Annotated in this window: 54 protein-coding genes; 13 read left to right on the forward strand and 41 right to left on the reverse strand. The window is 59.8% G+C overall.

The features are described from left to right. The 3 genes from TX23_RS25945 to TX23_RS25955 all read right to left on the reverse strand — a co-directional run. Positions 1-325, reverse strand: a 325-nt coding sequence (locus tag TX23_RS25945) for a substrate-binding domain-containing protein (protein WP_157243956.1), incomplete at its 3' end; no start/stop codon positions are given. Positions 326-357: 32 nt separating this feature from the next. Next, positions 358-1,179 carry an SDR family oxidoreductase gene (locus TX23_RS25950; protein ID WP_057704630.1) on the reverse strand — a complete coding sequence of 274 codons (822 nt, stop codon included), beginning with the start codon at positions 1,177-1,179 and terminating at the stop codon, positions 358-360. 149 nt (positions 1,180-1,328) lie between these two features. Beyond that, positions 1,329-1,808, reverse strand: coding sequence for a GNAT family N-acetyltransferase (locus tag TX23_RS25955; protein WP_057704631.1), 480 nt, complete (start codon positions 1,806-1,808; stop codon positions 1,329-1,331). Positions 1,809-1,997: 189 nt separating this feature from the next. Between TX23_RS25955 and TX23_RS25960 the strand changes: the two genes are divergently transcribed. Genes TX23_RS25960 through TX23_RS25970 form a run of 3 tightly spaced genes read left to right on the forward strand, consistent with a single transcriptional unit; the run spans position 1,998 to position 3,084 of the window. Next, on the forward strand, positions 1,998-2,336 hold the full coding sequence (locus tag TX23_RS25960) for a hypothetical protein (protein WP_057704632.1): 339 nt from the start codon (positions 1,998-2,000) through the stop codon (positions 2,334-2,336). Between the two features lie 51 nt (positions 2,337-2,387). Further along, entirely contained in the window at positions 2,388-2,654 is a 267-nt protein-coding gene (locus tag TX23_RS25965) for a hypothetical protein (RefSeq protein WP_057704633.1), read from the forward strand. 49 nt (positions 2,655-2,703) lie between these two features. Continuing rightward, positions 2,704-3,084, forward strand: coding sequence for a termination factor Rho (locus TX23_RS25970; RefSeq protein ID WP_057704634.1), 381 nt, complete (start codon positions 2,704-2,706; stop codon positions 3,082-3,084). 116 nt (positions 3,085-3,200) lie between these two features. On the opposite strand, the gene TX23_RS25975 is transcribed toward TX23_RS25970, so the two are convergent. The 20 genes from TX23_RS25975 to TX23_RS26070 all read right to left on the reverse strand — a co-directional run bounded on the left by TX23_RS25975 (position 3,201) and on the right by TX23_RS26070 (position 20,856). Continuing rightward, on the reverse strand, positions 3,201-4,118 hold the full coding sequence (locus tag TX23_RS25975) for a PfkB family carbohydrate kinase (RefSeq protein ID WP_057704635.1): 918 nt from the start codon (positions 4,116-4,118) through the stop codon (positions 3,201-3,203). Then, entirely contained in the window at positions 4,111-5,577 is a 1,467-nt protein-coding gene (locus TX23_RS25980; protein WP_057704636.1) for a purine-cytosine permease family protein, read from the reverse strand. The genes TX23_RS25975 and TX23_RS25980 overlap by 8 nt, the downstream gene beginning before the upstream one ends. A 188-nt stretch (positions 5,578-5,765) precedes the next feature. Then, the gene (locus TX23_RS25985) at positions 5,766-6,767 is read right to left on the reverse strand and encodes an ADP-ribosylglycohydrolase family protein (protein WP_057704637.1); all 1,002 of its coding nucleotides are present in this window, start codon (positions 6,765-6,767) and stop codon (positions 5,766-5,768) included. Continuing rightward, positions 6,764-7,477: a GntR family transcriptional regulator gene (locus TX23_RS25990; protein ID WP_057704638.1), complete on the reverse strand. Its 714-nt coding sequence runs from the start codon at positions 7,475-7,477 to the stop codon at positions 6,764-6,766. The genes TX23_RS25985 and TX23_RS25990 overlap by 4 nt, the downstream gene beginning before the upstream one ends. A 70-nt stretch (positions 7,478-7,547) precedes the next feature. After that, entirely contained in the window at positions 7,548-8,108 is a 561-nt protein-coding gene (locus TX23_RS25995; protein WP_057704639.1) for a DUF1285 domain-containing protein, read from the reverse strand. 17 nt (positions 8,109-8,125) lie between these two features. Then, positions 8,126-8,731 (reverse strand): DUF4823 domain-containing protein, encoded by a 606-nt coding sequence (locus TX23_RS26000; RefSeq protein ID WP_057704640.1) that lies wholly within the window; start codon positions 8,729-8,731, stop codon positions 8,126-8,128. Between the two features lie 111 nt (positions 8,732-8,842). Next, positions 8,843-9,811: a GTP 3',8-cyclase MoaA gene (locus TX23_RS26005; protein WP_057704641.1), complete on the reverse strand. Its 969-nt coding sequence runs from the start codon at positions 9,809-9,811 to the stop codon at positions 8,843-8,845. A 139-nt stretch (positions 9,812-9,950) separates the two neighbouring features. Then, positions 9,951-10,616, reverse strand: a complete 666-nt coding sequence (locus tag TX23_RS26010; protein ID WP_034128432.1) for a TetR/AcrR family transcriptional regulator — start codon at positions 10,614-10,616, stop codon at positions 9,951-9,953. A gap of 443 nt (positions 10,617-11,059) precedes the next feature. Then, positions 11,060-11,845 carry a TatD family hydrolase gene (locus TX23_RS26015; protein ID WP_057704642.1) on the reverse strand — a complete coding sequence of 262 codons (786 nt, stop codon included), beginning with the start codon at positions 11,843-11,845 and terminating at the stop codon, positions 11,060-11,062. Positions 11,846-11,908: 63 nt separating this feature from the next. Continuing rightward, on the reverse strand, positions 11,909-12,898 hold the full coding sequence (locus TX23_RS26020) for a DNA polymerase III subunit delta' (protein ID WP_057704643.1): 990 nt from the start codon (positions 12,896-12,898) through the stop codon (positions 11,909-11,911). After that, on the reverse strand, positions 12,891-13,523 hold the full coding sequence (gene tmk, locus TX23_RS26025; RefSeq protein ID WP_057704644.1) for a dTMP kinase: 633 nt from the start codon (positions 13,521-13,523) through the stop codon (positions 12,891-12,893). The genes TX23_RS26020 and tmk overlap by 8 nt, the downstream gene beginning before the upstream one ends. Positions 13,524-13,542: 19 nt before the next feature. After that, a complete protein-coding gene (gene mltG, locus TX23_RS26030) occupies positions 13,543-14,664 on the reverse strand; it encodes an endolytic transglycosylase MltG (protein WP_057704645.1) in 1,122 nt (373 codons plus the stop codon). A gap of 1 nt (position 14,665) precedes the next feature. Then, positions 14,666-15,481 carry an aminodeoxychorismate lyase gene (gene pabC, locus TX23_RS26035; RefSeq protein ID WP_057704646.1) on the reverse strand — a complete coding sequence of 272 codons (816 nt, stop codon included), beginning with the start codon at positions 15,479-15,481 and terminating at the stop codon, positions 14,666-14,668. Beyond that, positions 15,481-16,725 (reverse strand): beta-ketoacyl-ACP synthase II, encoded by a 1,245-nt coding sequence (gene fabF, locus TX23_RS26040; protein ID WP_057704647.1) that lies wholly within the window; start codon positions 16,723-16,725, stop codon positions 15,481-15,483. The genes pabC and fabF overlap by 1 nt, the downstream gene beginning before the upstream one ends. A 128-nt stretch (positions 16,726-16,853) precedes the next feature. Then, on the reverse strand, positions 16,854-17,090 hold the full coding sequence (gene acpP, locus TX23_RS26045; RefSeq protein ID WP_007987170.1) for an acyl carrier protein: 237 nt from the start codon (positions 17,088-17,090) through the stop codon (positions 16,854-16,856). Positions 17,091-17,281: 191 nt separating this feature from the next. Continuing rightward, positions 17,282-18,025, reverse strand: a complete 744-nt coding sequence (fabG, locus tag TX23_RS26050) for a 3-oxoacyl-ACP reductase FabG (RefSeq protein ID WP_057704648.1) — start codon at positions 18,023-18,025, stop codon at positions 17,282-17,284. 24 nt (positions 18,026-18,049) lie between these two features. Continuing rightward, the gene (fabD, locus tag TX23_RS26055) at positions 18,050-18,988 is read right to left on the reverse strand and encodes an ACP S-malonyltransferase (protein WP_057704649.1); all 939 of its coding nucleotides are present in this window, start codon (positions 18,986-18,988) and stop codon (positions 18,050-18,052) included. Positions 18,989-19,114: 126 nt separating this feature from the next. Continuing rightward, positions 19,115-20,125, reverse strand: coding sequence for a phosphate acyltransferase PlsX (gene plsX / locus TX23_RS26060; protein ID WP_082629720.1), 1,011 nt, complete (start codon positions 20,123-20,125; stop codon positions 19,115-19,117). Positions 20,126-20,129: 4 nt separating this feature from the next. Beyond that, positions 20,130-20,312: a 50S ribosomal protein L32 gene (gene rpmF / locus TX23_RS26065; RefSeq protein ID WP_003179396.1), complete on the reverse strand. Its 183-nt coding sequence runs from the start codon at positions 20,310-20,312 to the stop codon at positions 20,130-20,132. A 13-nt stretch (positions 20,313-20,325) separates the two neighbouring features. Beyond that, the gene (locus tag TX23_RS26070; RefSeq protein ID WP_005790551.1) at positions 20,326-20,856 is read right to left on the reverse strand and encodes a YceD family protein; all 531 of its coding nucleotides are present in this window, start codon (positions 20,854-20,856) and stop codon (positions 20,326-20,328) included. 105 nt (positions 20,857-20,961) lie between these two features. Here TX23_RS26070 and TX23_RS26075 point away from each other — a divergent pair, with 105 nt between their 5' ends. Further along, a complete protein-coding gene (locus TX23_RS26075) occupies positions 20,962-21,540 on the forward strand; it encodes a Maf family protein (RefSeq protein WP_057704650.1) in 579 nt (192 codons plus the stop codon). Between the two features lie 128 nt (positions 21,541-21,668). Here TX23_RS26075 and TX23_RS26080 read toward each other — a convergent pair whose 3' ends face one another. The 3 genes from TX23_RS26080 to rluC are packed head-to-tail and all read right to left on the reverse strand — an operon-like array spanning position 21,669 to position 24,282. Further along, entirely contained in the window at positions 21,669-22,652 is a 984-nt protein-coding gene (locus TX23_RS26080) for a S49 family peptidase (RefSeq protein WP_057704651.1), read from the reverse strand. Positions 22,653-22,673: 21 nt separating this feature from the next. Then, positions 22,674-23,336: an HAD-IA family hydrolase gene (locus tag TX23_RS26085; RefSeq protein WP_057704652.1), complete on the reverse strand. Its 663-nt coding sequence runs from the start codon at positions 23,334-23,336 to the stop codon at positions 22,674-22,676. After that, positions 23,323-24,282 carry a 23S rRNA pseudouridine(955/2504/2580) synthase RluC gene (rluC, locus tag TX23_RS26090; RefSeq protein ID WP_057704653.1) on the reverse strand — a complete coding sequence of 320 codons (960 nt, stop codon included), beginning with the start codon at positions 24,280-24,282 and terminating at the stop codon, positions 23,323-23,325. The genes TX23_RS26085 and rluC overlap by 14 nt, the downstream gene beginning before the upstream one ends. A 757-nt stretch (positions 24,283-25,039) precedes the next feature. Between rluC and rne the strand changes: the two genes are divergently transcribed. Beyond that, positions 25,040-28,204 (forward strand): ribonuclease E, encoded by a 3,165-nt coding sequence (gene rne / locus TX23_RS26095; RefSeq protein ID WP_209445929.1) that lies wholly within the window; start codon positions 25,040-25,042, stop codon positions 28,202-28,204. A gap of 94 nt (positions 28,205-28,298) precedes the next feature. Here rne and TX23_RS26100 read toward each other — a convergent pair whose 3' ends face one another. The 3 genes from TX23_RS26100 to TX23_RS26110 all read right to left on the reverse strand — a co-directional run bounded on the left by TX23_RS26100 (position 28,299) and on the right by TX23_RS26110 (position 31,342). Beyond that, on the reverse strand, positions 28,299-28,886 hold the full coding sequence (locus tag TX23_RS26100; RefSeq protein ID WP_057704655.1) for a nucleotidyltransferase family protein: 588 nt from the start codon (positions 28,884-28,886) through the stop codon (positions 28,299-28,301). Next, entirely contained in the window at positions 28,883-29,869 is a 987-nt protein-coding gene (locus tag TX23_RS26105; RefSeq protein ID WP_057704656.1) for an XdhC family protein, read from the reverse strand. The genes TX23_RS26100 and TX23_RS26105 overlap by 4 nt, the downstream gene beginning before the upstream one ends. 141 nt (positions 29,870-30,010) lie before the next feature. After that, positions 30,011-31,342 (reverse strand): dicarboxylate/amino acid:cation symporter, encoded by a 1,332-nt coding sequence (locus tag TX23_RS26110; protein ID WP_003189258.1) that lies wholly within the window; start codon positions 31,340-31,342, stop codon positions 30,011-30,013. Between the two features lie 338 nt (positions 31,343-31,680). On the opposite strand from TX23_RS26110, the gene TX23_RS26115 reads away from it, so the two are divergent. After that, positions 31,681-32,679, forward strand: coding sequence for an AraC family transcriptional regulator (locus TX23_RS26115; protein WP_057704657.1), 999 nt, complete (start codon positions 31,681-31,683; stop codon positions 32,677-32,679). 128 nt (positions 32,680-32,807) lie between these two features. Here TX23_RS26115 and TX23_RS26120 read toward each other — a convergent pair whose 3' ends face one another. Genes TX23_RS26120 through TX23_RS26130 form a run of 3 tightly spaced genes read right to left on the reverse strand, consistent with a single transcriptional unit; the run spans position 32,808 to position 35,155 of the window. Next, complete coding sequence (locus TX23_RS26120; RefSeq protein WP_057704658.1) at positions 32,808-34,154, reverse strand: ATP-binding protein; 1,347 nt, start codon at positions 34,152-34,154, stop codon at positions 32,808-32,810. After that, positions 34,151-34,828: a response regulator gene (locus tag TX23_RS26125; RefSeq protein WP_057704659.1), complete on the reverse strand. Its 678-nt coding sequence runs from the start codon at positions 34,826-34,828 to the stop codon at positions 34,151-34,153. Before TX23_RS26125 ends, TX23_RS26120 begins: the two co-directional genes overlap by 4 nt. 18 nt (positions 34,829-34,846) lie before the next feature. Beyond that, complete coding sequence (locus tag TX23_RS26130) at positions 34,847-35,155, reverse strand: hypothetical protein (protein WP_057704660.1); 309 nt, start codon at positions 35,153-35,155, stop codon at positions 34,847-34,849. Between the two features lie 137 nt (positions 35,156-35,292). On the opposite strand from TX23_RS26130, the gene TX23_RS26135 reads away from it, so the two are divergent. Further along, positions 35,293-36,009 (forward strand): 4'-phosphopantetheinyl transferase family protein, encoded by a 717-nt coding sequence (locus TX23_RS26135; protein WP_057704661.1) that lies wholly within the window; start codon positions 35,293-35,295, stop codon positions 36,007-36,009. Between the two features lie 104 nt (positions 36,010-36,113). On the opposite strand, the gene TX23_RS26140 is transcribed toward TX23_RS26135, so the two are convergent. Further along, positions 36,114-37,724, reverse strand: coding sequence for an ATP-binding protein (locus tag TX23_RS26140; protein WP_057704662.1), 1,611 nt, complete (start codon positions 37,722-37,724; stop codon positions 36,114-36,116). Further along, the gene (locus tag TX23_RS26145; protein WP_057704663.1) at positions 37,721-38,446 is read right to left on the reverse strand and encodes a response regulator; all 726 of its coding nucleotides are present in this window, start codon (positions 38,444-38,446) and stop codon (positions 37,721-37,723) included. The genes TX23_RS26140 and TX23_RS26145 overlap by 4 nt, the downstream gene beginning before the upstream one ends. 594 nt (positions 38,447-39,040) lie before the next feature. On the opposite strand from TX23_RS26145, the gene TX23_RS28085 reads away from it, so the two are divergent. After that, complete coding sequence (locus TX23_RS28085) at positions 39,041-39,184, forward strand: hypothetical protein (RefSeq protein ID WP_157243957.1); 144 nt, start codon at positions 39,041-39,043, stop codon at positions 39,182-39,184. Positions 39,185-39,306: 122 nt separating this feature from the next. Beyond that, the gene (locus tag TX23_RS26150; protein ID WP_032879843.1) at positions 39,307-42,201 is read left to right on the forward strand and encodes a ribonucleoside-diphosphate reductase subunit alpha; all 2,895 of its coding nucleotides are present in this window, start codon (positions 39,307-39,309) and stop codon (positions 42,199-42,201) included. Between the two features lie 256 nt (positions 42,202-42,457). On the opposite strand, the gene flgE is transcribed toward TX23_RS26150, so the two are convergent. The 6 genes from flgE to TX23_RS26180 all read right to left on the reverse strand — a co-directional run bounded on the left by flgE (position 42,458) and on the right by TX23_RS26180 (position 47,513). Continuing rightward, positions 42,458-43,774 carry a flagellar hook protein FlgE gene (gene flgE / locus TX23_RS26155; RefSeq protein ID WP_057704664.1) on the reverse strand — a complete coding sequence of 439 codons (1,317 nt, stop codon included), beginning with the start codon at positions 43,772-43,774 and terminating at the stop codon, positions 42,458-42,460. 31 nt (positions 43,775-43,805) lie between these two features. Next, a complete protein-coding gene (gene flgD, locus TX23_RS26160; RefSeq protein WP_057704665.1) occupies positions 43,806-44,525 on the reverse strand; it encodes a flagellar hook assembly protein FlgD in 720 nt (239 codons plus the stop codon). Between the two features lie 16 nt (positions 44,526-44,541). Next, complete coding sequence (gene flgC, locus TX23_RS26165; RefSeq protein WP_057704666.1) at positions 44,542-44,985, reverse strand: flagellar basal body rod protein FlgC; 444 nt, start codon at positions 44,983-44,985, stop codon at positions 44,542-44,544. 3 nt (positions 44,986-44,988) lie between these two features. Then, on the reverse strand, positions 44,989-45,396 hold the full coding sequence (gene flgB / locus TX23_RS26170) for a flagellar basal body rod protein FlgB (RefSeq protein ID WP_003193573.1): 408 nt from the start codon (positions 45,394-45,396) through the stop codon (positions 44,989-44,991). Positions 45,397-45,710: 314 nt separating this feature from the next. Continuing rightward, positions 45,711-46,538 carry a protein-glutamate O-methyltransferase CheR gene (cheR, locus tag TX23_RS26175; RefSeq protein ID WP_005790588.1) on the reverse strand — a complete coding sequence of 276 codons (828 nt, stop codon included), beginning with the start codon at positions 46,536-46,538 and terminating at the stop codon, positions 45,711-45,713. 42 nt (positions 46,539-46,580) lie between these two features. Beyond that, positions 46,581-47,513, reverse strand: coding sequence for a chemotaxis protein CheV (locus TX23_RS26180; protein WP_057704667.1), 933 nt, complete (start codon positions 47,511-47,513; stop codon positions 46,581-46,583). 74 nt (positions 47,514-47,587) lie between these two features. Here TX23_RS26180 and flgA point away from each other — a divergent pair, with 74 nt between their 5' ends. The 4 genes from flgA to TX23_RS26200 all read left to right on the forward strand — a co-directional run bounded on the left by flgA (position 47,588) and on the right by TX23_RS26200 (position 50,174). Beyond that, positions 47,588-48,343: a flagellar basal body P-ring formation chaperone FlgA gene (flgA, locus tag TX23_RS26185; RefSeq protein WP_057704668.1), complete on the forward strand. Its 756-nt coding sequence runs from the start codon at positions 47,588-47,590 to the stop codon at positions 48,341-48,343. Positions 48,344-48,485: 142 nt separating this feature from the next. After that, complete coding sequence (gene flgM, locus TX23_RS26190; protein ID WP_057704673.1) at positions 48,486-48,809, forward strand: flagellar biosynthesis anti-sigma factor FlgM; 324 nt, start codon at positions 48,486-48,488, stop codon at positions 48,807-48,809. A 48-nt stretch (positions 48,810-48,857) separates the two neighbouring features. After that, on the forward strand, positions 48,858-49,328 hold the full coding sequence (locus TX23_RS26195) for a flagella synthesis protein FlgN (RefSeq protein WP_057704669.1): 471 nt from the start codon (positions 48,858-48,860) through the stop codon (positions 49,326-49,328). Between the two features lie 96 nt (positions 49,329-49,424). Next, a complete protein-coding gene (locus tag TX23_RS26200) occupies positions 49,425-50,174 on the forward strand; it encodes a flagellar brake protein (RefSeq protein ID WP_057704670.1) in 750 nt (249 codons plus the stop codon). A 58-nt stretch (positions 50,175-50,232) separates the two neighbouring features. Here TX23_RS26200 and TX23_RS26205 read toward each other — a convergent pair whose 3' ends face one another. Then, positions 50,233-51,612, reverse strand: coding sequence for an MFS transporter (locus tag TX23_RS26205; RefSeq protein ID WP_057704671.1), 1,380 nt, complete (start codon positions 51,610-51,612; stop codon positions 50,233-50,235). Positions 51,613-51,995: the final 383 nt, after the last annotated feature.

The following is a 51,995-nucleotide window of genomic DNA, read 5'->3' on the forward strand; positions in this document are numbered from 1 at the left end:
CGGCCATCACTTTCAGGCCGTTGACCTTGGCCTTGGCGACGATGGCCGGGCCCAGGGACACGTCCGGTGGGCAGATCACAAAACCCTTGGCGCCGTTGGCGGCCAGGCTGTCGATGGCCGAGAGGGTCTTCTCGCCATCGGGCACGGCGATCTTGATCACCGTGAAGCCATGCTCCTTGCCGGCTTTTTCGGCAAAGGCCCATTCAGTCTGGAACCACGGCTCTTCGGCCTGCTTGACCAGAAAGCCGATCTTCACTTCTTCAGCCGAAACAAAGCCGCTGAACACCATCGCCAGCGCCACAGCGCCAAGAGTCTTCTTGAACATGAACCACCTCTTTTTTGTTATTGAAAAACGATTCAGTCGTGGTACATCACCGAACGCCCGCCATCGATCATCAGGCAAGTGGCGTTGATAAAGGGGGCCTCGTCGGTCGCCAGAAACAGCGCGGTCATCGCCACCTCAACGGGTTGGCCGATGCGCTTGGGCGGGTGCAGGTCAAACGCGCGCTGACGTTCGGCGTGGGGGTCGGGGAACCCGTTCCAATAGTCGACGTTCAGCTGGGTTTCGATATAGCCCGGGGCGATAGCGTTTACGCGGATGCCCTTGGGCGCGTATTCGATGCCCAGGGCGCGAGTGAGGCCGAGCAGGCCATGCTTGGCGACGGGATAAGGAAAACAGCCGGGGATGATGTGGCTGGAATGGGTGGAGGCAATATTGATGATGTTGCCGATGCCCTGCGCGATCATATGCGGCAGCACCGCACGGCAACCGTACCAGGCACCATCGAGGTCGATGGCGAAACAGCGGCGCCAATCCTCGTCGGTCATTTCCAGCGGGTCGCGAAACACATTGACCCCGGCGCAATTGACCAGCACGTCCACACGCCCGAAGCGCTCGATGGCAAGGTCGACCAGCGCCTGCCATTGCGCCCTGGAGGTGATATCTACGGGCTGTGCGTCAATCTGGGCGCCGCGTTCGCGCCAATGGGCGGCGATCTTTTCGATTTTCTCGCCCTGGATGTCCGCAATCACCAACCGCGCCTGCTGGGCCTGGAAGCACGCCACTATTGCCTCGCCAATGCCTTGCGCAGCGCCGGTGATGATCACCACCTTGTTCTTCAACCGTTCGCCGTAAGTAGGCTCGGGCACGGCAGGTAGGGACAACGGTTGTGCCTGCATCGCTTCACCTGTTTTATTTTTGGTAGTGAGTGCTGATGCAGGCGACTATAAACCCAGACCTTGAAATATCTCAATATATAAATTTACATCCCACATTGTGAGAGAGAGCATAAAAAAACCGGCCATTGATGGCCGGTTTCGGCTGTTGGTCAGCCTTGGGCAAAATCCCTCAGTGCATCGCCTTCCATGCGATAGCGCACCCATTCTTCCTGAGGCTGCGCGCCGATGGATTTGTAGAAAGCAATCGCCGGTTCATTCCAGTCCAGCACGCTCCACTCGAAACGCCCGCAGCCGTTATCGCAGGCGATCTTCGCCAAGTGGCGCAACAGCTTCTTACCCGCCCCGCCGCCGCGTTGCTCCGGGTTGATATACAAGTCTTCCAGGTACAGGCAGTTGCTGCCCAGCCAGGTGGAGTAGCTGAAAAAGAACACGGCAAAACCAATCGGCAAACCGTCGCGCAGGCAGATAAGGCCGTGGGCGGTAGCGCCCTCGCTGAACAGGCTGCGTTCGATATCCACCACGCTGGCGATCACTTCGTGCCGGGCTTTCTCATATTCGGCAAGCTCGGTGATGAAACTCAGGATCTGCGCAGCATCGCTGGGTACGGCGGGGCGAATCTCGATGGTCATGGGCGCGCCTTGGGCAATTTCAAAGCCCACATACTAAGGCGGTTTGATGACCGATTGCAGCGCATTTCCCGCAACCGGCACACAAAAACTTACAGCTAGCGAAGTACCGTTCGTCGCCCTCAAGGCACGAACAGCCAAGGGTGGCTGACCAATAAAGGGTAAGGACATTAATCATATGGAGACACCCTCATGAAAAATTCCAAATTTGCTGCCCTCGCCCTCACCGGCCTGCTGTCCGCTGCGTCCCTGAGCGCCTTTGCCGCAACTTCGTCGACCGGCCCCACCGACCCAACGCCCGATGCAACGACTGAATCGCAGAAATCCATGGGCACTGGCCTGGATACCAACGGCGGCGCGATCATCGACAACACCAACGGTGCAGACCCTCGCACCCAAGGCCATGATACCCAGCGCCAGGCCCCGGCTGCCGTCGGCAACGGCAAAATGGGCCCATCGGTCAATGAGCCGAAGATCAATAAAGGCGACGACTCGAACCTGCCGGGCGCACCGAAACAACCTGCGCCTTGATGTATCCCTGGCAAGACGGACACCCGATCATTTCCCAGTGAAGAGGTACACATGAACGTCGATAGAAACCTTGAAAAAGAAGTCCTCACCCGCCTGTTGCACGCTCACCCCCAGGGTTTGGGCAAGGAGGTACTGGACAACTACCGCGGTGAGAAAGAAGTCGCCAGTGTCTTGGCGTTTCTGCAAGACCGCGGGTTGATCAAGGATGGGCATGTGACCACCGACGACGCCGGTGAATATTCGTTGAACCTGCCGATCAAGCTCACCGCTTCGGGTGTGGATGAGGCCCGCAAGCTCGACGGTGCGAGCCCTCAGTAATCCATTTTCTGGTCTGGCCCCGTGACGGGGGCCAGAAGGAGTTTTAGCGATGCCTCGTGGAAGCAAAGCCAAATACACCGCCGAACAGAAACGCAAGGCCGCTCATATCGAAGACAGTTACGAGCACAAGGGATTATCCAGGGAAGAAGCTGAAGCCCGGGCCTGGGCCACCGTCAACAAGCAGTCCGGCGGCGGTGAAAAGGCCGGCGGATCGGGCCAGCGCAAAGCGCCGGCGAAGAAGTCTCAGGACCGCCAGGATTCGGCCAAGCGCGCGGCAGCCAGCCGTGAGGGGCACCCGCGCAGCAGTGGGGCTTCGTTAGGTACGCAAACCAAGGAGGGCCTGATGAAGGAGGCGCGAGCCAAGAACATTCCGGGCCGCTCGACCATGCGTAAACATGAATTGATCCTGGCGTTGAAAAAAGCAGGCTAAACATAGATTCAAAATGTGGGAGGGGGCTTGCCCCCGATTGCAGTGGGTCAGCTATAGATGAACTGGCTAATACACCGCTATCGGGAGCAAGCCCCCTCCCACATTTTGACGTGTGTTTATTCCCTGAGTAGTGCATCGACCTCGGCAGTGGCAGGTGATGTGGCCGGCCCCCAACGCGTCACCGCCAACGCCGCCGCAGCATTCGCTCGACGCGCCGCCTCGACAGGTTTCAAGCCCTGCGCCAAGCCGGCAATAAACACCCCTGCGTGCGCATCCCCCGCACCGTTGCTGTCGACCGCTTGCACCTTGAAACCGAGTACATGTTCAATTTCAGCCGTGCGCCCTACCCAGCAACCATTGGGCCCATCACGTACCACCAACAACGTGTGTGCAGGCAGATGTCGACTCAACTCAGGCAACGCGGCGGCAAGTTCGAGGGCACCGGTAAACGCCAGAGCTTCCGGGCCATTGCTGGTCCAGATATCGATACGTGGCAACAACGCACGCATCAAAGCCGAATCCGGCGCCTTGACCAGCGGTCCGGGATCAAACACCACCACGGTCTCTCGCGGCAGCGCCAACAGCCAGTCGATCAGCGCCTGCGCCTTACCGTCGAGGAGCAGGCTGTAGCCACTGACGTACACGTAGTCATCGGCGAGCGGAACGATCCTGGCCAAATCCTCGGCACTCAATTCACCCTCGGCGCCGATATGGGAAATAAACGTACGCTCCGTGGTGGCCTCGGTCAGGGACACACACAAACCGGTGTCTTTCTCGCTGCTCGCCGCCAACGCCATATCAATCTTTTCAGCCTGCATCGCGGCGCGGGCCAAGTCGCCGAACCGGCCATTGCCGTGGCGCCCCAGGTAAACCACCGACATACCATTGCGCCGCGCGGCCGCCATGACGTTGAAGCCACCGCCTGCTTCAAAACTGGCAGATTGGGCCAGCACGTCACCACCGGTGGCCGGCAGCGTGTCGAGGGCCATGACCAAGTCGACAATGACCTGGCCGGTATGCAGCAATCTAGGCATGGGTGCTCTCTATCAAAGCCGGACGACGATCAGCCGCGCCGCCCAGTACCGCATAAAGGCCGCCAGCCACCAGGAAGGTGACGATCCAGCCCAGGCCGTTGTGGCCCAACCAGGAGTCGGACAGCGGCCCTGCGAACCAGATATTTTGCGCGGTGGTGCCGATGGTGGTGAAGCTGAACCCCAGCACGATGGCCACGGCCCAGGCGCCGAAGGCCCGCCACTCCACGCCGCCGCGATACCAGTAAGCGCTGCTCGGGCTGACGTCCAGCAGGTCCTTGGGGCTGTAGTAATGCCGGTGGATCAAGTCGACCACGAAGATCCCGACCCACGCCGTAATCGGCACCGCCAGCAGCGAAATGAAGGTGATGAACGGGCCATAGAAGCTGTCGGCAATCAGCATGAAATAGATGGAGCCGGCAAAGATCGCCACGATATCGACAATCACCGCGTGCACGCGCTTGACCTTCAAACCCAGGGTCAACGTCGTCAGACCGGCCGAATACACCGACAGGTTGTTCGACAGCAACAGCCCGCCGAACGCGGTGATCAGGTAAGGCACCGCCATCCAGGTCGGCAGCATGTCGCGGATTGCGATGATCGGATCGGTGGCCGACGCCAGGTCGTTGTTACCCACCGACAGCAGGCCGCCCAGGGTAATCAGCAACACCAGCGGGATACCCGCGCCAAAAGCGGCGCTGGCCACCAGGCGTACAGCCTTGACGCTGCGGTGCTGGTAGCGCGACATATCGGCACCAGCGTTGGCCCAACCAATGCCGGTGCCGGCGGCCATGGTGCCGACGCCGATGATCATCGCGCTTAACGGCGCAGGGGTGGCATTGAACACCGCGCTCCAGTCGATGGTGGCGCACAGAAAGCCGCCCACCAGGATATTCAAACCGCCAAATACATAAGTGGCCCACTTCTGGATCACCAGCAATGTGGCGTGGCCGAGGCCGGACACGGCCAGGGTCAGCAGCACAAAGATAGCAATGAAGATCAACGTGAGCACGGGGGCGCTTTTCGCCTCTACCGCCGAACCGAACAGGATCGAACACAACGACAGCAACACAAAGGCGGCAGTGGTGGTGTTGACGGTTTCCCAACCCAGGCGCGACATCAGCGAGACCACTGTCGGGCCGATATTGCCGCGTACGCCAAAGATAGCGCGGGATAACGTCAGGCTGGGCGCGCGCCCACGGCGGCCAGCGATGGAGATGATGCCTACTACCGCAAAGGAGCCAGCCGCGCCAAGGATTGCGACGATAATCGCCTGCCAGATGGCCAAGCCCCGGAACGCGACCAACGTCGCGCCGAGCGGCAAGCCGAGGATGCTGATATTGGCGGCAAACCATACCCAGAACAGTTGCAGCGGATGGCCATTGCACTCGCCTTCCGGGACCGGCTCGATGCCGCGTGTTTCCAACTGGCCGGCGCTTTGGCCGCTAGAGGTACTGCTCATGAAAGGGTGCTCCTGGTGCCTGTATTGTTGTGGTTGTGGCAGCGAGTCGAATCTTTATCCAGTCTTCCTGACTCAACGCTTTTTAATGTGGGAGCTGGCTTGCCTGCGATTGGGGCGTGTCAACCAGCCCAGCAGCCACTGGAAAACCGCTGTCGCAGGCAAGCCAGCTCCCACATTTAGTTCCGTGTTTATCGCAAGGCCAATAACGCTTGGACCAGCGGCTGCAAGTCCAGGCCATTGACCTGCTTGACCTGCTCGATCAGCGCCTCTGGCCAGCACTGCATTCCCAGGCATGCGCCGAGCATGGCCCCCAGGATCGCGGCGATCGTGTCGGTGTCGCCCCCCAGGCTGGCGGCCAGGCACAGCGCTTCGAAGGCATTCATATCACCGGACGCGACTTGCTGTGCCAGGGCGAACGACACCACCACCGACTCCTGCGAGGCAACAGACGTCCCGATCAATTCGTAGAGCAAATCGGCAAACAGGGCCTTGTCGTCACTGCCGACGCTCAGGGTGCGGGCCCAACTGATGCGGGTGGCAATGCGCCCACCGGCCACCCAGTGCCCATGGCTTTCAGCCTGCTGGGCGACCTGCGTGCCGATGTTCAAGGCTTCGCCCAGGTCCACGCCATTAATACCGGCAGAGACCACCGCCGCCACAGCCGCGGCGCTGGAGATACCCAGGCTGGTGTTATGGGTGACCTGGCAAGCCTGGATCACCGCCTGGATAAACGGCGCCGTCTCACTGACATCGGCGGCGATACCCACCGGCGTGATGCGCATGGCCGCGCCATTGGTGGTGCCGTAGCGTCCAGACTCTTGCGGCGTATGGCCGACAAGGATCATATCGATCGCCCGCTTGGTCGAAGGTCCGAGCAAGTCCTGAGAACCCTTGGCACGCATTCCCGCTTCCCAGTCGATCAGGCGCTGGGCAAGCACGGCAGGTTCGATATGACCTTGGCCTTGCACCAGCAGCTGCGCGACCAGGATGGCCTGCTCGGTGTCATCGGTAATGGAACCGGCGGGCATGTTCGGTGCGATGGGCTGGTCGGCGTCGGCGTCTTCCAGAGCGGTGATGGCTCCGAAGCGCGCTTTGACCTGCTCGCGGCTCAACGATTGTGTGGGCATACCCAGGGCATCGCCCAGGGCCAGGCCGTAGAAGGCACCGAGTGCGCGTTCTTCCCGGGTCATTTGGCAGCTCCAAATTGCAGATGCAGACGAAAGTGCAACGGGTCGAGCAAGCTTTCGACATGCTCCATGAAGCGCTCGCGACGGTCGTAGGTGGTGCGCGAAGCTTTGAGAAATACGGTGCCGGTAGCGCGCCCGAGCAATTGAGCATCTTCATCGCTCAGGGGTTCGGCACCGATCCACTGGTCACCTTCGGCCCCCACGTAACCGTAGGCCGCCAGGGTAATGGTCAGGGAATCGTCGATCAGGCCAATGCGGGGCAGGCTTTCCAGGCCGCCCACCGCCGGCATCAACGAGCGTTCCAGGGACACCGCAGTCCCATCGGACGTACTCCGGCGGCGGTCCAGGGCAATAAATTGCTCGGTGCCAAAACGGCTGAACAGGTCCGGGCGCGTCACGGCTTCGAAACGCAATACGTCGGTGTTCACTTGGGCGCCCGTGTCGGCCAGGGCCTGAGCCCAACCGCTGCGTTGGTCGAGGACCATGCCATCAAAGGTGACGATGGAGCCAACCCCACTCTGGGTGGCGATGTAGTTGCGACGCTTGAGCTCGGCCAGCGCTTCGCGCAGCGTGCCACGGCTGACCGCGAACTCCTCGGCCAATTGATGCTCACCCGGCAACAGCAAACCGTCGGCCATGACCCCACCCTCGATACGGCGGATGAGCTCGTCGACGACGCGTTTTTTCTTATCAAATCGAACATGTCTAATCATGTACAAATTGATAACCGAAAGCGGCCGTTTACGGCAAGGAAATTATTTCAGGGTGAAGGTAAAATCAGCCTCAGGGTTCCAGGCCGATGGGAAAAAATTCCCCGCCGCTCCAGACGCCAAGCCAGTTTTGACCGTTGATCGGACGCGTCACCGCCAGTTCCACCAATTGGTAGAACACGTTGCGATGCACAAGGGCTTCAAGGTTGGTGCGAACTCGCACATAGGGTGCAGGTTCCTGGGTGACCGGGTCGATCACCACCCGCAACGGATGTTCAAGGCCGGCCTCGATCTGCTCGTCGACATGGGTGGTAAAGCGCAAGATCTGGCTTTCGCCCTGCCCCTGCACATCCAGGGTTATCGCCACAAATGGCACATCGTCGACCTTGATGCCGACTTTTTCTACCGGAGTCACCAGGAAATAATCATCGCCGTCGCGGCGCAGGATATTTGAAAACAGTTTGACCATCGGCTTTCGCCCGATGGGCGTGCCCTGGTAAAACCAGGTGCCGTCGCGAGCAATGCGCATATCGATGTCGCCGCAAAAATCCGGGTTCCACAGATGCACCGGTGCCGGCCCCTTGCCCTTTGGCAGTTGGGCCAATAGGTCATTGGCCTTGGCGGAATCGGTCATGGGGGCTCTCCTCGGGTCTACTGATTGCTCATGCCCAGCAAGCCTCGGGCGTATTGCGCCAGGGGGCGGGCAATCAGATCTTGTGGCGATGTGTCGTGGAACGTCAGTAAACCGCCACGACTGCGAATACGTGCAGTATCAATCAAATACTGGGTGCTGGTCTCGATCAACATGACCTGGATGACACCGCTGTCCAGTCCCAGGCGGTCCAGGGCTTGCTGATCGGTCCACTCATCGGCGTTGCCGATACGGTCATCGGCTGCCGCAAAGCGGCAATACAGCAAGTAGTGAGCACCCGCCTCGCGGGCTTCAGCCATGGCCTGCTCAAGACCTTCGGGTTGACGGGCACGCCGGACCATGGGGAAATATTCGACAAAACCGTTGAACGCTTCCTCGGCGACTACGTTAGGTCGCGGGTACGCGCTGCCCGGCGGCACGAAGGCGCCCTGGGCAATAAACACAAAGGAATCGGGCTGTATGCGCACCGAGGCCGTACGCCGGGTATCGCTATGGTCGAGCAGCCCGGCATCGCTCATCTGATAGCGAGTGCCTTCGGCCATATCGCTGACGGTCATGCAACCACTCAGGGCCAACCCCGCCAACAGTAAAACCAGACTACGCATCCTAATCCTCCAGAAGCCGGTGACGGAAAACCGGCGAATGGGCGTGAGATGCAGGTTCTGCGCCAGCTTGAGGGGCAACGTACAGCGAATGTAGGACCCGGAAGATCTACATTAGCCGCCGATGATCTTCATGATTGTCGCACCGCCCGAAAACGCCACTTCCTGCTTGTCGCCCAGTGCTTTCATCAACAAGCCCTGCAAGGCCGGCAAGGCCTGGTGACGCGGTTGATCGAGCAAGTCACCGACGTAGTGGCGATTGCTCGAAGACAAGCAGCCATGCAGCCAGCCCGTGGACGACAGCCGCAGGCGCGAGCAGGTACGGCAGAACGGTACGCTTTCATTGGCGATCACGCCAAAGAAGCCCTTGCCCGGAACTTCGTAGCGTACGGCGGTAGCGTCGACGGGTGCGTTGGCTTGCAGGTATTCGTGGCGCTCACCGATCAGGCTGAGCAATTGCTGCAAGCTGACAAATTGCTGGAGGAATGCGTTGGAGTCTTTCGCCAAGTGCCCCATGCGCATCAATTCGATAAAGCGCAGCTCGTAGCCACGCTCCAGGCAGTAATCGAGCAGAGGCATCACCTGATCCAGGTTCTGGCCACGCAATGGCACCATATTGACCTTGATCTTGATGCCGGCCGCGCTGGCCTGGTCCATGCCATCGAGCACGGTGGCCAGGTCGCCGCCACGGGCGATACTGCGAAAGGCATCGGCATCCAGGGTGTCGAGGGAAACGTTGATGCGCCGAATGCCGGCAGCCACCAGCAACGGCAGTTTGCGCGCCAGCAGTTGGCCATTGGTGGTCAGGCTGATGTCGCTCAGGCCCATCTGCCCTACCGCCCCCATGAAGGCTTCCAACTTGGGGCTGACCAACGGCTCACCGCCGGTAATGCGCAAGCGCTCGATACCCGCCGCTTCAATCAGGTAAGCCACGCCTCGGGCCATGGCTTCGGCCGACAGTTCATCCTGGGCAGCCACCAGCCGCTTGCCGTCAGGCACGCAATAGGTACACGCATAATTGCAGGCTGAAGTCAGGCTGATCCGCAAATTGCGAAAACGCCTGCCTTGACGATCAACGATCATGGATCACTCCGGCAGAGGATAATTCGGGCGCGCTAAAAGCTGACTCATAACTCAGCTTTTAGCAAGGTCCTTGCCTGAGTATATTCCTGGGTTACTGCGCCTGGCAGTAAATCATTGCGCCATCACTGTGGCGAATGACTTACGTGGCAGGGGTGTCGCCGCTCTTCTCGGCGCCCGGCAGTTCAGGGCTGTGCTTGCGCTTGTTGCCCATGCGCACGCCGATGTCCATCAGGAACTGGAAGAAACCTTCCTGGTCCTCCAGCACATTGCTCCAGAACGGCGAGTGATACAGCGCGACGGCACCATGCACCAGGGCCCAGGCGGCGCAGTAGTGGAAATACGGCGGCACGTCTTCCAGCTTGCCTTCACTGATACGCCCCTTGATCAGCAGGGTCAGGCGTTCGAAGTTCGAGGCGCGGATCTTGTGCAGCTCCTCGACCATTTCCGGCACCTGGTGCCCCTTGACCACCTTCTCTTCCAGGCGGTCGAACAGGCGGTAGCGTTGCGGGTCACGCATCCGGAACTCAAAGTAAGCGCGGGACAGGGCTTCCTTGTCCTTGTCGACATCGGCCGAGTGCAGCAGCTCGTTCAAGTCGCGCTCGTAGTCGAGCATCAGGCGCAAGTAGATCTCGGCCTTGGACTTGAAGTGTTTGTAGATGGTGCCTTTGCCGATACCCACGGCATCCGCAATCATCTCTACCGTGACGCTGTCTTCGCCCTGTTCGAGGAATAACTTGAGTGCGGTGTCGAGAATTTCCTGCTCACGGCGGCGAAACTCACGGACCTTACGGGGTTCTTTGTGCATGAGGAAGAAGTCTGCAAAGGTCGGAATAGGGAGGGTTGCGCAGGGCCACGGATACGTGGCGATACGATTTACCCGATGCGAGGGATTATCCCGACTGAACGGTCGTTGGGCAATGTCTATGTGAACCCGCGACGCACTTAACTTTCAATACGCCAACGTTTTTATCCATATCAGTCAGAAATAGACGCATCACTGCGAGCTGCCCACCTGCACAATGAGAACTCAAGCAAAGCGGGCGTATTCCAAATCTGTTTAAAAAACGATCAGATCTGGCTGGACTGAATCGGATACTGATCAATACTTCAACTGTCGGCGCGACATCTCCCCCAAGTGAAGCGTCGACCTGGGTACCGACGGACTGCGTGCCCTTGTTTACTCCTAATGGTCTTAGCCCGGATTCACCCCCCAGAACCCGGGTTTTTTTTGCCTGCCATTCAGCCGTGCTATCCGCCTACATGGGCCAACGGAAACAGGCGCTTGAAGTTTTCGGTGGTCTGCTCGGCGAAGCGTTCGTAAGACTCGCCGCGCAGCATCGCCAGGTAATCGGCCACGTCACGCACATATTCGGGCAGGTTTGGCTTGCCGCGATGGGGGATGGGCGCCAGGTACGGCGAGTCGGTCTCCACCAGCAGGCGGTCGGCTGGCACTTGGCGGGCCACGTCGCGCAGCGCGTCGGCGTTGCGAAAGGTGACGATCCCCGACAGGGAAATATAGAAGCCCAGGTCCAGGGCAGCCTTGGCCATGTCCCAGTCCTCGGTAAAACAATGCAACACACCGGCCTGCGGCAGCGCGGCTTCGCGCAGCAAGCTCAAGGTATCGGCGCGAGCTCCCCGGGTGTGGATGATCACCGGCTTGCCGGTCTGCCGGGCGGCTTGCAGATGCAGACGGAACGACGCCTGCTGCAACTCGGCGGCTTCAGGTTCGTAGTGGTAGTCCAGGCCGGTTTCGCCGATGGCCACCACCCGTGGATGGTTGAGTTCGCCCAATAGCCAGTCCAGAGCCGGGGCTTCGCCGGGCTTGAGGTCCAGCGGGTGGATGCCCACCGAGCAATCCACATCGGCGTAGCGATCAGCCAGGGCTTTGACATCGGCGGCGTTTTCAGCGCTGACACCGATGCACAGGAAGTGCCCTACCCCACGCTGACGAGCAGCTTCAAGGGCGGCGTCGAGGGAACCGCCGTGCTGGGCAAGGTCGAGACGATCAAGGTGGCAATGGGAATCTACGAGCATAGGAAGTCAGGGCTTAAGTCACGAAAAGGGTTTGGCCAACCATACACGTGTCGGCCCCGAAAATTAACGGCGCCCGAGCAGGCCAACCCACTGCACCAGCAGCGCCTCAAGCAGCAGCACGCGGTTGAGGTTGGCCTTGCCGAGCACCTTCTGGCGCTGCGCGAGGATCCAGTCCTGAATGTTCAGCACTTTGTCCTGAGCACTTTTCTGCGCCAGGTATTGCACAACCTTACGCATATCCGCCAAGCCCAGGCCGTCTTCATCCTGGGTCAGCTGGTAGCGCAGGATCAGGCTGGACCAATCGCAGAACCAGTCGAACAACAGCAGCAGGGGAATATCCTTCCAGGCGCTTTCGGCCAATTGCGTGGCGGACAGCTCCTGTTTGAGCAGCTTCTTCACGCCATCCACCACCAATGCCCGCTGCTCGCGCACACCCTGGGCTTGCAGCTTTACTGCCGCCAGGGGCGAACCGGCTGCCAGGGTCAGCAACTCGACCCGTTGTTGCTCGGTGCACTCCGGCAACGCGTGCGCCAGCCATTGCAGGCTCATGGCCTCACTCGGCAACGGGCACGCCTGCTGCACGCAACGGCTGCGAATCGTCGGCAACAAGCGGCTGGACTGATGACTGACTAGCAACAGCACGGTATCACCGGACGGTTCTTCAAGGCTTTTGAGCAAGGCGTTGGCGGCGTTGATGTTCATCGCCTCGACTGGCTCGATCAACACCACTTTACGCCCGCCCATCTGCGCGGTCTGCACTACGAAGCTGACAAGGTCGCGTACCTGATCGACCTTGATCGCCTTGTCTGCTTCCTCAGGCTCCAGCACATAGTTGTCCGGGTGACTGCCGGCCTTGAGCAGCAGGCAGGATTTGCACTCACCACACGCCTCCAGATTGACCGGGCGCTGGCACAACAGGCTGGCCATCAAGCGCTCGGCGAGGTGACGTTTACCGATACCCACTGGCCCATGCAGCAAATAGGCATGGGCGTGTTGAGCACGGCCGGCCAGTTGCTGCCACAGACCGTCCTGCCACGGGTAGGACTCAGCCACGGGTGCGCTCCAACAGAGTCGGCAACAGCGCATCAATTGCCTGTTGCACCTGGCTCAACGGTTGCGCCGCATCGAGCAGGTAATAGCGCGCCGGCTCAGCCTTGGCTCGTTGCAGAAAAGCGCTGCGCACAGCGTCAAAAAATACCGAGCCTTCCAGTTCGAAACGATCCAGGCGACCACGAGCGCTGGCGCGGGCCATGCCCACGTCTACCGGCAGATCGAACAGCAGGGTCAGATCGGGACGCACATCGCCCTGTACAAAGGTTTCCAAGGTGGCGATACGCTCCACTGACAAACCTCGCCCCCCACCCTGATAGGCGTAGGTGGAATCCGTGAAGCGATCACAAATCACCACAGCGCCACGTGCCAGCGCGGGGCGAATCACTTCGCCAAGGTGTTGAGCGCGGGCAGCAAATACCAGCAGCAGCTCGGTGTCCGGGTTCATCGGCTCGTCACCCGGGGCCAACAGCACTTCGCGTATACGCTCGGCCAGCGGCGTACCGCCCGGCTCGCGGGTCAGCACCACTTCGATGCCCTGCTCACGCAGGCGCTCGGCCAGGTAGTCGCGGTTCGTGCTTTTACCGGCACCTTCCGGGCCTTCCAGGGTAATAAACAAGCCAGTCACAGGCAGTCCTTAGTCAGAGTCATTGCGGGCTTTGCGGCGCGGAGGTGTCCGGCGCGGGCTCAATCGGTGCCTCGGCGGGTGCAGTTGCATCTTCCTGCGGTTTGACCACCGGTGCCGGGCTGGAGCGGTAATCGCCACGCCGCTTGAGCTGGAACTCACGCACGGCGGCATTATGGGCATCCAGGTTATCCGAGAAAATATGGCTGCCATCGCCACGGGCGACAAAATACAGGCTGCTGCCCGGCACCGGGTTCAGCGCCGCATGGATCGCCTCACGACCGACCATCGCAATAGGCGTGGGCGGCAGGCCGGCGATCATGTAGGTGTTGTAGGGGTTGGCTTCCTTGAGGTGGGCGCGAGTCAACTTGCCGTTGTAGCGCTCACCCAGGCCGTAGATCACCGTGGGATCAGTCTGCAGCATCATGCCGATCTTCAGGCGACGCACGAACACACCGGCAATCTGCCCACGCTCTTGCGGCACGCCGGTTTCCTTTTCCACCAGAGACGCCATGATCAGTGCCTGATAAGGGTCGCTGTACGGCGCATCGTCGGCACGCTTGCTCCACTCCTGGGCGAGCACATCGTCCAGGCGGTTGTAGGCTTTTTTGAGGAATTCGACGTCAGTCATGCCGCGTACAAAACGATAGGTGTCAGGGAAGAAACGCCCTTCGGGAAACTCCCCCGAATGGCCAAGCTTGTCCATCACTTCGCTGTCAGTCAGGCCAGGAAGGGTCTGCACGATCTTTTCATGCTTGGCCAGGGCGGTACGCACCTGGCGAAAATTCCAGCCCTCCACCAGGGTCAGGCTGTACTGCACCACTTCCCCACGTTGCCACAGGCCGATCAAGCCTTCGGCAGTGAGGCCGGGTGTCATGCGGTACTCGCCGCTGTGCAGTGGCTGGCCTTCCAGGTTGAAGCGCCAGTACAGACGCAACCAGAATGCATCGTCGAGCACGCCGTCGGCTTCCAGACGATTGAATGTCCCCGTCGGCGTAGCGCCAGCCGGTACGTCGAGCAATTGCTCCTGGGGCAGCTTCAGAGGCTGCTTGAGGGCAGAGTCGAGTTTCCAGGCAGAAAAGCCCACAAGCAACGCTGCCGAGACCAGGCTGATCTGCAGCAGTAACATTAATTTTCGTATCAACTCAAATATCCAATAGCGCGCGAACAATGCCCTGCAGTTTACGGGTGAGCGGCCCAACCGGCCAGCTCATCGCAGCACACCCACGCACCGGCCAAATGCCATATACGCTGTTGCAGACGAAGACTTCATCGGCTTGCTGCAACTGCTCAATATTGATGTCGGCCACGGCCACCGGGACGCCCAGCGCTTGCGCCTGAGCCAGCACCTCGGCGCGCATCACCCCGGCCACGCCGCAACGGCTCAGATCAGCGGTTAGTAACAAGCCGTTGCGCACCAGGAACAGGTTGCTGAACACGCCTTCGATGACCCGCCCGGACATATCCAGCATCAAGCCTTCGGCATGGTCGGTGTCTTGCCACTCGGCACGGGCAATCACTTGCTCCAGACGGTTGAGGTGTTTGAGACCGGCCAGCAGCGGCTGCTCAGCCAAACGCGTGGTACAGGGGAACAGACGGATGCCTTCGCTGGCATGAGCGGGCGGGTAAACCGTGGGCGCACTGCCCTGCAAGATACGACGCACCGGAGCGCCAGGGTTGATGCCATAACCGCGCAGGCTATCGCCACGGGTGAGGATCAGCTTGAGGACACCGTCACCCAGGGCGGCGGCAAAATCGAGCACTTCGTTGCGAATCAACCCGTGATCCGCCACCAGTGCCAAGCGCCTGCAACCCTCTTGCAGGCGTTGCAGGTGACGGTCGAGCAGCAACGGCTGCCCGGCCTTGACGGCAATGGTCTCGAACACCCCATCGCCATACGCCAGGCCACGATCTTTCAGGGGCACGCTGTCCGCTGGCTGACCGTCGACCCAGCTGTGCATCACTCGGCGAACCGGCGGAACACCAGGGAGCCGTTGGTGCCACCAAACCCGAACGAGTTGGAGATCGCCACGTCGATCGGCATCGGTTGCGCTTCGTGCGGCACGAAGTTCAGGTCGCAGCCTTCGTCCGGCTCATCAAGGTTGATGGTTGGCGGAGCGACCTGATCCTTGATCGCCATCACACTGAAGATCGCCTCGACCGCGCCCGCCGCACCCAACAGGTGGCCGGTCATGGACTTGGTGGAACTGACCGCCAGCTTGTAGGCATGTTCACCGAACACCGACTTGATGGCTTCGGCTTCCGCCAGGTCACCGGTCGGCGTCGAAGTACCATGAGCATTGATGTACTGCACCTGGTCGGGATTGACCTTCGCATCACGCAGCGCATTGGTGATGCAGCGCGCAGCACCGGCACCGTCGGACGGTGGCGACGTCATGTGATAGGCATCACCGCTCATGCCAAAGCCGATCAACTCGGCGTAGATGGTGGCGCCACGCGCCTTGGCGTGCTCCAACTCTTCCAGCACCAGGGCACCGGCACCGTCAGACAGCACGAAGCCATCACGGCCCTTGTCCCACGGACGGCTGGCCCGGGTCGGCTCGTCATTGCGGGTCGACAGCGCACGGGAAGCACCAAAGCCACCCATGCCCAAGCCGCAGGCGGCCATTTCAGCGCCACCGGCAATCATCACATCGGCTTCGTCATAGGCGATGTTGCGCGCCGCCATGCCGATGCAGTGGGTGCCGGTGGTGCACGCCGTTGCGATGGCGTAGTTAGGCCCTTGTGCACCCAGATGGATAGACAGGAAGCCGGAAATCATATTGATGATCGAGCCCGGTACGAAGAATGGTGAAATTCGACGGGGGCCGGAATCGTGCAGCGTGCGGCTGGTTTCTTCGATATTGGTCAAACCGCCAATACCCGAACCCATGGCCACGCCGATGCGGTCACGGTTGGCGTCGGTAACTTCCAGGCCGGCGTTGCGCACTGCCTGAAAACCGGCTGCCAGGCCGTATTGAATGAACAGGTCGAGCTTGCGGGACTCTTTGATCGAGAGATATTCCTCGACATTGAAACCCTTTACCGAGCCGCCAAAACGGGTGGAATAGGCAGAAAGGTCCGTGTGTTCGATCAGACCAATACCACTGCGGCCAGCCAGAATGCCCTGCCAACTGCTCGGCACATCCGTACCCAGTGGCGACAACATACCCATACCGGTGACTACGACGCGTCTACGCGACACAGCACTCTCCTTTTTCTAATGACGACACTTCGATTCGCAGCTTACTTTTCATCAGTGCTTAAAGAAAAAACCGCACGCCGTTACAGCAGTGCGGTTTTTCCCTGACAGCAAGCGACGACTACAAACTATTACGCCTGGTGGGCAGTAACGTAGTCGATGGCAGCTTGAACAGTAGTGATTTTTTCAGCTTCTTCGTCCGGGATTTCGGTCTCGAATTCCTCTTCCAGAGCCATCACCAGCTCAACGGTGTCAAGGGAATCGGCACCCAAGTCTTCTACGAAGGAAGCAGTGTTGACCACTTCTTCTTCCTTAACGCCCAGTTGCTCGGCAACGATTTTCTTGACGCGCTCTTCGATGGTGCTCATACCTTGTTTAACTCCTAATGGACAAATTCAGGCAGCTGGCCAGTGGGTAAGTGTATAGAAAGCCATTTCAGCTTTTCAACTGAAAGCTTCACCCTGTACCCGGTCGGCCACCTGCCTATAAATTAAGTTGCAGCTTTATAACGGATTTTAGACAGCTCGTATGACATTTTTTTGAAGCGATCCGTCACAATTTAACTCATGTACATCCCGCCGTTCACCGGGATTGTAGCCCCAGTCACGTATGCCGCACCGTCGGATGCCAGGAAAGTGACCACATTCGCGATCTCTTGAGCCTGGCCCAGACGGCCCAGCGGAATCTGCGTCAGCAACGCTTCACGCTGTGCTTCCGGCAGTTCACGGGTCATATCGGTGTCGATGAACCCTGGGGCCACCGAGTTGACCGTAATCGACCGCGAACCGACTTCACGTGCCAGTGCTCGGCTGAAACCTTCCAGACCGGCCTTGGCGGAAGCGTAGTTTACTTGGCCTGCGTTGCCCATGGCACCCACTACGGAGCCAATATTGATAATTCGGCCCCAACGCGCCTTGGTCATGCCGCGCAAAACACCCTTGGACAGGCGGAACAGACTGTTCAGGTTGGTATCGACCACGTCGTACCACTCGTCGTCTTTCATGCGCATCATCAGGTTGTCACGGGTGATACCGGCGTTGTTCACCAGAATTGCCGGTGCACCGAACTGTGCAGTGATCTCGGCCAGTACGCCAGCCACGGACTCATCGCTGGTCACATTCAGCTCAAGGCCGGTGCCCTGCACGCCGTTTTCCTTCAGGGTCGCGGCGATACGCTCGGCGCCCGAGGCGGAAGTGGCGGTGCCGATCACAACGGCGCCCTGACGCCCCAACTCCAAAGCGATGGCCTGACCAATGCCACGGCTAGCGCCGGTAACCAGTGCAACTTTACCTTGCAGACTCATGCAGGCTTCTCCTAAGTACGGGATTCAGGCCAGTGCCGCACGAGCGGCAGCGAAGGCTTCAGGGGTATTGAGGTTGGCGGTGGACACACCGTCGGCGCAGCGCTTGTTCAAGCCTGCCAGGACTTTGCCCGGGCCGCACTCGACCAGTTCAGTGGCACCATTGGCGGCCAGGGTCTGGACCGATTCAACCCAGCGTACCGGCTTGTACAGTTGCTCCAGCAGGTCGCGCTTGAGGGTGTCGAGGTCGGCGGCCACGGCCGCGCTGACGTTCTGCACCAGCGGGATCTGCGGCGCCTGCCAGTTGATGGCGGCGATGGACTCGGCAAAACGCTCGGCAGCCGGGCGCATCAGCTCGCAGTGGGACGGCACGCTCACCGGCAACGGTAACGCACGCTTGGCACCACGGGCCTTGCAGCCTTCGATGGCACGCTCTACCGCGGCCTTGGCGCCGGCGATCACTACCTGGCCCGGGGAGTTGAAGTTTACCGCGCTGACCACTTCGCCTTGCGCCGCTTCGGCGCAGGCCTCGATGACCACCGCGTCGTCCAGGCCCAGGATCGCGGCCATGCCGCCCTGCCCTGCCGGAACGGCTTCTTGCATCAGCTGACCACGACGCTCGACCAGCTTGACCGCTTCACCCAGGGTCAGGCTGCCCGCCGCTACCAGGGCGCTGTATTCGCCCAGGCTGTGCCCGGCGACAAAAGCTGGACGCGCCCCGCCTTCTGCCAACCACAAACGCCACAGGGCGATCGAAGCAGTCAGGATGGCCGGCTGGGTTTTATCGGTTTGATTGAGTTGCTCTTCCGGCCCTTGCTGGGTCAGCGCCCACAGGTCGTAACCCAGGGCCTCGGAAGCTTCCTTGAAAGTGTCCAGAATCAGCGGGTATTGCGCGCCCAGCTCGGCCAACATGCCGAGGGACTGCGAACCCTGCCCTGGAAAGACGAATGCGAGGGATGTAGACATGTAACAAGCCCCTAATGATCTGGTCGTCAAAAATGCGCACTCCAATGGCGGGAGCGCACGAAACTGACAGATTGGATGGTCAATTGAACTGGCCGGTCACATTTAAGCACTCCCGGGCCAATTCGCCTAAGGCAACAGATCCTCAAGACGGCCGTGCAAGCGTTGCGGCAGGTTTTCCTGAATCTCGATTAACGCCCGCGCAATCGCACTTTGAAACCCCTGTACACCGGCCGAGCCGTGGCTTTTAACCACAATGCCCTGCAAGCCAAGAAAGCTTGCCCCGTTGTGCCGTGCCGGTGCCAGGTCGGCCTGCAAGCGGCGCATCAATGGCAGCGCCAGGGCACCGACCATGCGCGATACCAGGTTGCGCTTGAACAACGCCTCGATACGCGCGGCAATCATGGTTGCCAAGCCTTCGCTGGACTTGAGCAGGATGTTGCCGACAAACCCGTCACACACCACCACGTCGGCTTCGCCACGGTACAAGCCGTCACCTTCGACAAAACCGATGTAGTTCAAGCCTGGCGCGCCTTGCAACAAGCTGGCGGCCAGCTTGACCTGCTGGTTGCCCTTGATCTCCTCGGTGCCGATATTCAGCAGGGCCACCCTGGGCCGGGCAACGCCCAGCGCTTCGGCGGCCACCGAGCCCATCACGGCAAACTGCAACAGGTGCTCGGCACTGCAATCGACATTGGCGCCCAGGTCCAGCAACTGGCAATAGCCCTTCTGCGTCGGAATTGCCGCCACCATCGCCGGCCGGTCAATACCCGGCAAGGTCTTGAGCACATGCCGCGACAAGGCCATCAACGCCCCCGTATTGCCGGCACTGACACAGGCTTGCACCTTGCCATCACGCAACAGCTCAAGGGCCACTCGCATTGAAGAGTCGGGCTTGCCACGCAAGGCTGCGGCCGGCTTTTCGTCCATGCTGATGGTTTCGCTGGCTGGCGTAATGGTCAGGCGCGCGCGATCCACCGCCGGATGGCTGGCAATCAGTTCTTCAAGAAGGGTAGGTTGACCGACGAGGGTCAGGTGCAGCGAGGGCGTAGCAGACAGGCTGGCAATGCAAGCCTGAACAATGCTGCGGGGACCGAAGTCCCCGCCCATTGCGTCAATCGCGATGACTTGGGCAGACAAGTGATTACTCGTCAGCGCCCTTGTCGATCACTTTACGGCCACGGTATACGCCTTCTGGCGATACGTGGTGACGCAGGTGAACTTCACCAGTGGTCTTTTCCACGGACAGGGTGCTAGCCTCGAGAGCGTCGTGCGAACGGCGCATGTCACGGGCGGAGCGGGATTTTTTGTTCTGCTGAACAGCCATAATTGATTAACTCCTAAACGTTTGGGTCACGCTTTAACTGCGCCAATACACTGAACGGGTTGGACCGCGTTACCTCGTCCTCGCTCGGCTCGGCCTCGTCATCGAGACCCTCCGGCTGCTGGCATTCTTCCGGATGATGAGCAGGCACAATGGGCAAGGCGAGCAAAAGCTCCTCCTCGATCAGTGCATGCAGATCCAATGGATCTTCGCCCAGTTCCAGCACGTCATAACCTTTCGGCAACGACTGGGTATTCGCACCCTCTTTCACCACAGCATAACTGCATTCGCTGTGGATCGGCAGGGTGACCAGCTCAAGACAACGCTGGCAAACCATTTTGACTTCGGTGTCGATAAAACTGTGGATTACCACAGACTTACGTTCATCTCGTTCAAAAACGAATTTAGCCTGCACCGTACCGACAGTGTCGGAAAGCGGGTCGCAGAGTCTCTCCAAATCGGCCAGCAGCACTTCACCTTGAAGGGTGGTGCCACGATCAGCCAATTTGCGCGGGTCAACGTGAGGTGGAATCGGGTCATTCAACATAGGCGCAGCATTATAGGGATGCACCCGGCCATGTCAAAGGAAATTCAGCCCTGTGCGTCAGCCGGTCACGTCGCTAGAATCGGCGACTGCCTTGAGGAGACGTATATGCTGCCTTTATTACTCGCGTCCAGCTCGGTTTATCGCCGGGAATTACTGAGCCGCCTGCACCTGCCGTTCATCTGCAGTTCGCCGGACATCGACGAAAGCCACCGCCCGGACGAGTCAGCCATTGAACTGGTCAAGCGCCTGGCAGAACAGAAGGCCCGCGCCCTTGCCGCCAGCCATCCTGGTCATTTGATTATTGGTTCCGATCAGGTCGCTGCGCTGGAAGGCCGGATCATCGGCAAGCCTCACACCTTCGAAAATGCCCGCGAGCAATTACTGGCTGCCAGCGGCAAGCGCGTGAGCTTCCTCACTGGCCTGGCACTGTTCAACAGCGAGACGGGGCGCTGCCAGGTGGACTGCGTGCCGTTTACCGTGCATATGCGCCAGCTGGATGCAGAACGCATCGAGCGCTACCTGCGGATCGAAGAGCCTTACGATTGCGCGGGCAGCTTCAAGGCCGAGGGACTGGGCGTCAGCCTGTTCCAGAGCACAGAAGGGCCGGATGCCACAAGCCTGGTAGGACTGCCACTCATCAGGCTGGTGGATATGCTACTGAATGAAGACGTGCACGTTCCCTAGAAACACCACAACCCAAATGTGGAGGGGGCTTGCCCCCGATATAAGTGTACCAGCCACAAATAAGGTGACTGATGCACTGCTATCGGGGGCAAGCCCCCTCCCACATTTTGATCACACCTGACTTGAGATCAGCGCAGGGTCGGGCCCTGGAAGCCCATGTAAAGCGCAAGCTTCTCAGCGACGCTGGCACCAAGCTTCTTGGAGAAGCGATCGAACGGCGATTCTTCAACCGTAAAATCCACCAACTCCTTCTCGCCAATCACATCCCGCGCCACCGAACTGGCGCTGCCCAGGCCGTCAATCAAGCCCAGCGGCAATGCTTGCTCGCCCGACCACACCAACCCGGAGAACAGCTCCGGATGGTCCTTATCCTTCAACCGTTCACCACGACCCTGCTTGACGCTGGCGATGAACTGGCGATGGGTTGTATCGAGCACGCCCTGCCAGAACGCGGTTTCATCCGCCTTCTGCGGCTGGAAAGGATCAAGGAACGACTTATGCTCACCCGAGGTGTAGGTGCGACGCTCGACCCCGAGCTTCTCCATGGCGCCGACAAAACCGTACCCGGCCGCCGTCACACCAATGGAACCCACCAGGCTGGCCTTGTCCGCGTAAATCTGGTCGGCGGCACTGGCGATGTAATAGGCGCCCGAAGCCCCCAGGTCGGAGATCACCGCATAAAGCTTGGTATCCGGATGCAGCCCGCGCAGGCGACGAATCTCGTCATATACATAACCCGACTGCACAGGGCTGCCGCCCGGGCTGTTGATACGCAGGATCACGCCCTTGACCTTGGGGTCTTCGAATGCAGCGCGCAGGCTGCTGACGATATTGTCGGCGCTCGCGGGCTCCTTGTCGGCAATCACGCCGCGCACCTCGATCAGGGCGGTGTAGTGGGTACCACGGGCGGCGCTTTTTTCCATGTCCATCAACGGACTGAACAGCGCCAGCATCCCAAGCAGGTAAACAAAGGTCAGCAGCTTGAAAAAAATCCCCCAGCGCCGCGAACGACGCTGCTCCTGGACGCTGGCCAGGAGGGTCTTCTCCAACAGCTTCCAGCTTTTACCATCACTGCTCTCGGCCTTTTCGGGCGCTTTCCACTCGTCACTCATGCCATCAACCCCAGCAAAGACTTATTGGGCCCGGCTGAGCCAGGCCTGCAGTTCAGAAAAACGATCAATCGTCAGCCTCGGCTCGTATTGCTGCAACGCCTCGGCGGCCTGGGCACCGTAGCTGACCGCCACGCTGTCCATGCCCGCATTGCGCGCCATCATCAAGTCGAAAGACGCGTCACCCACCATCAATGCCTGGCGCGGCGACACGTCGCAATGCGCCAGGATCTGCTCCAGCATCAGAGGGTGGGGTTTGCTGGCGGTTTCATCGGCTGCACGGGTGATATCGAAATAGTCCTGCCAGCCATGCGCCTTGAGCACCCGATCCAGCCCGCGACGGGCCTTGCCGGTGGCGACCGCCAACTGATAACCCTCGGCACGCAAAGCCGCCAGCGACTGCACCACACCGTCGAACAATGGCGAGGGCTCGGCCTCCAGCGCGATGTAGTGATCGGCATAGTGCTCGCGGAACGCTATAAGTTCATCGTCGGCGATTTGCGGGTAAAGCGTGCGGATCGCTTCAGGCAAGCCCAGGCCGATAATGCCCTTGACCGCCAGGTCGCTGCACAACTCAAACCCTGAGCGAGTCGAGGCCATATGCATCGACTCGACAATCCGACCAATGGAATCGCACAGCGTCCCATCCCAATCGAAGATCAGCAATTTGTAGTCAAGGTGCGACACTCAAGCGCTCCACGGTCTTGGCCCACATCTCATCGACCGGCGCCTGCAGTTTCAATTCGCCACCATCTGGCAGTGGCACGGTGAGCATGTAGGCGTGCAGGAACAGGCGCTTGCCGCCCAAATCGCGGATCTCCTTGGAGAACCCCTCGTCGCCGTACTTGGTGTCACCGGCAATGCAGTGCCCGGCGTGCAGAGTGTGCACACGAATCTGGTGGGTACGACCGGTAACCGGCTTGGCCTCAACCAGGGTGGCGAAGTCGCCGAAGCGGCGCAGTACCTTGAACAGGGTTAGGGCTTCTTTGCCCTCCTCGTCCACTTCGACCATGCGCTCGCCGGAGCGCAGGTTGCTCTTTTGCAGCGGCGCGCGAACGCTCTTGATCGAGCTGGCCCAGTTACCACGCACCAGCGCCATGTAGCGCTTGTCCACACCGTCGCCACGCAGGGCGGTGTGCAGGTGGCGCAACATGCTGCGCTTCTTGGCGATCATTAACAGGCCGGAGGTATCACGGTCCAGGCGATGGACCAGCTCCAGTTCCTTGGCATCCGGGCGCAACTGGCGAAAGGCTTCGATTACACCGAAGTTCAGGCCACTGCCGCCGTGAACCGCAATGCCGCATGGCTTGTTGATCACGATCAGCTTGTTGTCTTCGAAGACGATCGACGCTTCCAGGCGTTGCAACAGCCCCTGGGCCAAGGGCACAGGCTCGTCACGCTCAGGCACGCGCACGGGCGGCACACGGACAATATCGCCCGCCTGCAACTTGTACTCAGGCTTGATCCGCCCCTTGTTTACGCGCACTTCGCCTTTACGCAAAATGCGGTAAATCAAGGTCTTGGGCACGCCTTTGAGCCGGGCCAGGAGAAAATTATCGATGCGTTGGCCGGCATATTCCGGCGAGACCTCAAGCAGCTGGACGCTGGGGGTCGGGGGGGTGGTAGTCGTCATGGCCGCGATGATAACAATTTTTTATGGAATTGAAGCACTTAATCATTGCTGCTATAGTCGCGAACGCCGCCAAAAGCGGCCTGGACAGAGGACATGCGGCAAATTGCCGGCCCTGACCATCGCAATTCATCAGGACGCGAGGCCGTCCTACGGGGCTTTCGCCACCTTGGAAGGCTCGGGATTGTAACAAGCGCAGGTGACATGAGGCCTGAAGCGAGTGCAAAAAGCAGAGTGAATACTCGCGTTTTGCGCCGATATTTACGGCCAGTTCACAAAGTGCAGTCAGTCTTGAGCCAGACCATGGCGAATGCTTCGGAAACAACGCCTGTTAAGAGCTGAGTGAGAGCGCAGTCGCCCACACCTAGTCTTGTTTAGCCATGAGCGTGGACTCCCCATTGGAGCCCACGGTAAATGCCAACCCGCTGCGGATTCTGCGCGCGGCAGCACCCGAATTATCAGGGATACGTGTAGGGTGGAGATGCACAACCGTCGGACTGTGTAGCACTAGGCTTGTTTCAGACGCTTCATCTCGTCCACAGTCGCCGGTTGATTCCTCCTCCTGACCTTAGCTTTTGTTGAAGTGGTGCCTTTGTCACCACCGCTAACGAGCAGGACGCGTCCGTCGCGATACCGGCCCAATTGGCCGATTTTGCTGGACACTGGAGTGGCCAACCACTCTTGACGCACCTGACACCGACCGTGAGAAGTCGTGTGTGCCGAACGCCGTTTCCGGCAGCCCGGAAACCGACGGTACAACATGAAAAGAATGCTGATTAACGCAACTCAACCCGAAGAGTTGCGTGTTGCACTGGTAGATGGCCAACGCCTCTACGACCTGGACATCGAATCCGGTGCACGCGAGCAAAAGAAGGCCAACATCTATAAAGGCCGTATTACTCGCATCGAACCAAGCCTTGAGGCTGCCTTTGTCGATTTCGGCTCCGAGCGCCACGGCTTCCTGCCCCTCAAAGAAATCTCCCGCGAGTACTTCAAGAAAGCCCCTGAAGGCCGCGTAAACATCAAGGACGTCCTGAGCGAAGGCCAGGAAGTCATCGTCCAGGTCGAGAAAGAAGAACGTGGCAACAAGGGCGCAGCCCTGACCACCTTCATCAGCCTCGCCGGTCGTTACCTCGTACTGATGCCGAACAACCCGCGTGCCGGCGGTATTTCCCGTCGCATCGAGGGCGAAGAGCGCAACGAACTGCGTGAAGCGCTGAACGGCCTGATCGCACCGGCCGACATGGGCCTGATCGTTCGCACGGCAGGCCTTGGCCGCAGCAGCGAAGAAATGCAGTGGGACCTCGACTACCTGCTGCAGCTGTGGACCGCTATCAAAGAAGCGTCCCTGGATCGTTCCGCGCCGTTCCTGATCTACCAGGAAAGCAACGTAATCATCCGCGCCATCCGCGATTACCTGCGCCAGGACATCGGCGAAGTGCTGATCGACAGCGTTGAAGCTCAGGACGAAGCCCTGACCTTCATCCGCCAGGTAATGCCGCAGTACGCCAGCAAGATCAAGCTGTACGAAGACAGCGTTCCGCTGTTCAACCGTTTCCAGATCGAAAGCCAGATCGAGACCGCCTTCCAGCGCGTGGTCGAACTGCCTTCCGGCGGCTCCATCGTGATCGACCCGACCGAAGCCCTGGTGTCCATCGACATCAACTCGGCGCGTGCGACCAAAGGCAGCGACATCGAAGAAACCGCCCTGCAGACCAACCTGGAAGCGGCTGAAGAGATCGCCCGCCAACTGCGTCTGCGCGACATCGGCGGCCTGATCGTGATCGACTTCATCGACATGACCCCTGCCAAGAACCAGCGCGCCGTGGAAGAAAAAGTCCGCGAGTGCCTGGAAGCCGACCGCGCCCGCGTACAAGTGGGCCGTATCTCGCGCTTCGGCCTGTTGGAAATGTCCCGTCAGCGTCTGCGTCCATCCCTGGGCGAGAGCAGCGGCATCGTCTGCCCGCGTTGCAACGGCACCGGCATCATCCGTGACGTTGAATCGCTGTCCCTGGCGATCCTGCGCCTGATCGAAGAAGAAGCCCTGAAAGACCGCACCGCCGAAGTTCGCGCCCAAGTGCCGATTCCGGTTGCCGCCTTCCTGCTCAACGAAAAACGCAACTCGATCACCAAAATCGAACTGCGCACCCGTGCCCGTATCGTCATCCTGCCGAACGATCACCTCGAAACGCCGCACTTCGAAGTCCAGCGCCTGCGTGACGACAGCCCGGAAGCCCATAGCGGGCAGTCCAGCTATGAAATCGCTGCTGCCGCGGCCGAAGTGGAAGAAGTCCAGCCAGCCGCCGCGACCCGCACCCTGGTTCGCCAGGAAGCCGCCGTGAAAACTGCGCCGGCCCGCGCCAACGCACCGGTACCAACCGAAGCCGCTGCCCCGGTTGCCGCACCGGCCGCCCTGCCTGAGCCAAGCCTGTTCAAGGGCCTGGTGAAGTCGCTGGTCAGCCTGTTCGCCACCAAGGAAGAGCCTGCTGCCCCGGTCGTGGTTGAAAAACCTGCCACCGAGCGCCCGGCGCGCAACGAAGAGCGTCGCAACGGTCGCCAGCAGAGCCGTAACCGCAACGGTCGCCGTGACGAAGAACGCAAGCCTCGCGAAGAACGTGCACCGCGTGAAGATCGCGCCCCCCGTGAAGAGCGTGCGCCTCGCGAAGCCCGTGAAGACACCCCGGCCGTAGCCCGTGAAGAACGTGCACCGCGTGAAGAGCGCGCACCACGTACCCCACGCGCTCCACGTGAAGACCGCAAGCCACGTGGCGAGCGTGAAGAGCGCGTGCGTGAACTGCGCGAACCGCTGGATGCAGCACCCGCTGTGGCTGCTGCCGCTGCCGCAACCACCGAAGAACGCCCGGCCCGCCAGCCGCGTGAAGAACGCGCACCACGCGAAGAGCGCCAACCGCGCCCGCCGCGTGAAGAGCGTCAACCACGCGCCGAGCAAGCCGCTGCCGCCAGCGAAGAAGAAGTACTGACCGGCGAAGAGCAGTTGCAGGAAGACGGCCAGGACAACGCCGAAGGCGATCGTCCACGCCGCCGCTCCCGTGGCCAGCGTCGTCGCAGCAACCGTCGTGAGCGTCAGCGTGACGCCAACGGCAACGTGATCGAAGGTTCGGAAGAAACCGGCGAAAACGCAGAAGCTGCCAACAATGAACCAACAGGCGCCGAACTGGCTGCTGGCTTGGCCGTTACCGCAGCCGTCGCCAGCTCGGTCATCAGCGCACCTGCTGAAGCCCAGGCCCACGAGCAAGCCGAGCGTGCTACCGCCGCCGTCGAAGAAACTGCTGTCGTAGAAGCCCCCGAAGCCCAGGCCCCAGTGGTTGAAGCGCCGGCTGTTGAAGCGCCAGTCGTTGAAGCCACAACCCCTGTCGAAGCCCCAGTGGTTCCGGAAGTGGAAGTTGCCCCGGTTCGCGATGCACAGCCAGAAACCGAAGTGGTTGCCGTTGAACCGGCTCCGGTAGTTGAGCCTCAGCCAGTAGTAGAAGCGACCGTAGAAGCTCCGGTGGTCGAAGAAGCATCCCCGGCCGTGCGTGAAGTTCGCGAAGTTCGTGAAGAACAGACCGCCTTCCAGTGGACTGCCGAACCGGCTGCACCGGTTGAAGCGCCAGCACCTGCCCCAGTGGTAGAAGAAGCGCCGGCACCGGTTGCCGAAGTCGTCGCCGAGCCAGCCCCAGTGGTTAAGCCGACGCCGGTTGTGGAGCCTGCACCTGTGGTTGAAGTTGAAGCCCCGGTGGTTGCCGAAGTGGCCGCCCCAGTGGTTGAAGCTGCGCCTGCCAGTGCCCTTACCGAAAATGGCCGTGCGCCGAACGACCCGCGCGAAGTGCGTCGTCGTCGCAAGGAAGCCGAAGCAGCTGCCGCAGCGGCTGCCCAAGCGGTAGAGCACAAGGCCGTGGAAGAAGAGCCTAAACCCCTCGTCTGATTCCATCCGCCACTAAAAAGCCCCGCCTGAGCAATCAGGCGGGGCTTTTTTTTGCAAAAGATTCGAACACACGGCTGTACAAGTGCGGGAGGTATTAGCGCTCGACGCTGAAACTCAACCGTTGCGGCACATCCACATCCCATAGCACCCCAGGATCATCCACCTGCACGCTCCGCACCTGGGCTTGTGCAAACAAAGGCTTCGCGCCACGGTCCCCGGTCAACGCCATCAATGCAGGCCCACATACACGACCGAAAGCCACTGGATGCCCATACTGCCCGGCGTGCACCGGCACAGTGATGCCTCCTGGATCGGCCAGCAGACGCTCGATCGTCGCGGATCGAATAAACGGCATATCACCCAGCACCACCAGCCAGCCATCCGCCGAGGCGCTGGCCGCAACGGCTGCGGCAATGCTGTCGCCCATGCCGGCCGATTCCAACAGCAGGACCTTGCAACCGTGCGCTTGAGCTAACCGAACCACCTCAAGGCGCTCCGGTGAGGTCACGACCCAGCGTTCAGCCAGCGTTGCGGGCAGGTTAACCAGCACCTGCTCGATAACCGCTCGCGTCACACCATCCAACCCCGTGCAAGCGGCCAGTAACTTGTCTTGATCAGCCCCGGCTTCGGCGCGAAAACGACTGCCCTGCCCTGCTGCCAGCACAATCGCCGTGACGGTCACTGCGCCGCTACCGCCAGGGGCTTTTTCTGCATCGGTGCCACGCCGTTCTTGATCGCGACAATTTCCGCCATCAACGACAGGGCAATCTCCGCCGGTGTATGGCTGCCGATATGCAAACCAATCGGCCCGTGCAAGCGCGCAATCGCATCTGCCGACAAGCCCAGCGCCGCCAGGTTCTCGCGGCGCTTCTGGGTATTGACCCGCGACCCCAGGGCGCCGATGTAGAACGCAGTGGAGTTCAGCGCCGTCAGCAGTGCCATATCATCCAAACGCGGATCGTGGGTCAGGCACACGATGGCGGTGCGCTCATCGGTGTGGATGTTCAACACGGCCTCGTCGGGCATACCCGGCACAAAGCGGCCGTGTTGCTCTTCCCAGCCGTAGACGAACTCTTCGCGGGGGTCGCAGATCAGCACTTCGAAATCCAGTAAACGCGCCATTTCGGCGACGTAGCGCGACAGCTGCCCGGCACCGATCAGCAGCAGTCGCCAGCGCGGACCATAAATGGCGCGCAGGCGCTCGCCGTCGAAGCTCACCACATCGGTTTTGCTCGCGGCGCTCAGGGTTACCGCCCCCGTGGCCAGCTCCAACTCACGCGCGACGACCTGATGGTCTTCACAGCGCGCCAGCAGTTGCTCGACCCAGGCCCAGTCATCTACTCGTTCTTCGGTCAGGCGCAGTGTGCCGCCACATGGCAAGCCAAAACGGGCCGCTTCGTCGCGGGTGACGCCGTAGGTCACCAGTCGCACCGGTGGCCCATCGTCCGCCAGCCGCCCGTCTTGCAGGCGTGCGATCAAGTCATCTTCGATGCAGCCTCCGGACACGGAACCAATGACCACCCCGTCGCCACGCAAGGCCAGCATCGCCCCGGGAGGACGCGGCGCGCTGCCCCAGGTCTGTACCACGCTGTACAACACCACGCGCTGCCCGGCGCGGCGCCATTCCAGGACGCTACGCAGGACATTCAAATCCACACTGTCCATCAAACCTTCCTGCCAGCGTTGAAAAATCGTCGTTTACTGTAAAGCAAAATAATCAAAAAGTGGCCGCGCACAAACGCAAACGCCCCGAACCAGTCGGGGCGTTTGTCGATTGCCTAAGCGTCAGATCACGCCATCAGCGGCTTACTTGACCACAGGAGCAGGGCCTTCGGCCACACCCAGGTCATCGAGCTCGCGGGTTTCGGAGATACCGGTACCACCGGATGCCAACTCGCTTTGCAGCTTGTCGGTGTCCAGCTCCTTGACCCACTTGGCCACGACGATGGTGGCAACGGCGTTACCCACCAGGTTGGTCAGGGCACGGGCTTCGGACATGAAGCGGTCGATACCCAGGATCAGCGCCAGGCCGGCAACCGGCAGGTGGCCGACAGCCGACAGGGTGGCAGCCAGGACGATAAAGCCCGAACCCGTCACACCGGCTGCGCCTTTGGAGGACAGCAGCAGCACCAGCAGCAGGGTGATCTGGTGGGTGATGTCCATGTGGGTGTCGGTCGCCTGAGCGATGAACACGGCGGCCATGGTCAGGTAGATCGACGTACCGTCAAGGTTGAAGGAGTAACCGGTTGGGATCACCAGGCCGACGACGGACTTCTTCGCACCCAGGCGCTCCATCTTGATCAGCATACGCGGCAGTGCGGATTCGGAAGACGAAGTACCCAGTACGATCAGCAGCTCTTCACGGATATAGCGGATCAGTTTCAACACGCTGAAACCGTGAGCGCGGCAAATTGCACCCAGCACCAGCACCACGAACAGGATGCAGGTGATGTAGAAGCAGATCATCAACTGGCCCAGTTGCACCAGCGAACCCACACCGTAGGCACCGATGGTGAACGCCATGGCGCCCAGGGCACCAATTGGCGCCAGCTTCATGATCATGTTGATGATGTTGAACATCACGTGGGCGAAGCGATCGATGAAGTCCAGCACCGGCTTGCCGTAGGCACCCAGCCGGTGCAGGGCGAAACCGAAGATCACCGAGAACATCAGCACTTGCAGAATGTCGCCGTTGGCGAAGGCGCCGACGATGGTGTTCGGGATGACGTTGAGGATAAAGCCGACGATGCTCTGGTCTTTACCGGCAGTGACGTAGGCCGCCACTTTGGAAGCGTCCAGGGTGGCGACGTCGATGTGCATGCCGGCGCCCGGTTGCACGACGTTGACCACGACCAGGCCGATCAGCAAGGCGATGGTGGACACGATTTCGAAGTACAGCAGCGCGTAGCCACCGGTTTTGCCGACCGATTTCATGCTTTGCATGCCAGCGATACCGCTGACAACGGTGCAGAAGATGATCGGGGCGATGACCATTTTGATCAGCTTGATAAAGCCGTCACCCAGTGGCTTGAGGGCCACGCCGGTCTGCGGGTAGAAGTGGCCGAGCAAAATACCGATAACGATTGCAACGATCACCTGGAAATACAGGGATTTGTAAATTGGCTGACGAGTCGTCATTGCAAAGTTCCTCAATCGTCCCGTGTGGCAAATATCCGCCATTGCCCACGACACTTGAATTGCGAACCCTCCTGCACTGGAGGGATTTGTTGTTTGCGAAGCCTGTAGGAACAAACCTGCGCTGTAATCCTTATCGCAAACAGCGTGCCACTTTGCTTAAACACCGTGAAGGCCCTTGGACATCAGGGCTTGGCGTGGATTGACGCGCTTGAGGCGTAGAGCAAGGTGGCGGATTTCCGCCCACTCATCCCATCTCGTCCTACAATTTGGCGGATATCCGCCTTGCCGTCGCGCCGGGGGCTGACTACCATCCGCCACTCCATGGATGAGGCCCTTTCATGCGTGAACGTACCATCGCCAGTCACTACGCCCGAGCCGCTCTCGGCGGCGCGCGTCGCATGGGTTACGACTACTCGGGGCTGTTGCAGCAGGTAGGCATCACCCCCGAACTGCTGACCGAACCCCGCGCCCGTATCGCTCCGGAGCAATTTACGCGCTTGTTGCAAATGCTTTGGTTGGGGCTGGATGACGAATACCTGGGGTTCGCCGAAGGCCCGAGCAAACGCGGCACCTTCGCAATGATGTGCCACGCCCTGATCCACTGCCGCACCCTGGAGAAGGCTCTGGAACGCGGCTTACTGTTTTATAGCTTATTCCCACAGGGCCCGCGCTGGCAGCTGACGAAAGAAGGCGACATGGCGCGGCTGAGCCTGGATGACTCACAGCTATGGGACCCGGATCACTTTCTCAGTGAATGTCTGCTGGTGATCTGGCATCGCCTGGGCAGTTGGTTGATCGGCCAGCGAATCCGGCTGCAACAGGCCACCTTCAGTTACCCGATGCCGGCCCATGCCGGTGAATACGACCTGCTGTTCCCCTGCCCGCAGGTGTTCGGTGCACCGACCAGCAGCCTGGTGTTCCCCAGCCGCTACCTGAGCCTGCCGCTGTTGCAGGATGAACGCACCCTCAAACACTTTTTGCAGCGCTCCCCGGCCGACTTGCTGTCCCGGCCCGATGAAGGCGACAGCCTGAGCAGCCAGTTGCGGCGTTTGCTCAGTCGCGACCGCACACCCTGGCCAGACCTGGAAGCGGTCGCCCAGCATTTGCACATCAGCCCACAAACCCTGCGCCGGCACCTGCGCGAAGAAGGCAGCAGTTTTCAGGCACTTAAGGATGAGTTACGGCGCGACATCGCCATCTATCACCTGGGGCGGGCGGATTTGTCCTTGCAGGAAATTGCCGAACAGTTGGGGTTCTCCGAACCGTCGGCGTTTCATCGGGCGTTCAAGAAGTGGACGGGGTTGACGCCGGGGGCCTACAGAGCACAGGAGAGTTAGAGGTGTATTGGCTGGGAGGGCCTCATCGCAGGCAAGCCAGCTCCCACAGTTGATCGGGTTTATACAATTGGATGTGTGAATACATTCAAATGTGGGAGCTGGCTTGCCTGCGATGAGGCCAGTGCAGATCACAAGGCAGGAAAGTGAATCCTGAACGCCGCTCCACCCAACGCTGAATCCCCCAACGTCAATCGCGCGTGATAGCTTTCGATGATGTCCTTGACCACCGCCAGCCCGATCCCCTGCCCCGGGTGCTGGCGATCTAGCCGTTCGCCGCGTTGCAGGATTCGTGCGCGCTGGTCCGGTGGCACGCCTGGGCCATCGTCTTCGATACACAGCTCAAGGCCGTCCAGGTTTTCCACCAGGCTGATACGCACTTGCTTGAGGCACAGGCGATAGGCGTTTTCCAGCAGGTTGCCGAGCATTTCGAGCAGCGCGCCTTTTTCGATGGGCACGTCGCACGCCGGCGGTAGATCAAAGGTCACGGTGACACGCTTGTCGCGGTAAACCTTCTCCAATGTATCGCACAGGCTTTGCAGCACGGGCTCCAGGCGTACCTGGTGGCGCACCAGCCCGCTTTTACGCAGGCTGGCACGCTGCAATTGGTAGCCGATCTGCTGGCTCATGCGTTCGATCTGCGATTGCAATACCCACGCCTGGCTGCGCTCTTCGGGACGCTGGGCCATGTCTTCGCTCACGCCCTGCAAGACTGCCAGCGGAGTTTTCAAGCTGTGGGCCAAGTCATCAAGGGAGTCACGGTAGCGCGCACGCTGTTCGCGCTCGCTGTGCAGCAAACGGTTGAGGGAGCCGGTCAGGCGCAACAGTTCGCGGGGGTGTTCTTCGCTGAGGCTTTCGCGGGTACCGCCTTCGATCTGGTCAAGTTCCTGACTCAGGCGCCGCAGGGCTTGCAAGCCCCAGGTCAGGCCCAGCCACAGCAGCGTCAACAGCACCAGCAGGGCTGCGCCGAACCCGAGGTAGAGGTTCTCGCGCAAGCCTTCGAGGGTTAGCTGGTACTCACGCACTGGTTGCAGCGCGACAATGCTGAACGCGGCGCTCTTGCCCCCCAGCAGCCTGACCTCAACGTCATACACGAAGAATTCCTGGCCATTGGCCTCGCGGATGCGCGCAAATTCATTACCGCGCCCGTCGTAGCGCGGTTTGTAGTTGATGTTTTCTTCCTGGGTCGCCCGCGAACGCCACACCAGATGGCCTTCGCGGTCGTAGATATAGCCGAGCAGGCGGCTGTCGGTAAGGTTGAAACGCTCGTCGGGCAACTGCGCCGGCATCAGCAGGCGGTTATTTTCCACCCGCGCCGCAGAAATCAGGGTGGTCACATCCGACGCCAGACGCTGCTCGATGGAATCCTGCAACGCCAGGCTGAAGGCGCCTTGCATGGCCGGCAACAAGCCGAGCATAAACAGCACGGCCAGGGTGGCGGCCGCCAGCATCAGGCGCACACGTAGCGAGCGAATCAACGGCAGCGCTCATTGAACAGGTAACCCAAGCCGCGCACGGTATCGATTGGCTTGAACCCGGCAGGGCCTTCCAGCTTGCGGCGCAGACGGCCGACCAGCACTTCGATCACGTTTGGGTCGCGCTCGTCGTCATCGGGGTAGAGCTGCTCCATCAAGCGGTCCTTGGCCACTACCTGTTGATGATGGCGCATCAAGTACTCAAGGATCCGATACTCATAGGCGGTCAACGCCAGCGGCTGTTCATCCAGGGAGGCCTGTTTGCGGTTAAGGTCCAGCAGCAAGGGCCCGGCGGTAATGGTGGACTGGGTAAAGCCGCTGGAGCGGCGCAGCAAGGCATTCATGCGCGCCTCCAGCTCTTCGAACTGGAAGGGTTTGACCACATAGTCGTCAGCACCTGCCGCCAAGCCTTCGACCTTGTCCTGCCAGTTGCCACGGGCGGTCAGGATCAGGATCGGAAAGGTCTTGGCCTGGGTACGCAGTTGGCGGATCAGGTCCAGGCCGCCCATGCCCGGCAGGCCAAGGTCGACGATCGCCAGGTCATGGTTGAACTGGCCGGTCTGGTACAGGGCTTCCTCGGCATTGGCCACGGCTTCGACCACATGCCCGCTGTCAGTCAGGCGGGTAAACAGGTGATGACGCAGCAGCGCCTCATCTTCCACCACCAGCAATTTCATAAGGCTCTCCAAGGCAATTCAACTGTCCGACAGAGGGATATCATAGCGGCCCTGCAAGTCTTGCGGGCGCAGTTTAATGCCATTGTACTGGCCCGTCAGGTGTGTGTAGCCGCTGCGATAGTCGGTTTGCGCAGCGGTAACGCCCAGGGCTTGGCCCCACGGCGCGGCCTGGGTGTTGACGTCTTCGAAGCTGACACGATGGATCAGGTTGCCGGACTTCCTGGGTTTTTCGCCGCCAAATGCCGCAAAGGCGCCATCACTGGCCTGCACGCCGGCAGTGGCACCGAGCATGGTTAACGCCAACATCAGCTTCTTGATCGCAGTCATGGTAGTTACCTCATACGCGTTTGGCTGTGAGGTCCAGAGTACGCAGGGGCCCCTGAACTCCCCCTGAACAGGCTCTTAACCACACCTGAACCGCGCCGGACTATCCACTGGCCCATCAACTGGGCAAAATACCGCGCATGACGCCCCTACCCTCTTGCTGCACCCCGCTGGATGCCCATTGGCCGCTGCCGGTTGCCTTACCCGGCACGGTGTTTTTGAGCACCCGATTCGATCCAGCCTTATTGGACGCCGGCGATTTCCAACGCAGCGCCGTGCCGCCGCCGGCGAGCATCCAGCGCTCGGTTGCCAAGCGCCAGGCGGAGTTTCTCGCCGGGCGCCTGTGCGCCCGCGAAGCGCTGCAACGACTGGATAACCTCAACTGCATCCCGGCCATCGGTGAAGATCGCGCGCCGGTCTGGCCTGGGCATATCAGTGGTTCCATCACCCACAGCACCGGGCATGCCGCGGCCATTGTCGGGCACAAGGCGCAGTGGCGCGGGTTGGGCATGGATCTGGAGAATGTGCTGACACTTGAGCGGGCGGAGCGTTTGGTCGGGGAAATTCTGACAGCCGATGAGTTGCAGCGCATGGTGGCCATACCGCGTGAGCTGCATGGGTTGTTGGTGACGCTGACGTTTTCGGTCAAGGAGAGTCTGTTCAAGGCGCTCTACCCCATCGTGCAAAAGCGTTTTTACTTTGAACATGCCGAGGTGTTGGGGTGGTCGCAGGCTGGGGATGTGCGGCTGCGGTTGCTCACGGACCTTTCTGAAGAATGGAACCATGGCAAAGAGCTTGAAGGCCAGTTTGTGGTGCAAGGGGAGCAGTTATTGAGCCTGGTGGCTATCGCAAGATAGGAGCGAGCTTGCTCGCGAAAAATTCACCGGCGCCGCGTTTAATCAGGAAGCACGCGTTATCGTTGACGTTTTTCGCGAGCGAGCTCGCTCCTACAGTCCGGGTGTCAGGGCTTATCTTGATCTCTGGGCCAACTGAGGCTGAAGCACGCCCCGCCCAAATTGTTGCTCTTGCTGATCAACGCCCGCCCGCCATGCCAATAGATGATCCGCCGCACAATCGACAGGCCCAGGCCATGACCACCCGAGGCGCGGGTACGGCTGTCGTCCAGGCGCAGGAACGGTGTGAAAATTCGCTCCCAGGCGCTCTCCGGCACGCCGGGACCATCGTCCTCTACATCGATGCGGCAACGCAGTTGTCCAACCTGGTAACTGATCAGCACCTGGCCTTTGGCGTGGCGCATGGCGTTACTCACCAGGTTTTGCAAGGCGCGGTGCAGGTAACGCGGCTCAGCGTCGACCCACGCGTCTTCCCAGTGGGCCGATGACAGGCAAACACCGCGAGTCACGGCCACCTGCGGGCGCAGTGGCGACAATTCGCCGATGACTTGATCAAGCAGCGCATCGAGATCCACGCGCTGGAAATTCAACTCCGGCGCGCCCTGCTCCAGACGCGCATAGGTGAGCATTTCATCCACCAGGCCATCGAGGTCCTGGATATCGCCATCCATGCCTTCCAGGTATTTACGCCGTGCCTCGGGAGTGGCAGCGTCGCCAATCATCTCCAGACCAAAGCGCAGGCGCGCTACCGGCGTGCGCAGTTCGTGGGACACCGCACGCACCAGTTCGCGCTGAATCGCCAGCAATTGCTGCAGGTGTTCGGCCATGCCATTGAACGCGGCCGCCAGGCGCCCCACCGAGTCGGCACCCCGGGCCGGTACGCGCACTTCCAGGTTGCCCTTGGCGATACGCGTCGCGGCCGCCTCCAGACCTTTGAGCCGACGCTCCAGCTGGCGCACCAGTAAATAGACGATTAAACCGATCAGGGTCAGGCCGATCAAGGTGATCAGAATCAGCCACTGCGCCGGGTACGGGTTCATTTGATAGAGCGGGCCGATTTCCAGCACCCACGGCGTACCGACCATGCCGGCGAATACGCGGATCGAATCGCCGCCCTTGCCGAGGGCCATCACCGTATCGCCTTCCGCTACGCGACGGCGCTGGTCGTCGTCCATGTCGGCCTGATCAAGGGCCACCAAGTGCATCTCAAAACCAAAGCCCTTGGCCTGCTTGATGTCGGCCAGGCGTTGCGGCTGCTCGGCCACAGGAAAACGCACCAGTTCGTCGGCCAGCAGGTAAATAGTCGCACGGGCCAATTGCTCGCTGATCTGCTGTACTTCACCGGTGAGCACCAGTTGTTCCTGTTCACTGACCAGTCGCAGTACCCGCGCCGCATGAGGGCCGGTCTGTTCCACCAGCACCTGGCCGCGTTGCAGGCGGTTGCGCTGGCCAAGGTCCAGTTGCGCCTCCGTGAACGTGCGCAGCTCCAGTGGAATGCCCAGCAAGCGCTCCCACACTGCCAATGCACGCAGCCGCTCGATGGTGTTCATCGATTGCAGGTTATCGCCCATCAGGGCAAAGGTGCCGTGGGCCAGGCGCTCGCGGTATTGGCCGCTGCGCACGTCGTTGAGCAGGTGCAACGCCAGGGCGCCGAGCAACGCCACCAGGATCAGCGCCGCGCACATGCCGCCGTAGATGCGCAGGAAGATCGAGTTCACAGCGACATGTCGGCAGCGGCTTCGGGGACGAACAGGTAGCCTTTGCTGCGGATGGTCTTGATCAGGCGTGGGTGGATCGGGTCGTCGCCGATCTTCGGTCGAATGCGCGAGATGCGCACATCAATGGAGCGGTCCTGACCGTCGTAGCCAATGCCGCGCAGGGCGATGAAGATTTCTTCCCGGGACAGGATGCGCCCGGCATTCGCGACCAATAGCCACAGCAGGTCGAATTCGGCGCTGGTCAGTTCGATCCCGCCATCGTGCAGCCAGGCTTCGCGCAGCGCGTTGTCCACCACCAGTGGGCCGAACTGCAGGCGGCGCTGGCTTTCCCCCGCCGCCGGTAACGCAGGCTCGCTGCGCCGCAATAGGGCCTGAATACGCGCCAGTAACAGGCGCGGGCGCACGGGCTTGCACACATAGTCGTCGGCGCCCATGTCCAGGCCCTGTACCTGGTCCATGTCGTCGGTGCGCGCGGTGAGCATCAGGATCACGCCCTCATAACGCTCGCGAACTTTGCGACAGATGCTCAGGCCATCTTCGCCGGGCAGCATCAGGTCGAGGATTACCAGGTCTGGCTGTTCGGCAATGATGCGCGCTGCGGCCCTTGCACCATCGCTTTCCACCGAAACGCGCAGGCCGTTGCTTTCCAGATACTCACGGGTTAACTCGGCGAGTCGCTCGTCATCCTCGATGATCAGTATTTGCCAGGCTTCCTGCTCCATGCCCTACCTCGTTGTTATTAGAATTTCTTCTGGCCGACACAATCGAATGTGAAATACGGTCGGTGTGGGAGCTGGCTTGCCTGCGATGGCGGTAGGTCAGCGAGCCTGTGGGTGGCTGATACACCGCCATCGCAGGCAAGCCAGCTCCCACATATTGATCTTCAGCAGGCATAGCCTGTTTGTCATGTTTTGAGGGCATAACAAAGGCCGATTGTAGCCATGGCCCAACCCTTAAACACAAGCCGGGAATTCCATTCGGTGATGGCGTTTTTTTGTGATAGGGTTCGCGCCCTCAAAATTCCAAGCGGCGGTTTGTACCTTGGAATATTCGGTGACAAACGGTGTGATCCAGTAGTAATGCGGCCTACACGGGTGTTCCATGATTCATACACATTTTACTCACAGCGTTATCCACAGGTAGTGCGTTGCTAACCCCCCGAAAACGCATTATCTTGTACCTCGGCGCTAAAAAAACCCTACATGTAGGGTTTTAAGCGAAAAACCAAACACAAGTCAGACCAGAAACTCAAGCGCTTTCTTGCTCACGTTTGGTTGAACCAAAGCATTTTTTCAAAGCCCAAACCGCGCACGCGGATGGCAGCCGTTTTCCAGCCCGATTGGCAGAAGACGGTACGGGTGTTGCAGGGCTTGAACCAGGCCACTGTCACCCACCAGGAATACGGCGAAGGGCTCCCCGGCCCCGAGCCAAAAGACTTCGGCATGGAAGCGGCGCGATGAGCTCCCTTCCTCCTGTCCCGAAGTTGTTATGCCAGGCCCAGGCCTGCTGTAAGTGCTTCAGGACGGAACGGTGGGCACCTTGATGGTGCCCAAATAAATATAGAATGTGGAGACAACCCCCCATGCAAACCGACACAACTCGCGAGAACCCGCAAGGCTCCGTGCCGCAGGCCGCTGATTCGAATCTGGATCTGTCCGCCACTGCACCTGGCCAACTGCGTGTGATCAAGCGTAACGGCACTGTCGTTCCTTATACCGATGACAAAATCACCGTCGCTATCACCAAAGCGTTTCTTGCAGTTGAAGGCGGCACCGCTGCTGCTTCGTCGCGCATCCACGACACCGTTGCCCGCCTGACCGAACAGGTCACCGCGACCTTCAAGCGTCGCATGCCTTCGGGCGGCACCATCCATATCGAAGAAATCCAGGACCAGGTTGAACTGGCCCTGATGCGTGCCGGCGAGCAGAAAGTGGCCCGCGACTACGTGATCTACCGCGATTCGCGCGCCAAGGAGCGTGCCGTACGCTCCCCGGCCGAAGAAGCTGCCGTACAAGCGCACCCGTCGATCCGCATCACCCTGGCTGACGGCAGCTTTGCCCCGTTGGACCTGGGCCGCCTGAACACCATCATCACCGAGGCCTGCGAAGGTCTGGAAGAAGTCGATGGTGACCTGATCCAGCGCGAAACCCTGAAGAACCTGTACGACGGCGTGGCCCTCACCGACGTCAACACCGCGCTGGTGATGACCGCCCGTACCCTGGTTGAACGCGAGCCGAACTACTCGTTCGTGACCGCGCGCCTGCTGATGGACACCCTGCGAGCCGAAGGCCTGGGTTTCCTGAAAGTCGCCGACAGCGCCACCCACCACGAGATGGCTGACCTGTACGCCAAAGCCCTGCCGGCCTATATCGCCAAGGGTATCGAATTCGAATTGCTGAACCCGATCCTGGCCACCTTCGACCTGGAAAAACTCGGCAAGGCGATCAACCACGAGCGCGACCAGCAGTTCACCTACCTGGGTCTGCAAACCCTGTACGACCGTTACTTCATCCACAAGGACGGCATCCGCTTCGAACTGCCGCAAGTGTTCTTCATGCGCGTGGCCATGGGCCTGGCGATCGAAGAGAAGAACAAGGAAGACCGTGCGATCGAGTTCTACAACCTGCTGTCGTCCTTCGACTACATGTCGTCGACTCCGACCCTGTTCAACGCAGGTACCCTGCGTCCACAGCTGTCGAGCTGCTACCTGACCACCGTGCCGGATGACCTGTCGGGCATCTACCACGCGATCCACGACAACGCCATGTTGTCCAAATTCGCCGGCGGCCTGGGCAACGACTGGACCCCGGTGCGTGCACTGGGTTCGTACATCAAGGGCACCAACGGCAAGTCCCAGGGCGTTGTACCGTTCCTGAAAGTGGTGAACGACACCGCCGTCGCCGTGAACCAGGGTGGCAAGCGCAAAGGCGCTGTATGTGCCTACCTGGAAACCTGGCACATGGACATTGAAGAGTTCATCGAGCTGCGCAAGAACACCGGTGATGACCGTCGTCGTACCCACGACATGAACACCGCCAACTGGATCCCGGACCTGTTCATGAAGCGTGTCTTCGATGACGGCAAGTGGACCCTGTTCTCGCCATCCGAAGTGCCGGACCTGCACGACCTGACCGGCAAGGCCTTCGAAGAGCGCTACGAGTACTACGAAGCCCTCACCGAGTACCCGGGCAAGGTCAAGCTGTTCAAGACCATCCAGGCCAAAGACCTGTGGCGCAAAATGCTGTCCATGCTGTTCGAAACCGGCCACCCATGGTTGACCTTCAAGGATCCATGCAACCTGCGCAGCCCGCAGCAGCACGTGGGCGTGGTCCACAGCTCGAACCTGTGCACCGAGATCACCTTGAACACCAACAAGGACGAGATCGCCGTTTGCAACCTGGGCTCGATCAACCTGCCGAACCACATCGTCAACGGCAAGCTGGACACCGCCAAGCTGGAACGCACCGTCAACACCGCCGTACGCATGCTCGATAACGTGATCGACATCAACTACTACTCGGTGCCACAGGCGCAGAACTCCAACTTCAAGCACCGTCCGGTTGGCCTGGGGATCATGGGCTTCCAGGACGCCTTGTACCTGCAGCACATTCCTTACGGTTCCGATGCAGCCGTCGAGTTCGCCGACAAGTCCATGGAAGCGGTCAGCTACTACGCGATCCAGGCTTCCTGCGACCTGGCCGACGAGCGCGGCGCCTACGAGACGTTCCAGGGTTCGCTGTGGTCCAAAGGCATCCTGCCGCTGGACTCGCAACAGATCCTGATCGAAGCCCGTGGCCAGAAGTACATCGACGTTGACCTCAACGAAACCCTGGACTGGGCACCGGTACGTGCCCGTGTGCAGAAAGGTATTCGTAACTCCAACATCATGGCCATCGCACCGACCGCCACCATCGCCAACATCACTGGCGTGTCGCAGTCGATCGAACCGACCTACCAGAACCTGTATGTGAAATCGAACCTGTCGGGCGAATTCACCGTGATCAACCCGTACCTGGTTCGCGACCTGAAAGCTCGCGGCCTGTGGGACTCGGTCATGATCAACGACCTGAAGTACTACGACGGTTCCGTGCAGCAGATCGAACGCATCCCGCAAGAACTCAAAGAGCTCTACGCGACAGCCTTCGAAGTGGATACCAAGTGGATCGTTGACGCCGCCAGCCGTCGTCAGAAGTGGATCGACCAGGCTCAGTCACTGAACCTGTACATCGCCGGCGCTTCGGGCAAGAAGCTGGATGTGACCTACCGCATGGCTTGGTACCGTGGCCTGAAAACCACTTACTACCTCCGTGCCCTGGCCGCGACCAGCACCGAGAAGTCGACCATCAACACCGGTAAGCTGAACGCTGTTTCCAGCGGCAACCATGGTGATGATTCGGTTCTCGCTGCCCCGGCCGGTCCGGCGCCAGTGCCAAAAGCCTGCGCGATTGACGAGCCGGATTGCGAAGCTTGCCAATAAGCTGAACCTGCCCTGGGTTTAACCACCCAAGGCAGAAAAGCCCCCGATACACCTAGGGTGTATCGGGGGCTTTTTCTTGGGCGGGCATAAAGCCCCTGTTGCGCTGCTGCTCGATCAATAACTGATTGGCAGCATGAAGCAGATACAAATGTGGGAGGGGGCTTGCTCCCGATAGTGTGGTGTCAGTCAATGGATACTTGACTGATACACCGCTATCGGGGGCAGGCCCCCTCCCACATTTTGAAGCACTAACCTATCAGGTCATCTGGATGATGGTCTGCATGATGGTGCTTTGGGTGGAGATGGTTTTTGCGTTTGCCTGGTAGTTGCTCTGGGCCTTGATCAGGTCCACCAGCTCGTTGGTCAGGTTGACGTTGGAAGCTTCCAGGGAGGAGGCCTTGATCGAGCCCAGTGTGCCAGCTTGCGGCGCGTCGTAACCCGGCTGGCCCGATGCGAAGGTTTCTTTCCAGGTCGTACCGCCGGCGGGTTGCAGGCCCTGCTCGTTGTTGAAGCTGGCCAGGGAGATCTGGCCAATGGCCTTGCTCTGCTGGTTACTGAAGGTGGCGAACAGCACACCGCTGCCGTCAATCTTCAGGCCGGTGATCTGGCCGGTGGCGTAACCATCGGTGACCGGCGGGTTACGGTAGCTGGCCGAGTTGTACTGGGTAATGTTGGCCATGTTGATGGCAATGCCATCCGCGTTCGCCGTAGCATCGTTGGCCTTCCACACGCCGTCAGTCACGGTGCCGGGTACCCAATCCTTGATGGTCAAGGTCGTGCCGGCCACGCCGCCGGTCATGATGCTCTTGAGATTACCGGCACCATCGAAGGCCAGCGTCGACGGCACTGGCGCTTTCACATCAGCACCGGTACCGGTAGGCGCGGAACCGTCAGGGTTGCGGCCGTCGATCAAGGTGTAGGACTGCCACTGGTTGGCATCGGTTTTCACCAGGTATTGCACCATCGGGTGGGCGTTACCCTGGGAGTCATACAACGTGGTGCTGTACTGGGTGGTGAAGGTCTCGGTTTTGGTGGGATCGAACGGCTTCTTGGTCTGGTCGATCACCGGCTCCGAGGAGTTCAGGTTACTGGAGGAGTCCACCTTGGTGGACGCCTTCGGTGGCAGGTTCGACAGGTTCAGTTGCAGGTCGACCAGGCCACCCTTGGCGATCTTGCCGTTGTCATCGGCAGCATAACCCTGCAGACGCGAAGTGCCGGTGTTGTTGGTGATGTAGCCGTCCTTGTCCGCACGGAAAGCACCGCTGCGGGTGTACTCCAGCGAGCCGTCGCTGCCCTTCTGCACGAAGAAGCCGCCGCCCTGGATCGCCATGTCGAGGATCCCGCCGCCACCGTTGACGTCGCCCTGGGTGAACTGCTGGGACACTGCCGCCAGGTTCACACCGTTGCCAATGGTGTTCTGGCCGGTACCCAGCTTGGAGGCTGCGTAGATATCAGCGAACTCCGCACGGGATGACTTGAAGCCAGTGGTCGCGACGTTGGCGATGTTGTTGCCGGTCACGTCCAGTTGTTTGTTGGCCGCATAGAGGCCGCTAAGGCCGATATTAAAAGACATGTTTCTCTCCCTCTGCCGTATTTAGCCGGCTCTATGTACCGATAGTCTGAATTTGCGACAGCTTGACGCTGCCCATGCCGCCTGCAAGGTTGAGCAGCATTTCGCCGCCGGTCTTGCTCAAGGTCACGCTGGTGACCGTGGCCGGCAGCGAGGTGGCCAGGGCCACCGCGTCGCCTTTGTCGTTCTTGGTGGAGGCATTGAAGGTGTAGGTGCCGGCTGGGGCAACCTCACCCTTGTCGTTCTTGCCATCCCAGATAAAGCTCTGGCTGCCGGCACTTTGTGCGCCCATATCCACGGTGCGCACGACGTTGCCGTCCTTGTCGGTGATCTTGATGGAAACGTTACCCACCGCCGATGGCACCTCCACCGAACCGTTCATGCTCTTGCTGGTATCAACCATGGCTTTGTCGGTCTGGATAATGATCGACCGCCCCACCAGCGACGAAGCCTGCAACGCCTGCGAAGAGCTGAAGTTGCTGGAGATGTTATTCACCGAGTCGTTCAGGGTGTTGATGCCTTCCAGACTGCTGAACTGCGCAAGTTGGGCCACGAACGCGCCGTTGTCCTGAGGCGACAGCGGGTTCTGGTTTTTCAGCTGGGTCACCAGCAACTGCAGGAATGCGTCCTTGCCCAGCGCCTGGTTGCCAGTGGCCGCTTTGGAAACATTCGCTACATTGTTCGAAGCGTCCTTGACCTTGGAATTGAACAGGTCCTGGACTGCCGTGTTGTTTGACGTATCAACGATGGCCATTATTTGGCGCCCCTTATCACTGACCCAGGGTCAGGACCTTCTGCATCATGGTCTTGGCGGTGTTCATCATTTCCGCATTGGTCTGGAACGAGCGACTGGCGGAGATCATGTCTGCCATCTCTTCAACCACGTTGACGTTGGGGTAGTAGACATAACCCTTTTCGTTCGCGGCTGGATGGTTGGGCTCGTAACGGGCCTCCAGGTTGCTCTGGTCTTCGACCACACCCAGTACCTGCACGCCGGAGCCGGCTGCGTCCTGGTTCTGGAACAACGAATCGCCGCCGCCGGCCTGGCCACCCTGAAACATGGTGGCGAACACCGGGTGACGGGCACGGTAAGTCTGGTCAATGCTCGAAGAGACGGTCTCGGCGTTGGCGATGTTACTGGCGACGGTGTTCAAACGCGTGGTCTGCGCGCTCATGCCACTGCCGGCAATATTGAAAACACTGGACAGGGACATGGCTTATTCTCCACGCAGGGCTGACATCAGCCCTTTGAATTTGCTGTTGAGCAGGGTAAAGCTGGCCTGGAAGTTCACCGAGTTCTCGGCGTAGTTCGATTGCTCCAACTGCGCATCGACGGTGTTCTGGTCGATCGACGGCTGCATCGGCGTGCGATACAGCAACGACTCGTCACCCTTGCTCAAACCTTGCGCTTCGATATGACGGCTGTTGGTCATGTTCAAGGCGAAGGTGCCGTTCTTGGTCTTGTCCTGCTGTGCGGCGAGCACGGCAGAGAAGTCCAGGTCCCGAGCCTTGTAGTTCGGGGTATCGGCGTTGGCAATGTTATTGGCCAGGACTTCGGCACGCTGGGCGCGAAAGCCCAGGGCTTGTTCATGGATACCGAGCGCTTTATCGAAGCTGATGCTCATGGCGGAAACCTTTAGGCTGACCTGCTGTTCGTTAGCAGGGTTATAGCAAGGTGCGTGCCAGTCTTGCGGGAGCCCGTATATCAAGGGTTTCGAGGGGAGTTGCCGGTGACTATGCCAGAAAAGCGGCAAGCGATTTCCGCGTAGCGCCATTAAAGCGGCAATGGGACTTGCCGCTTTACGCCAGCTTGCCGAGAAAACAAATGTGGGAGCTGGCTTGCCTGCGATGGCGGAGTGCCTGCCGACCTATTCGTCGACTGACAAAACGCTATCGCGGGCAAGCCCGGCTCCCACAGTTTTACTGCATACACCCCAAGCTACTTGGCCTGGTAGATGATTCCTGGGCTGCATTGCACCATCTGGTAGTGATCCGGCAGACCGTTCAAGGCTTCGGAAGCACCGAGGAACAGGTAACCCCCGCGCTTGAGAGTGCCGTGGATGCGCAACAGGATGTCTTTCTTCACTTCGGCCGAGAAATAGATCAGCACGTTGCGGCAGAACACCATGTCGAACTTGCCCAGGCTGGCGTAGCTGTCGAGCAGGTTGAACGAGCGAAACTCGACGCGATTCTTGATCGGTGCCTTGATCGCCCAACGCCCTGCGCCTTTGGGGTCGAAATAACGCTGCAGGCGCTCCTGGGACAAACCGCGGCCCAGGGCCAGGCTGTCGTACTCACCGGTCTTGCAGTTGGTGAGCATGGTGCCGGACAAGTCGGTCGCGACAATTTGCGCGCCGGCTTTCAACTGGCCCATGTTGGTTCGCTCGAACTCGTCGATGGACATCGAGATCGAGTAGGGTTCCTGGCCCGAGGAACAGGCAGCCGACCAGATGCGCAGGCGCTGGCCCGGGCTGGCCTTGATGGCTTCCGGCAGCACTTTGTTCTTGAGCACTTCAAAGGGGTAGGTATCGCGAAACCACAGGGTTTCGTTGGTGGTCATCGCATCGACCACCATTTCCTTGAGCCCGCTGCGCGGCTGCCCCTGGATCCGCTGGACCAACTCACCCAGGGACTTGATACCCTGCTGTTCCATCAGTTTGTTGAGACGGCTGGATACCAGGTACTGCTTGTTTTCACCGAGCAATATGCCACAGGCTTTTTCCAGGAAGACCCGGAACTGTTCGAAATCCAAATTACCCGTAGACAATGATGCCGCCTCTTAAATCGTGTGATCGCCGGGGGAAATCCCCTAGCCGTGATCTGCTGCCTTGATCCGGTCGACTACCCGGGATGCGAGGTCATCAGGACGGAATTTGGCCAGGAAGTCATCAGCACCGACCTTCTTGACCATTGCCTGATTGAATACCCCCGACAACGAAGTATGCAGGATGATATGCAGTTTTTGCATGCGTGGATCGTTACGTATCTCGGCCGTGAGCGTGTAGCCGTCCATTTCCGGCATCTCGATGTCAGAGATCATCATCAAGAATTCTTCTTCGGGCTTCTTGCCTTCGTCCACCAGCTTGCGCAGGTAATCCAGGGCCTGGCGACCATCATTGAGGGCCACCACGTCTACACCGACGGTCTGCAGGCAGCGTGTGACCTGCTTGCGCGCCACCGAGGAGTCATCCACGGTCAATACGCGCAGGGACACCGCCTTGTGCGCAGTCTCGGCATCCACCACACCCACAGAGATGGTTTCGGACGTCGGCGCCACTTCGGCGAGGATTTTCTCCACGTCGATGATTTCAACCAACTGGTTATCGACCCGTGTCACCGCCGTCAGGTAGTGATCGCGCCCCGTGCCCTTGGGCGGCGGATGGATCTCTTCCCAGTTCATATTGACGATCCGCTCCACCGAGCGCACCAGGAAACCCTGGGTCTTGGTGTTGTACTCGGTGATGATCACAAAGGGGTTCTCGCGGTCTTGCAAACCCGCCGAGCCCGTGGCCATCGCCAGGTCAAGAATGGGGATAGTCGCGCCTCGGATGTTGGCTACGCCACACACCACCGGGCTGGACTTGGGCATGATCGTCAGCTTGGGGCATTGCAGCACTTCCCGCACTTTAAATACGTTGATGCCGTACAACTGCTTGCCATCCAGGCGGAAAAGCAACAACTCCAGGCGATTCTGCCCTACCAGCTGTGTGCGCTGGTTTACTGAATCCATTACACCTGCCATGCCCTGACTCCTAAATCCTGGGGGTACGACGCGTACCCAACACTAAACGGCACGAGCTTTGCTATTTATTAAACATGGATATTAAAACGACAGTTTCCCGACGCCCTAGCCACCGCAGGCTGCTCTGCGCCGTGATGGCGCTGCTTGCTTTGAGCCTTGGCGCTACCGCGCGCGCCGATAATGTCACGCTGCCTGATCTCCTTATCGGCGTCACCCAGGGCTTTCTTGAATTCACTGTAGAAGATTATCTGGCGACCACGCAGACCCCGGGACGTTATGAAATCCAGGTCAGCCAGTTGGACCCGCGCTTGCGCATGCCGATGTGCGACAAGGAATTGACAGCCACCCTGGAAAGCCCGGCCCAGCCCATCGGGCGCGTAACGGTAAAAGTTCGCTGTGATGGCGCCTCACCGTGGACGGTATTCGTGCCGGCTCAGGTGAAATTGTTCCGCGATGTGGTAGTGGTCGCGCGGCCATTGAAACGCACCGGCATCATCGGCTACGAGGACGTGGCCCTGCGCGAGCGCGACATCAGCCTGATCAACCAGGGCTACCTGACTTCGGTGGATCAGGCTATCGGGCAGAGGCTCACCCGACCAATGGTTACCGACCAAGTTATTACCCTGGTTCACCTGGAACAGGCCGAAGTGATTCGCAAGGGTGATCAGGTGGTGATTTCGGCCAGCAGTGGCGGGCTGAATGTGAGGATGCCAGGCGAGGCACTGTCCAACGGCGGTATGAGCGAACAGATTCGCGTGAAGAACCTCAACTCCAATCGTGTGATCAAGGCGCGAGTTACGGCGCCGGGTCAGGTCGAAGTGGCTTTATAGATTACTGGAATCACAGGCCGGCTTTTCCTACACTGTGCGTTGGATGTCGTGCGGTACAGGTTTATTGTCAATCGAGCCTAAAGTTTGCCCGGGTATGGCCGAAAACATGGCAAGCGTCCAAATACCCAGAGGTTTTTTCACCATGGTCATTGATTTCAGTCGTTTAAATAACACCCAGGCCTTGCCGGGCAATACGCGCACCAACGGTGCCAAGGACAGCGTAGAAGCCAAGCCCCAGCCGCTGCCCGCCAAGGCAGAGCAGCCCAGCGCCAGCCAAAGCGGGGAATCGGTACACCTGAGCAATGAGGCTCAACAATTGCAGAAGGTCACTGACTCGCTGCGCGACCAGCCCGTTGTCAATAAAGCCCGCGTGGCCGAGTTGAAACAGGCCATCGCCGACGGTAGCTACAAAGTCGACAGCAACCGTGTAGCCAGCAAGCTGCTTAACTTCGAAGCCGAGCGCTAGGCAAAAGCCTGCGCTGGGCTTTTGGACGCTTAAAACCCAAGGCCAGCCATGCACCACGACGAACATCTGCTTCAACTGATCATTGATGATCTGGCGCCGACGCACCAGTTGCTTGAGCTGCTCAAGGAAGAATCCCTGGCCCTGTACGGCCGGGACATGCCTTTGCTCGAAGAAATACTGGCACGCAAGCAGTCGCTGATTGTGTTGCTCGAACAACACGGCAAGACGCGCAGCCAGATACTCATCAGCCTGGGCCTGCCTGCCGACCACGACGGCCTGGCACAACTGGCCAGCCACTCCTCAGTCGGCGATCGATTACTGGCCCAAAGCAAGGAACTCAATCAGTTGCTTGCCCAGTGCCAGGAAGCCAACCTGCTCAACGGTCAATCTATCCAGCTTCAGCAAGCCACGACCGCCAACCAGTTGCGCATACTGCATGGCGGCGAGCCTCCGGCCCTGTACAACGCCCAAGGCTCTACCTCTCGCCTGGTCAAGCCAGGCACCCGCAGCCAAGCCTGACAACGGTTTACAGCGCGACCTATCCAAGGAGCGCTACATACTGGCAAAATGCCGGTTCTTGCGTGTAGTCGTACTTTGTCTGGAGATGGAAGAACCGTGTTCAACGCCCTTAATGCGGAAGATGCACCGCAGCCACCGAAGGTGCTCACCACGCCTCTGGAAGTCGCCAGCACATTACGAATGCTGCAAGAAAGCCATGATCCGCTGATCATCACTTTCCACGAACGCAGCCAGCGCTTCCAGAGCTATTTGGTAGATATTGACCGGGACAGCAAAACGCTGGCCCTGGATGAAATGATCCCCCGTGACGGTGAGCGCTACCTTGAGAATGGCGAACCCTTCCGTATCGAAGGCTTCCACGAGGGTGTACGGGTTGCCTGGGAAAGCAATGGCACGCTGAGCGTCAGCGAAAAAGATGGTCACCGCATCTATAGCGGCAGCATGCCCGACGAGGTGGTTTACCATCAGCGGCGCAATGCGTTTCGCGCTGCGCTGAAACTTGCGCAATTGGTAAATATCGAACTGGGCGGCGAGAAGCTCAAGGCACCGCTCAGCGGCAAGCTTCTGGACATTTCTGCCACTGGCTGCAAATTACGCTTTGAGGGTGACATCTCCGAGCGCCTGCAGTTGGGCCAGGTCTATGACCGCTTTATCGCCGCCCTGCCCTTTGGCAGCATGACCACCTCCGTCGAACTGCGTTACCTGCACTTCGAAGACAAGATCAACACGACCTTTGCTGGCGTGCGTTTTCACAACATGAGTGGTTTGGTACAGCGCCAGGTGGAACGCTTTGTCTACCAGCTACAGCGCGAGGCTCGGCGCTTCGATAAGGACGACGATCTTTAAGGTTTGATCGCTGAAATAAAAAACGGGCAGTTCCTGATAGGAACTGCCCGTTTTTATTTCAGGGGCGCGCCCTGCTCAAGTCATGGGGATGTTCATCCGGGTCTGTGGGTTCCTGCGGCTCTTCATTGGCAGGCTTATCACCTACTGGTTCTGACTCGGGCTCGGGATCAGGCACAGTGACCTGCATCTGTTCCTGCACCACTTGCTCATCCACCCGTGGGTCGAGCGCTGCTACCAGCGGTGAACTGGACATGCTGTCGGGCATCGCCACGTGATGCAGCGGGGCGTCGTCGACCTGGTGCAGGTTAGTCACGGCTTTGGGACGGATGCGCCATACCAGGATCAACGCGCACAAACTGAAAAACGCGTAGAGCATCTGGCTGCCGAACAGCTTCATCACCACACCCGCCAGCAATGGGCCAATACTGGCGCCTATACCGTAGGTCACCAGCAACATGGCCGTCAGCGAAACCCGACGATCACCTTCTACATGATCGTTGGAAAAAGCCACAGCCAACGGGTAAAGGCAGAACTGCACCAGCGAACAAAAGAAGCCCGCCACAAACAGCACTTCCAGCGGTACTTGAGTCATGATCGCCAGCGGCAATGCTGTTACTGCCAGGCACAACGCAAAGCAGCGAATCAATAGCGCACGGTCATAGCGGTCCGATAGCCATCCCAGCGGCCACTGAACGACCAAGCCGGCAAAAATGCAGCTACCCATGAACAAGCCGACTTGTTCAGTCGTCAGCCCCTGCTGAGACGCGTAGAGCGGCGCCAAACCGTAGAACGAGCCAACGATCAACCCCGCACCCAACACTGTACTGAGAGACTGTGGCACGCGCTTTATAAAGAAGCGGGGCTCCATCGGAGCGGGGTGCAGGGGCGCGGGGTGAATGCGTCGGGTCATGGCCACCGGCACCAGGCACAAGGCAAAACACAGCGCGACCAACATCAGCAGTTCAAGCCCAAGATGGGGGTGCATTACCAGGATCAACTGCCCCAGCACCAGCCCGAGGTAGGACGCGATCATGTAGCCGCTGAACACCACGCCACGCTGCTTGGCATCTGCTTGCTCATTGAGCCAGCTTTCGATGACCATGTACTGGCACATCATTCCCAGGCCAACGATTATCCGCAACACGATCCAGGCGGGTAACCAGTCAACCAAACCGTGACCCAGCACTGCCGCGCCGACGATCCCGGCGCAAGTGGCGTAGGCACGAATATGCCCAACGCGTGCGATCAGGCGATGCCCGATCTTGCCGCCCAGTACCAAGCCAAAATAGTTGGCAGCCATCAGCGCACCAACCCACAAACTGTCGACATTGTCTGCCGCCAGGCGCAGGGCCAGGTAAGTACTGAGCAGGCCGGAGCCAATCAGCATCATCAAAGAGGCGAAATAAAGGGCTCGAAAAGATTTCCAGATCTGGCGCATCGGCGTTCCGAGCGGCTCCTTGCGGTGAGGGATTGGGCTATCGGCATGATAGTCCGGGGTGGCCGGGTCCGGACAGGCGGTGTGGCCTGTTTCCGGGGATTATTTTGTATATGAGCTCAGACGTCGCACCTGTGTCTGCAGGTACACAACGAATAGAGATAAATACATGACGCCCTGCTGTGAACCCTGAAGCGCTGCAAGGTTCGACTGATCTTTGAGGCTTTGCAAAAAGCTGTGGATATTGAAGAGCGCTGTACTTTTCGACCGCCCAAAACAAAACCCCTGTTTGCGTTAGCAAACAGGGGTTTTGGAATTTAATCTTGACGATGACCTACTCTCACATGGGGAAACCCCACACTACCATCGGCGATGCATCGTTTCAC

It is taken from the genome of Pseudomonas paralactis (assembly GCF_001439735.1).
In the GTDB taxonomy this organism is placed as follows: domain Bacteria; phylum Pseudomonadota; class Gammaproteobacteria; order Pseudomonadales; family Pseudomonadaceae; genus Aquipseudomonas; species Aquipseudomonas paralactis.

What these genes read in the sequence shown, in the direction of transcription:
- TX23_RS25950 (WP_057704630.1), bottom strand. Translation starts at nt 1,179, where the DNA reads ATGCAGGCACAACCGTTGTCCCTACCTGCCGTGCCCGAGCCTACTTAC.
- TX23_RS25955 (WP_057704631.1), bottom strand. Translation starts at nt 1,808, where the DNA reads ATGACCATCGAGATTCGCCCCGCCGTACCCAGCGATGCTGCGCAGATC.
- TX23_RS25960 (WP_057704632.1), top strand. Translation starts at nt 1,998, where the DNA reads ATGAAAAATTCCAAATTTGCTGCCCTCGCCCTCACCGGCCTGCTGTCC.
- TX23_RS25965 (WP_057704633.1), top strand. Translation starts at nt 2,388, where the DNA reads ATGAACGTCGATAGAAACCTTGAAAAAGAAGTCCTCACCCGCCTGTTG.
- TX23_RS25970 (WP_057704634.1), top strand. Translation starts at nt 2,704, where the DNA reads ATGCCTCGTGGAAGCAAAGCCAAATACACCGCCGAACAGAAACGCAAG.
- TX23_RS25975 (WP_057704635.1), bottom strand. Translation starts at nt 4,118, where the DNA reads ATGCCTAGATTGCTGCATACCGGCCAGGTCATTGTCGACTTGGTCATG.
- TX23_RS25980 (WP_057704636.1), bottom strand. Translation starts at nt 5,577, where the DNA reads ATGAGCAGTACCTCTAGCGGCCAAAGCGCCGGCCAGTTGGAAACACGC.
- TX23_RS25985 (WP_057704637.1), bottom strand. Translation starts at nt 6,767, where the DNA reads ATGACCCGGGAAGAACGCGCACTCGGTGCCTTCTACGGCCTGGCCCTG.
- TX23_RS25990 (WP_057704638.1), bottom strand. Translation starts at nt 7,477, where the DNA reads ATGATTAGACATGTTCGATTTGATAAGAAAAAACGCGTCGTCGACGAG.
- TX23_RS25995 (WP_057704639.1), bottom strand. Translation starts at nt 8,108, where the DNA reads ATGACCGATTCCGCCAAGGCCAATGACCTATTGGCCCAACTGCCAAAG.
- TX23_RS26000 (WP_057704640.1), bottom strand. Translation starts at nt 8,731, where the DNA reads ATGCGTAGTCTGGTTTTACTGTTGGCGGGGTTGGCCCTGAGTGGTTGC.
- TX23_RS26005 (WP_057704641.1), bottom strand. Translation starts at nt 9,811, where the DNA reads ATGATCGTTGATCGTCAAGGCAGGCGTTTTCGCAATTTGCGGATCAGC.
- TX23_RS26010 (WP_034128432.1), bottom strand. Translation starts at nt 10,616, where the DNA reads ATGCACAAAGAACCCCGTAAGGTCCGTGAGTTTCGCCGCCGTGAGCAG.
- TX23_RS26015 (WP_057704642.1), bottom strand. Translation starts at nt 11,845, where the DNA reads ATGCTCGTAGATTCCCATTGCCACCTTGATCGTCTCGACCTTGCCCAG.
- pabC (WP_057704646.1), bottom strand. Translation starts at nt 15,481, where the DNA reads ATGCACAGCTGGGTCGACGGTCAGCCAGCGGACAGCGTGCCCCTGAAA.
- acpP (WP_007987170.1), bottom strand. Translation starts at nt 17,090, where the DNA reads ATGAGCACCATCGAAGAGCGCGTCAAGAAAATCGTTGCCGAGCAACTG.
- fabG (WP_057704648.1), bottom strand. Translation starts at nt 18,025, where the DNA reads ATGAGTCTGCAAGGTAAAGTTGCACTGGTTACCGGCGCTAGCCGTGGC.
- fabD (WP_057704649.1), bottom strand. Translation starts at nt 18,988, where the DNA reads ATGTCTACATCCCTCGCATTCGTCTTTCCAGGGCAGGGTTCGCAGTCC.
- rpmF (WP_003179396.1), bottom strand. Translation starts at nt 20,312, where the DNA reads ATGGCTGTTCAGCAGAACAAAAAATCCCGCTCCGCCCGTGACATGCGC.
- TX23_RS26070 (WP_005790551.1), bottom strand. Translation starts at nt 20,856, where the DNA reads ATGTTGAATGACCCGATTCCACCTCACGTTGACCCGCGCAAATTGGCT.
- TX23_RS26075 (WP_057704650.1), top strand. Translation starts at nt 20,962, where the DNA reads ATGCTGCCTTTATTACTCGCGTCCAGCTCGGTTTATCGCCGGGAATTA.
- TX23_RS26080 (WP_057704651.1), bottom strand. Translation starts at nt 22,652, where the DNA reads ATGAGTGACGAGTGGAAAGCGCCCGAAAAGGCCGAGAGCAGTGATGGT.
- rluC (WP_057704653.1), bottom strand. Translation starts at nt 24,282, where the DNA reads ATGACGACTACCACCCCCCCGACCCCCAGCGTCCAGCTGCTTGAGGTC.
- rne (WP_209445929.1), top strand. Translation starts at nt 25,040, where the DNA reads ATGAAAAGAATGCTGATTAACGCAACTCAACCCGAAGAGTTGCGTGTT.
- TX23_RS26105 (WP_057704656.1), bottom strand. Translation starts at nt 29,869, where the DNA reads ATGGACAGTGTGGATTTGAATGTCCTGCGTAGCGTCCTGGAATGGCGC.
- TX23_RS26110 (WP_003189258.1), bottom strand. Translation starts at nt 31,342, where the DNA reads ATGACGACTCGTCAGCCAATTTACAAATCCCTGTATTTCCAGGTGATC.
- TX23_RS26115 (WP_057704657.1), top strand. Translation starts at nt 31,681, where the DNA reads ATGCGTGAACGTACCATCGCCAGTCACTACGCCCGAGCCGCTCTCGGC.
- TX23_RS26125 (WP_057704659.1), bottom strand. Translation starts at nt 34,828, where the DNA reads ATGAAATTGCTGGTGGTGGAAGATGAGGCGCTGCTGCGTCATCACCTG.
- TX23_RS26130 (WP_057704660.1), bottom strand. Translation starts at nt 35,155, where the DNA reads ATGACTGCGATCAAGAAGCTGATGTTGGCGTTAACCATGCTCGGTGCC.
- TX23_RS26135 (WP_057704661.1), top strand. Translation starts at nt 35,293, where the DNA reads ATGACGCCCCTACCCTCTTGCTGCACCCCGCTGGATGCCCATTGGCCG.
- TX23_RS26145 (WP_057704663.1), bottom strand. Translation starts at nt 38,446, where the DNA reads ATGGAGCAGGAAGCCTGGCAAATACTGATCATCGAGGATGACGAGCGA.
- TX23_RS28085 (WP_157243957.1), top strand. Translation starts at nt 39,041, where the DNA reads ATGGCAGCCGTTTTCCAGCCCGATTGGCAGAAGACGGTACGGGTGTTG.
- TX23_RS26150 (WP_032879843.1), top strand. Translation starts at nt 39,307, where the DNA reads ATGCAAACCGACACAACTCGCGAGAACCCGCAAGGCTCCGTGCCGCAG.
- flgE (WP_057704664.1), bottom strand. Translation starts at nt 43,774, where the DNA reads ATGTCTTTTAATATCGGCCTTAGCGGCCTCTATGCGGCCAACAAACAA.
- flgD (WP_057704665.1), bottom strand. Translation starts at nt 44,525, where the DNA reads ATGGCCATCGTTGATACGTCAAACAACACGGCAGTCCAGGACCTGTTC.
- flgC (WP_057704666.1), bottom strand. Translation starts at nt 44,985, where the DNA reads ATGTCCCTGTCCAGTGTTTTCAATATTGCCGGCAGTGGCATGAGCGCG.
- flgB (WP_003193573.1), bottom strand. Translation starts at nt 45,396, where the DNA reads ATGAGCATCAGCTTCGATAAAGCGCTCGGTATCCATGAACAAGCCCTG.
- TX23_RS26180 (WP_057704667.1), bottom strand. Translation starts at nt 47,513, where the DNA reads ATGGCAGGTGTAATGGATTCAGTAAACCAGCGCACACAGCTGGTAGGG.
- flgA (WP_057704668.1), top strand. Translation starts at nt 47,588, where the DNA reads ATGGATATTAAAACGACAGTTTCCCGACGCCCTAGCCACCGCAGGCTG.
- flgM (WP_057704673.1), top strand. Translation starts at nt 48,486, where the DNA reads ATGGTCATTGATTTCAGTCGTTTAAATAACACCCAGGCCTTGCCGGGC.
- TX23_RS26195 (WP_057704669.1), top strand. Translation starts at nt 48,858, where the DNA reads ATGCACCACGACGAACATCTGCTTCAACTGATCATTGATGATCTGGCG.
- TX23_RS26205 (WP_057704671.1), bottom strand. Translation starts at nt 51,612, where the DNA reads ATGCGCCAGATCTGGAAATCTTTTCGAGCCCTTTATTTCGCCTCTTTG.